This is a genomic window from Novosphingobium sp. ZW T3_23 (genome assembly GCF_044987305.1).
Lineage (GTDB): Bacteria > Pseudomonadota > Alphaproteobacteria > Sphingomonadales > Sphingomonadaceae > Novosphingobium.
Genome location: NZ_JBJDRF010000023.1, coordinates 1 through 56,580 on the forward strand (window position 1 = coordinate 1; position 56,580 = coordinate 56,580).

Consider the following 56,580-nt stretch of genomic DNA (forward strand, 5'->3'; position numbering starts at 1 on the left):
CCGCCCGCCGACTGGCGGGACGCGCCCCGGACCCCCGGCGACTGGCGAATCACCAGCCCCGGCATCGCCAGCTTCGCCGACGGGATCTTCGGCATCCGTTGCAATCGCGCTTCATCGACGATTTCGCTGTTCCGCAGCGGCGCGGCTGCCGGTCCGGTCTCACTCACGATCACGACGTCCGACACCACGCGCGCACTCACCGCCAATCCGGTCAACGGCGGGGTGCAGGTCGATTTGCCCGCACGCGATCGTCTGCTCGATTCGATCGCTTTCAGTCGCGGGCGCTTCGCCGTGCAGGCGCAGGGCATGCAGCCGCTCTACGTCCCGAGCTGGACGGAAATATCCCGGGTCATCGAAGACTGCCGTTAAGGATTGGCGTTAAGGACTGGCGTTAGGAAGACTGGCGCCAATCCGAAAACCCACATCGCCGCGCCTCCTCTCTTGCGGGGTGGTTGCGCGCGGTGGTCCGGAAGGCTCGAATCAGGGCCGATCCTGTGGGCATAAGTAGACGGGACTCGCCTCCGCAATCAGCCTGCCAAAGCCAGGCCGACCGTAAATTGGATGCGATTTCAGAGGGTTTCAGGCCGCAGTTTCCAGCCCCCAAAAACGGACCTTCAAGGAGGTTCGCAGGCTGGGGAAAACTAGCCCGAAGCACTGATAATGACCGCAAAAAAGATGATTGCAAGGCTTGTTGTGCGCTGCGGAATCGGACACAAATTTCTCAGGACGACGGAACCCGGCACACGCGCCCGGACGTTCATGAAGTCCAGCCGCTTCGGTGGAAGTCCGGGGTGGCAACCTTGGCTCAACAGCGCGAAAGGAGGTGATCCGATGTCTCATGGTTCAGCAGAGAGGTCGGCAATTTCCGTCGCGAGGCATTATCGCCAATTCTGATCTGGCGATAAAGGCTTTCGCTGGCGGCACTTCCCGGCCGCTGACCATGCGAAGGGCCGCACCGGGCAACCGGGGCGGCCCTTCTCATTTGAAAGGGTCTGTTCCTGCAGACTGTCTTTGTCCCCGCATGGCCCCCGAGTCCTCGATTGAACGTTGCGCCTTGTCCGCAAAATTCATACCCGTCCAAAAATTCATACTGGCCCTGCGGCGAGCTACAGGGCTAAGGCTCTGCTTCTGAAACTCCCGCATTCCGGCCTTCACACGTCGTGAGGCCGGAATTCCTGAGTATCAAAATTACTTTTCAGTTGCCTTTGTTGTAATTTTCATTCAGCAGCGGCGCGGAACGCATACAAGAGGACTTCGTTAGATGGCGACGATCGCCGATGCCGGCCTGACTTTCACCACCCTGCCCCATCCCTCGCCCGCCAGCGCGGAACAGCGGGCGGCCGTGCTCGCCAACCCCGGTTTCGGCACGAATTTCTCCGATCACATGGTGACCGTGGAATGGACCGAGGGTCGCGGCTGGCATGATGCGGTCGTCGGGCCGCGCCAGCCGATCGCACTCGATCCCGCCGCTTCCGTGCTGCATTATGCCCAGGAAATCTTCGAGGGCCTCAAGGCTTACGTCCAGGCCGACGGCTCGGTGGCGCTGTTCCGCCCCGAAGCGAACGCTGCGCGCTTCAACCAGTCGGCCCAGCGCCTGGCGATGCCGGAACTGCCTGAAGACGTCTTCGTGGAGGCCATCGAACGCCTGGTGAAGATCGACCGCTCGTGGATTCCCGAAGGCGAAGGTGCGTCGCTCTACCTGCGTCCTTTCATGATCGCGACCGAAGCCTTCCTGGGCGTGCGCCCGGCCAAGCAGTACAAGTTCATCGTGATCGCCAGCCCGGCCGGCAACTACTTCAAGTCCGGTGCCCCGGCCGTCTCGATCTGGGTTTCCGACTATACCCGCGCCGCGCCCGGTGGGACCGGTGCCGCAAAATGCGGCGGCAATTACGCCGCCAGCCTCGTGCCCCAGGCCGAAGCGATTTCGCGCGGGCATGACCAGGTCGTCTTCCTCGACGCCGCCGAGCACAAGTGGATCGAGGAACTGGGCGGCATGAACCTCTATTTCGTGTTCGAGGACGGTACCCTTCTGACCCCTGCCCTCACCGGCACGATCCTGCCCGGCATCACCCGCGACAGCCTGCTCCAGCTCGCTCGGGAGGAAGGCCTCAAGGTCGAGGAAGGCAAGTACAGCCTGGACCAGTGGCGCGAAGATGCGCAGTCCGGCAAGCTGGTGGAGACATTCGCCTGCGGAACGGCAGCCGTGGTAACTTCGGTGGGCAAAGTTTCCGGGCGCGATGGCGAATTCGTGATCGGCTCGGGCGGCCCTGGCCAGCTTACCGCCAGGCTCAAGAGCCGCCTGGTTTCGATCCAGCGCGGCGAAGCGGCCGATACCCATGGCTGGATCCGCAAGGTATCCTGATCGAAAGGGCGGGGCTAAAACCCCGCCCTTTCCTTATTCAAACTTTGCAAACAGTAGTGTCGTAATTTATCGACCGGGCGTCACGCCGATCATGCGGAGCATGGCGATCTGGGTGCGTGACAGCCGGTCCACGGTTTCTTCCAGCGAAAGGTCGGGACGCACGCTGTTGCGATAGACCCGCGGCCCGATCATGGCCCAGGTCAACAGGAAGGTGGCGAAGGCTTCCGCGTCGATCTCCATCGTATCCCGGCTGGCCTGCAACTGGGCGTGCAGCCCCTGTACCAGGCCATCCCAGTGCGGATAGCGCTCGGCGGCACGTCCCGGTGTCAGGAACTCTTCGGTCCACAAGGCAATGACTTCCGGCTGCTCGATCACGAAGCGGGTGATGAAGCGCGTGCGGTTTTCCGCCGTGTCCGATGGCGCGAAGGCGGCCGAGAGCTGGTCGGCAGACCATTCCCGCACCGCAGACAGCAACGCTTCGCGGCTGTCGAAATGATAGTAGACCGTCGTGCGATTCACCCCCGCCTCACGCGCCACTTCCGACAACGACAATGCTTCGGTGCCCTTCTCGGACATCAGCCGGACGGCGGTGTCGATCAACAGGGCGTGGGTTTCCCGAAATCCCTTGTTGCGGCGACGCGATGGCTGCCGCCTGCCAATTGGCGCCGCTGCCGGGTCGATCATCTTGGTCATTGGCCTTCTGCCTGTCTTGTCATGCGGGCAAAGCAAGCCGCAGCATCGATTATGCGATTGATTTAAAATGACATTACGAAAAAGTCGAGAGGGTCGACCGGAAATATGTCGCCTGCTTCACATCTCTTTTGGAGGGTCTGCCGGCCTTGTCACTACCCTGCCCGCTTCCTAGATCAGCGGCCGCACTATCAAGGAGTTGATGATGGCCGATCTTACCTACACGCCGCCCGCAGTCTGGACCTGGGAACAGGGCAACGGCGGCGAATGGGCCAGCATCAACCGCCCGATCTCCGGCGCCACGCATGAGAAGCACCTGCCACGCGGGGAACATCCGCTGCAACTCTACTCGCTGGGTACTCCCAATGGCCAGAAGGTCACCATCATGCTGGAAGAGCTGCTGGCCGCCGGCGTGGCGGAGGCCGAATACGATGCCTGGCTGATCGACATCGGCGAAGGCGATCAGTTCGGCTCCGATTTCGTCTCGATCAATCCGAACTCCAAGATCCCGGCCCTGCGCGATTATTCCGGAGCCGCTCCGGTTCGTGTGTTCGAATCGGGCGCCATCCTGCTCTACCTGGCGGAGAAGTTCGGAAAGTTTGTTCCTGCCAACTACCCGGAGCGCGCCGAATGCCTGTCCTGGCTGATGTGGCAGATGTCCACCGCGCCTCTGATCGGCGGCGGTTTCGGCCATTTCTACGCCTATGCCCCGGAGAAGTACGAATACCCCATCAACCGCTACACCATGGAAACCAAGCGGCTGCTCGACGTGGCCGACAAGCGCCTTGCTGAAACCCGCTATCTTGCCGGCGACGAATACACGATCGCCGATATCGCCGCCTACGGCTGGTTCGGCGGCTTCGTGCGGGGCGATGCCTATGGCGACGCCGCGACGTTCCTGGACGTTCCCAGCTATACGAATCTGGTTCGCTGGGGCGAGGAAGTGGGCGCGCGCGAACCCGTGCAGCGCGGGCGCATCGTCAACCGCAAGGGTGAAGGCTTCGTCCGCGAACGCCACAGCGCTGCCGATATCGACGCTGTATTGAAGGCCTGACCGATCAAGTCGATGCCGATGCGGGAAAACTCTTCGATAAGGGCTTTTCAGCATCGGCATTAGCCGCTAAGCGCGCAATCCCTGCTGGGGCGTCGCCAAGTGGTAAGGCACCGGTTTTTGGTACCGGCATTCGCAGGTTCGAATCCTGCCGCCCCAGCCAGGGATTTCCGCCCTCTTGCGGCGCGTAGACCTCCCGGTACATCTTCCAGCCCGCATGTTCTCAGCGGAGAAGCATCAGGTTACCGCCTGCGACGTCAGGGCTTGCGTGCGAACCAGATGAGATGGTGAAGGCCCTTGTTTTCGGCCTCTGCGCGAACGGTCGTTTCGGTTACCTGGTAGCCGCCATCACGAAGCCGCTGGGTGAACGCCGGTTCGGGACAGGCGGACCAGATCGCCAGAATTCCGCCTGGTCGAAGCGCCCGCATTGCCCGCTGCAACCCCGCTACCGAATAGAGGCCGTCATTGTTCCGACGGGTCAGACCCTCCGGTCCGTTATCGACATCCAGAAGGATGGCGTCATATGCGTCCTGTGCCGAAGCGATGAGCAGTGCCACGTCCTCATCGACGACGTGAACGCGCGGATCGTCCAGGCAGCCGCCAGTGAACTCCTGCATCGGCCCTCGGGCCCAAGCAAGTATTTCCGGCACGATTTCGGCAACGACGATGCCCGCATCGTCCCCCAGCATGGCCAGCGCCGCGCGGAGCGTGAAGCCCATGCCGTACCCGCCGATCAACAGTTGCGGCGCTTCTAGACCTGCCAGTTTCTCGCACGTCATGACCGCCAGCGCTTCCTCGGATGCATTGGCATTCGTGCTCATCAATTCGTTGTCTTCGAGCAGGATCGCGAAATCGGCACCATACTGGACCAGCCTCAGTTCCACCCCATCCGGCACGGTCGCCTGGCCGAGCACCACGTCATCGATCATTGTAATTCCTTGGCTGGCCGTAAGCGGGCCGGGCGGAGCGATCGGCGCCTGGACAAGCGGCCATACCGAGACGCTTGCGCGATTCCGCGACGCGTGAGTGTTCTGGAGCAGTCTGTTCGAGGAGTGCGGCGCCGGGCGACATTGCTCGCCGGAGCGAGGACCATAGCGCGCCTTCACGGCGTTCCAAACATCTCGGCGGGTTTTATACCCCGCGCCGCAAAATCGAAGCCCGATCGACACCATGGCGGCGGTCACGCGTTCGGGATGTTCCGAGTTCGCTACCATCCCCTCCTCCCGCCATGGAGCCGCTGAATTGGAAAACGTCGCCGGTTGGATCGCACCTGTTGCCACGATGCTCGCCGCGATGATGACCGCGGCCAATCTCGGCGCGCGGGTAACGGGTTGGGGCTTTGTGGTCTTCACGGCCGGATCGATTGCCTGGATGATCGTCGGGCTCACGTCCGGGCAGGCCAACCTGCTGGCGACCAATGGCTTTCTCACGCTCGTCAACCTGATCGGCGCCTGGCGCTGGCTTGGGAAACAACGCGCCTATGAGGACGGGGGCAAGTCGGCAGCCGAAGCGAGCCGTCGCTCGGCCTATCCCACCCTGTTCACCGCCACCGGGATCGCCGGGATGCCGGTAGCGGGCAACGATGGCGCCCCCCTTGGCAAGGCCGTCGAAGCGCTGGTCTCATGCGAGAACGCAAGGGTGAGTTACGTGGTCGTGTCATCGGGCGGCGTCGGGGGGATAGACGAGGAACTGCGCGCCGTGCCGAGCGAAGACCTTGCCTTCGCCTGCGACGGCATGAAGCTCAAGCGGGGACGCGCGTGGTTCGAGGGGCTGCCGCTGCTGGCCGAGGGCGACTGGCCGGCGACCGCGAGCTTGCAAGCTTGAAGCAGCCGGCGCCTGCCCTTCGACAGGCGCCGGTCGCCACCGAGGCTTACCCCTGCTTCTGGTCGGAGAAGCGCACCCAGTATTTCTCGATGAGGGCTCGGGCCGCCCGGCCGATCTTGGCGTAATCCGCCTCGTTGAGATTTGCGAGCGAGACACGTCCCGCCGGGGTCAAGGCGCCGAACCCTCCCCCCGGAAGAAGGACCACGCCGCTCTCGCTGGCCAGTTCGAACAGCAGCGAACGCGGCTCGACATTGGCAAGGAGCCATTCGGCAAAGGGCTTTCCGAAGGCCTTCTCGCTCAGGTCGGCCAGATCCAGCAGGGTGTAGTAGCCGACGTCGTCCGGGTTGGGCGTCGGCCCCACGCCGATCTCGCGATAGAGCGCGTGTTCGCGGGCGCGAATGAGCCGCTTCATCGCCGCCTTGTACGAATTGGGCGTGTCCATCAGGGCGAACAGGGCGAACAACACCATCTGGACCTGCTGGGGCGTCGAGAGCCCGGCAGTGTGGTTGAGCGCCACGGTACGGCTGTCGGCAACCAGGCGGTCGATGAACTTGAGATCGCGCGGCGTCGTGGTGATCGACGCGTAGCGCTCGTCCAGTTCGGCTTTCACGTCATCCGGCAGGGCTGCGATCGCACGGTCCAGCACATTGTCCTGATGCACCGCGATAGCGCCCAGACGCCAGCCGGTAGCGCCGAAATACTTCGAGAACGAATAGACCAGGATGGTGTTCTGCGGCGCCACCGCGAACAGCGACACGAAATCGTCGGCGAAGGTGCCGTAGACATCGTCGGTCAGCAGTATCAGGTCCGGACGCTGCTTCACGATATCCGCGATCCGCTCCAGGGTCGCGTGATCGATCCTGACCGAAGGCGGATTGCTGGGGTTGACCAGGAAGAAGGCCTTGATCGCCGGATCCTTGAGCTTGTCGATCTCCGACGCCGGATACTGCCAGCCCTGGCTGGGGTCCGCTTCGATATTGACGATGTCGAGGCGGTAATCGTTCAGCGCCGGAATCTCGATGTAGGGCGTGAAGATCGGCATGCCGATGGCGATCTTGTCTCCTGGCGAAAGCAGCCGGTTTTCGCGGAGCGTGTTGAAGATATAGGTCATCGCCGCGGTGCCGCCCTCGGTCGCGAAGATGTCGAAAGTGCCGGTGAACGGATGGGCTCCGACCATCTCCTGCCGCAGGTAGTGCGCCACGATCGGCTCGGCGCTGCGGAGCATCCTGTCGGGCACGGGATAATTGCAACCGAGCACCGCTTCGCACATGTCGTAGAGGAAAATGGCGGCGTCCATGCCGATCTGATCGCGCACGTAAGACACCGCGCCGACCAGGAACTCCATGCCGGGCGTGCCGGCATGCTCGCGCGCATAGATCTCGAAGCGGTCCTCGATACCGGCGAGACGCGGGAAGCCGCCGACGCCCTCAGGCAGATAGGCAAAGGACCGTTCCGCCTCGCGCATCGCGAAGAGCCCCAGCCGCCAGAAACCATGACGCGGAATGGTGGCCAGGAAGTTCGGGTTGCCGCGCCCGGCATTGAGCATCAGCCGGTTCTCGACGCTCGACGCGAGCTTGATCAGTTCGTCTTTCAGCTCGAACGGGCTGAGCTGCGCAAGTTTATCGGTCTGCGTATCCATGACGGTTCTCCGGGGGGTGGGGGAAAATCAGACGAGGCCGACGACGAAGGGGCCGATCAGCGTCAGGAAGACGTTGGCAAGCGCGTAAGTGATCGCGAAGGGTACCGTGGCGACTGCGCTCTGGCTCTTGTCCAGCACCGCGCCGAACGCCGGGTTGGCGCTGCGCGAGCCGGAAAGCGCGCCGGCGAACACGGCGGCATTGCGATAGCCCAGCACGAAACGCCCGAACACCATCGCGGCGAGCAGCGGCAGCAGGGTCACCACCACGCCCAGCAGGAAGATGGTCATACCGTGTTCCTGGATGGTCACGAGCGCCTGCTTGCCCGAATTCAGCCCGACCACGGTGACGAAGGCGGCAAGGCCGAAATCCTGCAGCAGTTGCCCGGCTGCCGGGGGCAAGGCGCCGAACATCGGGCGCTTGGACCGCAGCCAGCCGAACAGCAGACCGGACAGCAGCGCGCCGCCCCCCGCGCCAAGCGTCAGGGGAATGCCCCCGATGTTGGCCGTCAGCAGACCGATCAGCAAGCCGACCAGGATGCCGAGGCCCATGTAGACGAAGTCGGTCTTGTTGTCGGTCGCCAGGGGGTATCCGGCTTCCTGGGCGGCCCGCGCGGTATCCGAGTCCGCGCCGTAGAAGGTAACGACGTCGCCATGCATCGCCACCGTTTCCGGCAGTACCGGCAACTGGCGCCCCATGCGCGTGATGGATTCGATATAGACGCCGTGGCGCATCTTGGGGTCGATCGCCTGCTTGATCTGCGCAATCGTCATGCGGTTCAGGCCTTTGCGCGTGAACACGGCCTGGCGCGAGCGCATGGCCAGCGACCCGCCCTCCGTTCCGGGAACTTCGGGGCCGATCTCGGCTGCCGAGGCGATGACCTGTTCGCGGCGGCCGATCGCCACCACCACGTCGCCTTCGCGCAGGACCGGATCCTCGGCCACGTCAAGCGCCTGTCCCTCACGGACGACGCGTTCGATGGTGAGGCTGTCGGCAGCGGCGTTCTCGATCGAGGAGATGGATCGCCCGGCACCGGCCACCACGCGGAAGGCGCGGCCCACCAGCGCGGGCATGGCCGAACTGACGCCGGGGCCGGAGGGCAATGCGTCGCCCCTCAGCCGCGCTTCCTCCTGCGCGGCGGCGGCGGCCAGATCCTGCTTCATGAAGCGCGGCAGGATGTTGGCGCAGACGATGATCGCCCCCAGCGAGCCGAACACATAAGTGACGGCATAGCCGATGGCGACATTGGCCTGGAGCGCCTTGATCTGCTCGGGCGGCAACGGCAGCCGGGTCAGCGCATCGCCGGCGGTACCGATGATCGCCGACTGGGTGAGCGCTCCGCCCGCCAGGCCCGCCGCCAGGCCCTTGTCGAGCTGGAAGAACCGCGCCAGCACGATCACCGTCGCCAACGAGAAAATCGCGACGAAGGCGGCCAGCACGATCTCCTTGAGGCTGGACTTGTTGAGCGAGCTGAAGAACTGCGGCCCGCTGTTGTAGCCCACCGCATAGATGAACAGCGCGAACATGACGGCCTTGACGCCGTCGTCGATCTCGACGCCGATCTGGCTGACCACCACGGCGACCAGCAGCGATCCGCCAACGCCGCCCAGCTGAAACCGTCCGAACGTGATCTTGCCCACCGCATAGCCGAGCGCCAGCGTGAGAAACAGCGCCGCTTCGGGAGAGCGACTGAAGACCTCATGCAACCATGGCATCACGCACTCCTAGTTAAACCAGATGGAAGACGAGCCCCACCACGATCGGCCCCAGCAGGGGCAGCAGGACGTTGGAAATCGCGTAAGTAACGGTGTAGCCCACCACTGGCGTGGAGTTGCCCGCGGTGTTGACGAGGGAGCTGATCGCAGGGGTGCTGCATTGCTGCCCGGCTATCGCGCCGAGCAGAAATGGCAGTTCGATCTTGAGCAGCTTGTGCCCCACGAACAGCGACACGGCAGCCGGCACCAGGGCCGTGAGTATGCCGGCCAGCGGCAGCCAGATGCCATATTCGCGAACGAGATCGAAAGCTTCCGGGCCGGCGGAAAAGCCCACGCAGGCGATGAAGGCGGAAAGTCCGAAGTCCTTCAGTATCTGGGCCGCCGATGCCGGCAGAACGCCTGTTGCCGCGTGCCGCGACGCATACCAGCCGAACACCAGGCCGGACAGCAGACAACCGCCTCCCACCCCCAGCGTCAGGTGGATTCCGCCCAGTTGAACGCCGGCAAGGCCCAGCAGGGCGCCGGTCAGGACGCCGGTGCCCAGCATGATGAAGTCGGTCTTGTCATCGGCGGGAACGGCGCGCCCCAGCACGCCGCCGGCGCGGGATACCGCGCGCTCCGGACCGAACAGGCGCACCACGTCGCCCGATTGCAGGACCACCTCCGGCAGAAGCGGCATGTCGCGTCCGAGCCGTTGCAGCCGCGCGATGAAGACGCCGCGCCGCAAGTCCAGCGGCGCCAGCCTGCGTATCTCGGCCAGGGTGCGGCCGGCCACACTCCTTTGTGACAGCACGTAGTCGCGGCTCGTGACCGGAAGGTCGATGTCTCGCCCGACCAGTTCCGGACCGAGACGTCCTGCGGCAGCGATGATCGCCTCGCGGCGGCCCACCAGCAGCAGTTCGTCCTCGGCGCCGATCACGGTCGCGGGGGAAGGTTCGCTTTGCTCGCCCAGGCGGCCGATGCGGACCACCGTCACGGCATGATCGGCCTCGGCCTCAAAGGCGGAAACCGACATGCCACCCGCGCGCCCTGCCCTGAAACTTCTGCCGACCAGTTCGGGCAGAGCCGGCTGATCCTCCGCCGCCCCTTCGCCCAGCTTGCGGGCCAGCGCACCGGCGGCCGAACGCAAGTCGATGCCGACGAGAAGCGGCGCGATCTGGCTGGTGAACACGACGATCGTCACCAGTCCGAACAGATAGGTGATACTATAGGCCGTGGCGATCTGCCCCTGGAGCGCCTGAGTCTCTCCCGCACTGAGGCCGAGACGCGAGACGGCTTCCGAAGCGGTACCGATCACCGCCGATTCCGTCGCGGCACCCGCAAGCAGCCCCGACGCGGCGCCCGCGTTGAGTTGCAGCAGGACGGCCGCTCCCAGCACCAGCGCCAAGACGGTGAAGACCTCGATCAGGGACAGCATGCCGAAGCGCCAACCGCTGCGGATGTTCGCGAAGAACTGCGGCCCGCCGGTGTAGCCCAGCGCGAAGATGAACAGGGCGAAGAAGATGGACTTCAGGTCGGGATCGACGCGCACTCCCAACTGGCCGATGAGCAGCGCCATCAGCAACGTTCCGCAGACGCCCCCGAGTTCGACGGGGCCGAGCCGCAGCCTGCCCACCAGATGTCCCAGCGCGATCGCCAGGAACAGCGCCATCTCGCCGTGCTGCTCGAAGAAGCCGTTCACCGGACGAAGTCGTACTTGAAACTGGTCTGGAGGCGGACGACATCCGCGCTCTGGCCGTTCTGCAATTCGTGCCGCCCGTACAGCGCCTCCACGCCCAGCGAGAAATTCGGGCTGGCCTGGAGGATCAGGTTGGTCGCCCCGTAAGTGCTCGAACGGAACGCCGTCAGCGGCAGCCGGGGGTCGCGTTCAAGCTGCACCAGACTGCCCACGAGGTTGGATCGCCAGCGCTTGCTCCAGTGATGGGTATAGCCGACATAGCCGGCATATGTCGCCAGGGTCTCCACGCTGCCGTCCGGCGCTGCCAGGGCATCCAGTCCCCGGCCGCCTAGATCGTTCACGTAGCGGGCGATACCTTGGCCGTACGTGAAGCTGGCCATGGCGAAATCGTCGCCCAGGCTGGCCAGTCCGGACAGGTTGAGGCCATAGCCCAGGCTCGTCCGCGCATCGCCGTCGAGCCTGTAGCCGATCCTGCGAATGACGGCGGCACCCTGCAGATGGCCCCAGTCCCGCTGAAGTCGCAAGGCGCCGACCACATCGGGCATCGGCTGTTCCGCCATCGCTCCCGTCGGCAAGGCCATGTCCGAAGAGGGTTTTTCAACGGAGAGCGTCGCCGTCAGGCCATCGCCGATCTTGAACAGGTATCGCAGCGCCGCCAAACGCAGCAAAGCCTCGCCTGCCGGACCTTCGTCGTCCAGCGTTTCAGGATAGGCGTCCGAATCTATGAACGCGCTATAGCCGTAGCCCGCGTAGATATTGCCGACCTGGCCATGCGCCTGCCGCAGCCGGAACGCCGTGACGCCCGAACCACCGTAGAAATCGTTTTCCAGATAGAAGCGCAATGTGCCGAGGCTGCTGGGGCGCCGCACCTCGAAGCTGAAACGCGTTGCGTTGGCATCGACGTTCATGTTGCGGCCACGGCTGCCATCCACCGGGATCGTGGCGGGCACCAACTTGTCCGCGTTCCCGGCGGGCGAGAAATCGTAGATCGCATTGACCTTGGCGAACCCGCCCAGCTTCAGCATCGTTTGCGTGCCGGGAATGGGGATGAACCCGCGCAACTCCGGATTGTTGGGCGGGGGCGCGTTGTCCGGCCGGGCGACGCCGGTCAATTCGTCGCCGAAAGTGTCGCGCACAGGGCTGGCGGCCGACGCTCCGGTGCGGTTTGCGCTTGCCGAAGCGGCGGGCACGTTAGCGACGACAGATGGAGCGGAGGCCAGGCGCTCGCTCGAAACAGGGCTGGTGGCATTCCGGTCAGGCTCCGGCGTCGCCCGCTTGTCGGCCGAAAGCTGTTCTCGCAGTTCGGCCAAGGCCGCTTCCAGACTGGCTACCCGCTCTTTCAGCGTCGCCACTTCGGCCTCGGTCGAGGCTGACTCCTGCGCCTGCGCTGTTGCCGGAGGCAATGCTGAAATACTTACAATAGTGATCAGCGCATAAACCTCGGCAATTCGCATCGGCCCCTCGCCTGGCAGACGACCAGTTGCCGTTCATGATACAGGCCGAGCGAGCAAAAAATTGTTGAATCCCAACTTTTTCAAACGATCACATTCCAGCGTTCGATCGGTTTGACACGGTGCGGTGGGAATTTCGAAAAGACCCGTGTCGATCGCGCGATCTCGTCTTGAAAAGAGCCGTTTCACATCGGGAGAACGCGAGTTCGTTTGTTTGGCCAGACACAGCTACTGTCGGCGCCCTGTTGGGTCGGAGCCGAAAAAGCCCCGCGAAAGCGCCCGATCGCCGGCCGATCGCTCTATAATATCGAAAGAAAACGATTTCACGGCCGGATGCGATCCGCCGGGCAGGAGTTGAAATTGACAGTCAAGACCGTCGAGGAACGTCTGGAGTTCCTCGAATTCGATGCTGCGCAGCGTCGTGTCCTTACCGCCGCGCAACCCCTTCTCCGCGCTTGCATCCAGCCCGCCCTGGAACATTTCTATCGCCGGGTCCGCGCTACCCCCGCCATGGCCCGGATGTTCCGCGGCGATGCGCACATAGACGCGGCCAAGAGCGCGCAAGTCGGGCACTGGATGGGCATCGCCACCGGCCGCTTCGATGCGGACTACTACGCCGCCGTCACCCGCATCGGCAAAGTCCATGCCAGGATCGGCCTGGAGCCGCGCTGGTACATCGGCGGATATGCGTTGATCCTTGAGGAGATCATGGCCGCGGTCGAGCGCAGCGCCAGCCCCTGGCGCCTGTTCACCCGCCGCGTCAGCCCCGGCAAGCTCAGCCGCGCGCTGATGAAGGCCGCCATGCTCGACATGGACCTGTCGATCTCGATCTATTTCGAGGAAGCCGAGGCCGAGCGGAACCAGGCCATCGCCGCGCTGGACAAGGCGATGTCGCGCCTTGCCGCCGGAGACCTTCTCCATGACATCGACGATCTGCCTGCCGGGTTCCTCTCGCTCAAGAACTCCTACAACCGCAGCCTGGCGAACCTGCGCGATACGATCGGCGCGGTCGTGACCACATCTAACGCCATCCACGGCGAATCCGGCGCGATCGCGCGGGCCTCTGCCGATATCGCCAAGCGCACCGAAAGCAGCGCCGCCAACCTCGAGGAAACGGCGGCGACCCTCGTCAGGGTAGAAGAACGCGTGAAGGCCACCGCCTCGGGCGCGATGGAAACCCTCGGCATCGCCGGCGAGGCGCTCGGTTCGGTAGAGCAGGGACGCGAGGTTGCCGGAAACGCGGTGCAGGCCATGCACGTCGTGCATGAAAGCGCTCGCGGTATCGACGCCGTGATCGAAGGCGTCGACAAGATCGCCTTCCAGACCCGCGTCCTCGCCATGAATGCGGCGGTCGAAGCCGGACGGGCCGGCAGCGCCGGACGCGGTTTCGCAGTCGTCGCCGACCTCGTGGGATCGCTGGCCATGCGCGCCGAGGAGGAAGCCCGCAAGGCCCGCAACGGCCTTTCCGCCACCCGGACAGAGATCGACCAGGCCGTGGAGACCGTCTCCCGGGTGGGTCTTTCGCTGGAGACGATCGCCGGGGAAGTGGGACGCGTCCATGCGCTCGTCGAGACCATGGCGCGCGACAACGATGCACAGGCCACCGCCATCTCGGAAGTCAGCACGACGGTCGGCATGATGGACCGCACCACGCAGCAGAACGCCGCCATGGTCGAGCAGACCTCCGCCGCAGCGCGCACCCTGATCTCGGATGCAACGACCCTGGCGGAACAGGCCGGCCGGTTCCAGATCGGCGATCCGTCCACGGCAAGGATCCGCGCCGCCTGACGCGCTACAGTGGCAGGGAGGCCTTTTATAGTGGCAAGGAGACTTGGGCCGTCCCCTTGAGGATCGTGGCGCCGTCCTGCGTCGTCATCCGGGTCTCCACCGTCACCACCGCCATGCCGAAGGCGCTGGTCTCCTGCTTGTCCACCACTTCGGCATCGACGTAAGTCACGTCGCCTTCGAAGGCGGGACTGCGGAACTGGGTCTTGGAGTGCCAGATATAGCCTTCGTGCCCGGCCCAGTAGGCCACGGTGTCGAGGTGCCATGCGTTCATCGACGAGCCATAGCCATAGGCCCCGCCCATGCCGACCTTTTCCGCCTTCTCGGGATTGATATGGCCTGAGCTGGGCCCGTGGAACAGGCCGTCTCCCTGCCTTGGGTCTATCCTGCGGGCCTGGAAATCGTAAGTCATGTCGCCGCCGAAACCGGCATCCTCCTGGGCCGGATCGTGCACTCCTTCCGGCGCGTTCCAGCGCCAGGTGCCCCAGATGTTCTGCCGGTGCGCACGGCATTCCAGCGCGAACGTCACCCGGCTATGCGGCCCGATCACGCGGCGCGGCAGCCTGTCGCCCACGTTCACCGCGCTCCAGCGCGGAGACACGCCGTCACGGCCGGACTTGATCCAGTCCAACCGCACCCGCGCCACCTCGTCCAGTTCGGCCCTGGTCCATAGCTTGGGAGCACGGCTGTCCTTGTCGTAGACCTTGCGACGGTTCGCCTCTTCCACCAGATACCGGATCGAGGTCGCCCGCTCCTTGGCGACGAGAGCGCCGTGCTGGTTGCGATGGACGGTATCGCCGTCGGCAAACATCGTGGGCCCGGCAAAGCCCGTCTCGGCAATGCGATAGCCCGCGAACGTACGCTCCTGCGTCAGCTTGTCACCGGGGCGGACGGGATTTCCGTAAAACCACCATTCCTCTCCCGCGAAGATCAGGTGAGAGCCCGGAATCCGACCGACGCAAGAAGGATGGCAACCGTGTCCATAGTCCATCGCCACGGTGAAGCTCTGCGGCGCCACCAAGCCGCCGAAGCGGCTGGCGCGGGCGAAGTCCTCGTCCCAGTGGAGCGGGTTGGCATAGTCCATCGCCTGCGCCCAGCGGCGGATGTCGGTGGCGTTGCAAGGATCCCAGAACTCGGCGAAGATGACGGGCTTGCCCACCCACTTGTCGACGTCGCTGGTGTCGAGCACCACATCTCCTTCGGCCATCTCGCTCTCCCGCATGGTCTGTTCCCAGCGCTTTTCCATTAGCGCCCGCGCCGTGCCCGGCCGAAGGTGCAGCACTATCGGCAATCCGCGCAAGCCCGCCGCGCCTTCGCGCCGGAGCGATACTTGCCCGGCAGGGGCATTCCCCTGACGCACTGGTGCCGCGATCTGGGCTAGCCCGATGCAAACACGAATCGCGGGAGAATGCTTCGCCATGAAGATCGACAACACGCTGGCCGCCGTGGTCACCGGCGGCGCATCGGGCCTCGGCAGGGCAAGCGCCAGGGCTCTGGCCGAAGCCGGCGTGAAAGTGGCGATCTTCGACATCAGCGAGGAAGCCGGCGAAGCTTTCGCGGCCGAGATCGGCGGCGTGTTCTGCCAGGTGAACATCCTCGACGAAGACAGCGTGGAGGCGGGCTTCGCCAAGGCTCGCGCCGCCCACGGACAGGAACGCGTCGTCGTCCACTGCGCCGTCGTCGCAGGCGGCGGAAAGACCGTCTCCTTCGACAAGGCAACCGGCGGCTTCAAGCGCATGGCCACCGAACAGATCGCGAAAACGGCGGAAGGCGTGTTCACCGCCTCCTACCGTGTCGCCGCGATCGCGGCGCTGGGCATGGCAGGCGCCGATCCGCTGAACGAGGACGGCGAACGCGGCTGCATCATCCTGACCTCCTCCGCCGCCTCGCAGGACGGGCAGATCGGACAGGTCGCCTATGGCGGCGGCAAGGGCGCGGTGAACGCCATGGTGCTGCCGATGGCCCGCGACCTCATGGATCTGGGCATTCGCGTAAACGCGATCCTCCCCGGCACTTTCGCGACGCCGCCGATGCTGCGGGTGAAAGAGATGAACGAGGCGGTCTACGAGGGGCTCGGCAAGGCGGTTCCCTTCCCCAAGCGTCTCGGCAAACCTGAGGAATTCGCCTCGTTCGTGCTGGAACTGGCACGCAACACCTATTTCAACGGCCAGTGCATCCGGCTCGACGGCGGTATTCGCATGCCGCCGAAATGAGCCGCCTGCGGGATTGAAGATTGCGGTTCCAGCGCGACGGGGAGGAAGCTGCTCGTCGTCCCGGACTTGATCCGGGACCGCTGGCCTAGCTTCGCCCAGCTCTCGGAAAAGCGCCTGAAGCACTGCCAGCGGTCCCGGATCAAGTCCGGGACGACGGAGTGCTTTGCCTCTCGCCCTTGGCAGACGCTCGCTTTTCTCCTCCTTCGCTCCGATACCCGCCTTGACAGTCCCGCGCCCGAAAGCGCAATCGATAGACGATGCGACGTCCCGCCGTTAACGCCCTGAAAGCCCTGGTCATCCGCCAGCGGCAGCGCATGCGCGAGAGTGAACTGGCCTTCATCGTGCTCGCCGTGCTGGCGGGCATCGCGGCGGGGTGGCTGACCAACCTCCAGGGCTTCCTGGCCCACGCCCTGCAACAGCTCTTCTACGCGATCGAAGGCAACCGCCTCAGCGCACTCGGCGAAATTCGCCATCCGTGGAGACTGCTGGCTCTGCCCTTCGGCGGCCTGGTGCTGATCGGTCTTGCCTATCTGCTGCGCCGCCGCCGCCGCGCCCCGATCGACGTAGTGGAGGCCAATGCCCTGCACAGCGGACGGATACCGTTCATCGACAACCTCATCATCTCCGCCCAGACCATCATCTCCAACGGCGCGGGCGCCTCGGTGGGGCTGGAGGCGGCCTATGCGCAGATGGGCGGCGGCGTCGCCTCGGTGCTTGGCCAGTGGTTCAAGCTGCGCCGCGCGGATATGCGCACACTGGTGGGAGCCGGCGCGGGCGCCGCCGTGGGTGCGGCCTTCGGCGCTCCGCTGGCCGGTGCCTTCTACGCCTTCGAGATCGTGATCGGCACCTACACGCCTTCTGCCATCGCGCCGGTGATTGCCGCGGCCCTTGGCGCCGCCTTCATCACCCGCGAACTCGGCGTCGAGCCCTACCTGATCGCCGCGTCCAGCGCCCGAAACCTGACGACCGGAGACTATTTCGTCTACGCCGTGCTCGGGCTGGTCTGCGCACTCGTGGGCATCCTGATCATGCGGCTGGTGACCTCTACCGAGATCCACGTCCAGCGCTTCACCCGCTTCGCCCGCTGGAAGCCCCTGGTTGGCGGATTGCTGCTCATGCCGCTCGCATGGATATCGCCGCAGTCCCTCTCGGCGGGACATGGTGCGATGCATCTCAATCTCGCCACCCAGCCCGCGATCCATTTCCTGCTCATGGTGCTGGCGCTCAAGATCGCCGCATCGGTGATCTCCCTGAGCTTCGGCTTTCGCGGCGGCCTGTTCTTCGCCTCGCTGTTCCTGGGCTCGCTGGTCGGCCTGATCTTTGCCGCCGCCGTGCAGATGCTGCCGCTCGGCATCGAACTCGATCCCACCCAGTCCGCCCTCGTGGGGATGAGCGCGCTTGCCGTCTCCATCGTCGGCGGCCCGATGACGCTCGCCATGCTCATGCTGGAGACCACGCACGACTTTGCACTGATGGGCGTGGTGCTGACGGCCTCGCTCGTCTCCAGCGCCTTCACGCGCGAGATGTTCGGTTATTCGTTCTCGACCTGGCGGCTGCACATTCGCGGCTCGATCATCCGCTCTCCGCGCGACATCGGCTGGATGCTCAGCCTCACGGCGGGGCGGATCATGCGCAAGGACTGGATTTCGGCGCCCGCGACGCTCTCCATCGCGGACTTCCGCGCTCGGGTGCCACTGGGTTCTGCCAGCAAGGCAATCCTGCTCGACGCGGACGATCACTACGCCGGGATCGTCACCACGTCTTCGGCCTACAATCCCGAACTGCCGCAGGACGGAGAGATCGGCTCGCTGGCGACCCTGAAGCGCACGACGCTCTCTCCCACCACCGACATCCGCGCCATGATCAAGGCGTTCGACGTGGCGGTAGCGGACGAACTGGCGGTGGTGGACGGCGTCGGCAAAGTCGTGGGCGTGGTGAGCGAACGCCATGCGCGAAGGCGGTACTTCGAGGAGATCGAGTCTTCGCAGCGGGAATTGTTCGGAGAAAGCTGACGGCAGAAGACCGTCGTCCCGGACTTGATCCGGGACCGCTGGCAGTCCTTTAGGCGCAAGCTTGCGGGGGCGAGCCCAGCCGGGAGCCGGGTGACGCGAGGCCAGCGGTCCCGGATCAAGTCCGGGACGACGCCATGTTCGTCAGTCTTGCGCCACCGGCAGCCACACGGCGCTGGCCGCTTCGCCGCCATAGGTCACCGTTTCTGTCGCCTTCACATAGTCGCTCGCCTTGGCTTCCATGATCGAGGGGACCCACGACTGCGGGTTGCGGTCGTAAAGCGGGAACAGGCTCGACTGCACCTGCACCATGATCTTGTGGCCCGGCAGGAACACGTGGTCGACATTGGGCAGAGACCAGCGGAAGGCATAGCCCTTGCCCGGTTCGAGCGGCTGCGGTTTGTCGAAACCGTTCACATAGCGGCCGCGGAAGATCTCGATGCCGATGCCCAGTTGGTAGCCCGCCAGTTGCGGATTGGCGGAATTCTCCTGCGGATAGACGTCGATCAGCTTGACCACGAAGTCGCTGTCGCGGCCGCTGGTGGAGGCGTGGAGTTCGACTTTCGGCGCCCCCTTGATGTGGACGGGCTTGTCGAGCACGCCGGTGGTGTAGCTGAGCACATCCGTACGGCCATCGACGAAGCGCTGGTCATGCACGAGCCAAGTCTTCCACTCCTCGCCCTGCATGTGGACGGGGCGCGGCAGCATCGGCACCGGCTTGGCGGGGTCGGAGACATAGCTGTCGCTTCCCGAACCAGGCTTGCTCCACGAAAGGCCGTAGTTCGCGGCAAGGTAGAGCGGCGTATAGGTGCCTGCGGGCCAGGACGGCGAGACTTCCCAGCGGTTCGTTCCCGTCGCATAAGTCACGACCGGGGGCGTGTCGCATTTCGGAGCGGCGGTCTTGAGGTGGCAGTCGAGGAACGGCTTCATGTAGCCACGGCGGAATTGCGCGCCGGTATCCCCTTCCCACTTGAGCGGGCCCAGTTCGCGCGCCTCGTAGTTGACCTGCGAGTGTCGCCAGGGGCCGATGGCAACGCTCACCATGTCGCTGGGCGTGCCGTTCGCCTTGAGCGCCTGGTAGACCGCCGGGGCGCCGTAGCTGTCCTCCTGGTCCCACTGGCCCACGACCAGCATGGTCGGCACCGTCAGTTTGCGGGCGCCGAGCAGCTTGTCCACTGCCTGCCCCTGCCACCAGGCGTCATAGCTGGGATGCTCCAGCACCTTGCGAACCACCGGCAGGTCAGTGAGGCCGTAAGCCCTGGCATATTCGAGGGCCGAACCGGCTTCGAGATAGGCCTGGTATTCGTCGCCCGTGCCCTTCGGAACCGCGCCGCCGCCCTTCTTGACCGTCTGGCCGAGGTCGTAGTCGAAGCCGAACATGCGGAACGCGCCGTTGTGGAACCAGTCGTCGCCCATCCAGCCATCGACCATCGGGCTCTGCGGCACGGACGCCTTGAGCGCCGGATGCGGATCGATCAGCGCCATGAGCGAGGTGAAGCCAAGATAGGACGAGCCGGTAATCCCGACCTTGCCGTTGCTCTCCTTCACGTTCTTCACCAGCCAGTCGATGGTGTCATAGGCGTCGGTGGCGTGATCGACCCTGGTCTTGTTGAGCGGCCCGCGCAGCGGACGGTTCATCACATAGTCGCCTTCGGACCCGTCCAGCCCGCGCACGTCCTGGTAGACGCGGATATAGCCGTCGTTGACGAAATCCGCGTCCATGACGGGCAGGATTTCCTCGATCTTCTGGCTGCGATTGCGGCTGGTCATGCCGCCGGCATTGTAGGGCGTGCGGCTGAGCAGGATCGGGCCGTCCTGCGTGCCCTTGCGCATGACGATGACGGTGTAGAGCTTCTTGCCATCCCGCATCGGGATCATCGCTTCACGCCGGATGTAGTCTGCCTGAGGGCGCACCCAATCGTACGAGGCGACCTGCTCGTTCATCATCGTGGGTGTCGATACGTCAGCGGCCTGCGCCGAAAGCTGCGCCGCGACAAGCGCGAGCGGTGCAGAGGCGAGGATTGCGGCGGTTCTGAAGGCTGCGGCCCGGATGGTCTTGTTCATGCCTGCGTTTGGTGGCTCGTGCCTTTCGAGCGGTCAAGCGCCGAGATGCCGGATTGCTGCCTTGGCCTTAAGGAAAATCGATTGCCGCTTTAGAGCATTTTCTAATCAGGTGGAATCACCTGATGACTCGGAAAATGCGGCAAACCAGAAACTTAGAGCGGTTGATCCGGTGCAACCGGATCAACCGCTCTAAATCCGCATCACCATGTCGTTCGTCCGATCGAGACAGCCGTTCGCAGATAAGACGTCGATCCGAGCGCGCCGGGCGCGAAATACCCCCTCCACGAACATCCCGGTAGAAGTTCGGATCAGGAGAGGACGGTGGACCAAGCGGAAGCCGAGGAACTGGCGCAGACCCTTGAGGCATGGGCCGCGCTTGCCGATCCCGCTAACGACCTTGCCCTCGGCTCCCGGTCGATGCTCCAGGCGGCTTCGGTAATCCGGCGCCAGGCGGAAATCATCGCGTCCTTGCGCCATGCCTTGCAGCAGGCGAGAGTCCGGGAACGCCTGCTGGACTGACCCCATCAACGAAAAGGGCAGGAAAGCTGTTGCCTCCCCGCCCCCCGATGTTCGTCGAGCAATGTTCCCGAAAGCGACGGATCAGGCCGCCTGCTTCTGCCGCTCGGTCGCTTCCAGGTTGAGCAGGTCTGCCAGCTCGAAAGCGAGTTCGATCGACTGCGCGCCGTTGAGACGCGGGTCGCAATGGGTGTGGTAGCGGTCCTTCAGCGCCTCGTCGGTGATGGCGATGGCGCCGCCGGTGCATTCGGTGACGTCCTGTCCGGTCATCTCGATATGGATGCCGCCCGCGTGCGTGCCCTCTGCCCGGTGGACGGCGAAGAAGCCGCGCACTTCGGCCAGGATGCGGTCGTAGGGACGGGTCTTGAAGCCGGTGTCGGTCTTGATGACGTTGCCGTGCATCGGGTCGCACGACCATACCACCGGATGACCTTCCGCCTTCACCGCGCGCACCAGCTTCGGCAGGCCGGCCTCGACCTTGTCGTAGCCGTAGCGGCTGATCAGCGTCATGCGGCCCGGCTCGCGGCCCGGGTTCAGCGTATCGAGCATCCGCAGCAGCGCGTCGGGCTCAAGGCTGGGTCCGCACTTCATGCCGATCGGGTTACCGACGCCGCGCAGGTACTCGACATGGGCCGAGCCTTCGAAGCGGGTGCGATCTCCGATCCACAGCATATGGGCCGAACAGTCGTACCAGTCGCCCGTCAACGAATCGCGGCGGGTCAGCGCTTCCTCGTAAGGCAGCAGCAGCGCTTCGTGGCTGGTGTAGAATTCGGTACCCTGAAGCTGCGGAACCGAACTCGGGTCCACGCCGCAGGCGGCCATGAAGTCGAGCGCCTCGCCGATGCGATCGGCCATCTGCTCGAACTTCTCGCCCCAGGGGCTGCGGTTGATGTGGTCCATCGTCCACTGGTGCACCTGGCGCAGGTTCGCATAGCCGCCATGCGCGAAGGCGCGCAGCAGGTTCAGTGTCGCCGAGGACTGCGTGTAGGCGCGCAGCATCCGCTCGGGATCGTTGCGACGCGCTTCGGCGTTGCCTTCGATGCCGTTGATGATGTCCCCGAAGTAGCTGGGCATCTCCACGCCGCCCACCATTTCGGTCGGCGCCGAGCGCGGCTTGGCGAACTGGCCGGCCATACGGCCCAGCTTAACCACCGGCTGCTTGCTGGCGAAGGTCAGCACGACCGCCATCTGGAGCAGCACGCGGAAGGTGTCGCGAATGTTGTCGGCGCTGAATTCCGCGAAGCTCTCGGCGCAGTCACCGCCCTGGAGCAGGAAGCCGCGACCGGCGGCGACCTCTGCCAGATCCGCCTTCAGAGCACGCGCTTCGCCCGCAAAGACCAGCGGCGGAAACTTCGCAAGGGTGGCCTCGACCTCGCCCAGCTTCTCCGCGTCGCCATATACCGGAAGATGGCGGGCTTCCTGAGCCTTCCAGCTTTCCGGGGTCCAATTGCTAGCCACGTCACATACTCCCGGCGGTTCCTTCGCCTTCTCTCCCTGCGCCACATGCACAAGGCCAAACCGGCAAGAACCGCAAAACAAGGGGCGCCTTTAGCGCCCCCGAGTAATTTTTGCAAAGCCGGTTTAGCCGATCAGCGTGATCGATTGCGCCCCGGCGTAGTTTTCACGGCCATGCGATGAAACGGCGAGCATTACTTCGCCGCCACCGCGCCCACGGCCTTGCTTTCCGGCATGACCTCCAGCCTCCACGAGTTGTTCGTCCCGAGATAACGGGCGGCGAGCGCCTGCATCTGCTGCGGGGTGGTGGCCGTGTAGTCGTAAAGGATCGTGCGGACGGTGCCGATCCGCGAGGGATCGTAAGTCGCCCCTTCGAGCTGGCCCATGAAGAACGAAGTGCTGGATGCCGCGCGCGTCACCTGCTGGCGCATCGGTTCGGTGACAAGCGCCAGTTCCTGCGCGGTCGGCGGATTGTTGATGAGGTTCTGCGCGATCTCGTCGGCGGTCTGGAAGAACACCGTGGTGGACTTCGGATCGAGCTGCGCCATGGCAGTGATCGAACCCCCCGCCGCCAGGTCGACCGGCCACTGCGAATAGACGTAAGGCGCATAAGACACGCCCAGCTTCTCGCGCACGGCATCAAGCAGGCGGTTGGTGAACAGCTGCGTGAGGATTTCGAGCTGGCGCGATTCGCGGATGCCCACGGAACCACCGCCGGTCGGCCAGGAGATCACGGCAGCTGCCTGATCCGGATCGCCGTGGTGCTTGAGGACGATCGGAACATCCGAAGGCTTGGGCACGGTAACCGCCGCCGGATCGGCCGTGGATGGCGCCGGCGTGCGCGCCTTCAGGGCGCCGAAGGTCTTTTCCAGCGCCGTGATCGTCGAAGCCTTGTCGAAATCGCCGTAGATCTGCACTTCGACCGGGCCGCTGGTGAGAGCCTTGCTCCACACCTTCTTGAAGCCGGCGGCCGTCGTCTTTTCGATCGCCTCGGGCTTGGGCGTGGCGAAGCGGGGATCCTGTCCGCGCTGATAGAACTCCAGATCGCGGTTCAGCACGCCCTGGGGCGAGGTGGCATAAGTGGCGTACTGGATCTTCGCGGCGGCCTTCGCGCGGACCAGCGGCTGCGGATCCCAGCGCGGCAGGTCGAGCTTGGCGGCGAAGAGATAGAGCTGGTCGGCCAGATCCTGCGGGCGGGTTTCCGCCTGGAACTGGAAGCTGGCATCCTGCACCTCGAAGTCGAAGCCCATCTTGCGCCCGGTGGAGATGCGGTCGAGGTCTTCCTGGCCGAGCGTGGCGAGGCCCGAGCCGACGAGCGCGAATTCGCCAAGCGCAATGTAGGGCGCATCCTGCGGCGCGATCGAACGCTTGCCGCCGCCGAAACGAACCTTGACGGTAACCCGGCCCGGTTCCTCCTGAACCGGCCAGAGCAGCGCCTTGACGCCATTTGCGAATGTCAGTTGCTCGATGTCGAGCAGGCCAGTCGGGGTCTGCGCGGTGGCCTTGTGCGGTGCGCCGATCGCAGGAAGCTTCTCGAACGACACCGGCTTCTCGTTGCCTGCGGTGCGGACCGAAGCGTCGGGCTTGATCGGCTGGAGCAGCGCGGTGCGCAGCGTTTCGTCGGTAGCACCGTCCTGCTTCTGAGTGGTGAACAGCGCGCGTGTGACCGTGCCGTTGAACAGCTGCTGCGTGTGCTTGAGCACGTCCGCAGGCGTGAACAGGTGCTTGGATTCGCGGAAGATGCGCAGCACGTCGTTCGGCGCGGCCACCGTCTCACGGATGTCGAGGGCATTGACCATGTCGTCGGCCAGCTTCGATCCCGGAAGGATGCGCTGCTGTTCGACCGGCACCTGGAAGGCCACGTCCAGCTCGGCCACCTCGCGGTCGATCTCGGCCTGCGTTGGCGGTTTCGTCATGGCATCGGCGATCACCGCGCGGACATCGCGCAGCGCTGCCTGCCAGTCTTCTCCGAGCGGCGTCACCGACACGAAAGTGGCATCGGCCGAGCGCGAGACATCGTCCTGGTTCACCGATGCGGAAAGGAAGCTGCCCCCTGCGCGCGCCTTGGATTCCAGGCGGCGATTGATGACGGCCTGGGCGATCGAATCGACCATCAGGCCCTGATTGTAGACGACATTGTCGGTGACCTGGCGCCAGGGCCGCAGGATCGCATACATCAGCGACGGCGGCAGGTCGGGCTCGACCAGCACCTTGGTTTCGCCGATCGGGTTCCTGGCATCGGCGCCCTTCGGCGCCACCGGATCGCCGAAGCTGGGCGCCGTGCTCAGCTTTCCGCTGGCCTTCCAGTCGGAGAACCACTTCTTCACGTAGCTTTCCAGCGTGGCCGGATCCGCATCGCCGGCGACGATCACGGCGACGTTGTCCGGGCGATACCAGCGCGAATAGAAAGCCCGCACCGAGTCCGGCGTCGCGGAAGTAAGCGTCTCTACGGTGCCGATAGGCTCGCGAACCGAGAGCGGCTGCCCGGCGTAGAGCGTCTGCTGCATCGCGTCCTGCACGCGCTTCGCCGCCCCGCCGCGCTCGCGCATTTCAGCAAGAACGATCGGCAGGTCCGATTTGAGGTTGGAAGCCGAGAGCGTGGGCGCCGTCACCATGCCGCTCATCAGCTTGAATGTCTCGTCCAGAGAGGTCGGCGTGGCATTGGGCAGGTCGAGCTTGAACACCGTCTGCGTGGTGGAGGTGACTGCATTGGTATCGCTGCCGAAAGTCGCGCCCAGGCGCTGGAAGGCGGCGATCGCCGTGCCCTCGGGGATATATTTCGACTGCCGGAACAGCATGTGTTCCAGCAAGTGCGCATAGCCCCGCTCCGAATCGGTTTCGTAAAGCGAACCGGCATCGACGCGGATACGGATGGACACCTGCCCCGGCGGCACGCCGTTGCGGCGCACCGCATACTTCAGGCCGTTGGAAAGTTCGCCGAAATGCCACTCCGGATCGCGCGGAATGTCGCTGCCGCGATAAAGCCACGGATCGCGATCGCCGGGCAGCGTTTCCGGTGCCGGAGCCGGCGCGTTCGGCACTTGCGCGAGAACGGACTGAACCGGGAGGGGAGCCAGCAGAAGCAAGCAGGCGAGCGAGCGGGCGGCGCGCGAAGATTTCGTCATCGGGAGGGGTATAGGTTCCGGTTCGATTAAGGGCCAGTGAATAGCGCCAATGGATGGTGGGCGGCAGTTCCGGGATGGAAAGTCGCGGCGTGAAATGAGCGAGAACGCAGCCTTGTTCCCGCCTCGCGCAAAGTCAATTGCACCTTGTGGACTTGACCCTATCTCACCAACACCTAAATCGCGTGGATCATGTTCATCGAAACCGAAGCCACGCCCAACCCCGCCACGCTCAAGTTCCTGCCCGGACGGCAGGTCATGACGGCCGGCACCCGCGAATTCACCTCGCCAGAGGACGCCGAGGCCTCGCCGCTGGCGCAGGCGCTGTTCGACCTTGGCGACGTCACGGGCGTATTCTTCGGCCAGGGCTTCGTTTCCGTCACCGCCGCGCCCGGCGTGGAATGGTCGGACCTCAAGCCCCAGGTCGTCTCGATCCTGCTGGATCACTTCGTTTCGGAAGCGCCGCTCTTTGCCGGCGGCGATGCCAGCGGCTTCTCGGTCCCGATCGAGGACGAGGCTGACTATGGCGACGATCCCGCCGATGCCGACATCGTCGAACAGATCAAGGAGCTGATCGAAACCCGCGTGCGTCCCGCCGTTGCCAACGACGGTGGAGACATCGTCTATCGCGGTTATCGCGATGGCGTGGTCTATCTCGCCATGCAGGGTGCCTGTTCGGGCTGCCCCTCGTCCAGCGCCACGCTGAAGCATGGCATCGAGAGCCTGCTGAAGCACTACGTTCCCGAAGTCACCGAAGTCCGCGCGGCCTGACCGCCAAAGGGACGGTGATCATGAAAGGGACTACGGGGGAGGCTTTCGACGGCCGGACACTGGTGATCGACAGCGCGACCGAAGCCTGCTCGGTCGCGCTTTTCGATGGCGAAACCCTGCTCGCGGGCGATTTCCGCATGCTCGGGCGCGGTCACGCCGAAGCGCTGGTGCCGATGATCGCCGCCCTGCCCGATCGGGGCCGGGCCGGACGCATCGTCGTCGCGCTTGGTCCCGGCAGCTTTACCGGCGTGCGCGTGGGCCTTGCCGCCGGGCGCGCCCTGGCGCTGGCCTGGGGCTCGAACGTGCTCGGTTATTCCACGCTTTCCCTGGTGGCGGCCATCGCGCGCGATCAGATGGCTGGCGAAGGGGCGGGCGCCGTCCCCATCGGCGTCGCCATGACCGGCGGCCACGGCGAATGGTTCGTACAAGCCTTTGCCGCCGACGGGACGCCCGGAAATTCGCTTGCCTCGCTGCGCCCCGACGCCGCAGCCGAGATGGTCGAGGACGTCATCGCCGGCACCCAGGCAGAGGCGCTGGTCGCGGCACGGGGCAGCGGTACGGCGCTGCCGATCTGGCCCGACGCCCGCGCTTTCCCGCTGCTGCCACCCAAGGCCCTGTCAGCCGACATCCGCCCGCTCTATGGCCGCGCGCCCGACGCGCGCCTGCCAGGCGGACGCCCCGGACCGCAGGTCTGACCTACGGATGATCGACGATCTCGACCGGATCATGGCAGTCATGGCCAGTTCCTTCGATCCGGCATGGGGCGAAGCGTGGAACCGCCGGCAAGTGGAAGATGCGCTCGCCTTCGGCAACTGCCACTATTTCCTGATCTCCGTCGAAGGAAAAGCCGTTGTCGAACCGGAAGCCGCGGCGGGCTTTTCGCTATCCCGCACCGGATACGAGGAAGAAGAACTGCTGCTTCTGGCCGTGGCGCCCGAATATCGCCGGCTGGGACTTGGTCGATCCATACTGGATGCGCTTAAACTTGCCGCCGCCGGACGCGGAGCTAAACGCTTGCTGCTGGAGATGAGAAAAGGAAATCCGGCACAATCGCTTTATTCCGGATTCGGCTTTTATCAGATCGGTGAACGCAAGGAATACTATCGTACACCGGCGGGCAATAGAATCGACGCACTTACCTTTGCTTGCGATATAGTCTGAAATATACGCATAGCCTCCAAGACACTCAAAATATTGCTCATCCTCTTTGCCGTTACAACTGTCGCAAATAGGGACGACTTTGAATCGATCTTGAACTTTAGGTCAAAATGGTTCAGAGCAAACGGGCAGGCCTTAAATGGCCGCCGATTCCAGAAATGGTCGCAATAAAGAGGTCGTAAAATAATGGAAAACATCCAGGCTGATGCCAACGAGACGTTGATCACGCTCACGTCAGACATCGTCGCCGCCCACGTCAGCAACAACAGCGTCGGCGTCGAAGATCTTCCCGCACTCATCACCAATGTCTACGGCGCCCTCGCCGGACTTGGCGGTGCGCCCGTCGTCGAAGAAGAAAAGCCGGAACCCGCCGTTTCGGTTCGCGCTTCGGTCAAGCCGGACTACATCGTCTGCCTTGAAGACGGCAAGAAGCTGAAAATGCTGAAGCGCCACCTGATGACGCACTATAACATGACCCCGGAAGAGTATCGCGCGCGCTGGAACCTGCCCGCGGACTATCCGATGGTCGCTCCCAACTATGCCGAGAAGCGCCGCGAACTGGCCAAGAAGATCGGCCTGGGCCGCAAGCCCAACGCGCGCCGCGGCCGCAAGCCCAAGACGGTCGCCGCATAAGGCGTCCAACGAGAAACGTCGGTCTTCCCGATCGACGTTCTGCGGTTGTGATTATGGGCACGGCAGCCTATCTAGGTTGCCGTGCCTTTTCATTGATACGGGTCAAACGTGCATCAACCTATCGACCTCGAAGCGCTCTGCGCTGAACGCGGCCTTCGGATCACCGAACAGCGCCGCATCATTGCCCGAGTGCTTTCCGAGAGTACCGACCACCCCGATGTGGAGAAGCTCCACGAACGCGCCACCGCGCTGGATCCGGGTATCTCGATCGCCACCGTCTACCGCACCGTGCGCCTCTTCGAGGAAGCCGGCATTCTGGACCGCCATGATTTCGGTGACGGTCGCGCCCGCTACGAAGCGGCGCCGGAAGCGCATCACGACCACATGATCGACGTCGAATCCGGCCAGGTGATCGAATTCGTCGATCCCGAGCTTGAATCGCTTCAGCGCCAGATCGCGGAAAAGCTCGGCTTCCGTCTGGTCGACCACCGCATGGAACTCTTCGGAGTGCGGATCGACCGCGAGGAAGGCGAAAAGCGCAAGTGAACGCCGAGGCTGCGGCCAAGGCTTCCTTCATGAAAAGGCGGATCGCACCCTGGGCATGGCCCTTGGTAGCGGTCCGCCTTTTGTGTTTGCTTGTGCTGCTGGCGACATGCGTCCCCGCATATTATCTTTTCGCTCCCGTCGTGAAGCGCAATCCCGTGCCGCCGTTCTTCCTGAAGCTGGTAGGTGTCATCAGCGGACTTCGCGTCGCAGTGGAAGGTACGCGCTCCCGCTCGAACACCTTCTTCCTTGCCAATCATGTAAGCTGGCTGGATATCCCCGCGCTATCGGGCGTCACGCGAACCGCCTTCGTCGCGCATGACGGGCTGGCCGGATTTGCGCCTCTGCGCTGGCTTTGCGCGCTCAACGATACCATCTTCATCGCACGCCATCGCCGCAGCACGGTTTCCGCGCAAGTGGAGCAGGTCCGCCAGGCACTGCGGGAAACGGGCGCGCTGACGATCTTCCCCGAAGGCACCACCTCCGACGGCATCACGCTGCTGCCGTTCAAGTCGTCGCTACTATCCGCCATCGGCACGGACGACGCGGACATCGCCGCCCAGCCGGTCTGGATCGACTACGGCAGCGAAGCGGCCGAGATCGCCTGGATCGGCGATGAACCGGGCCTCGACAACGCGCTGCGCATTCTCGCGCGCCCGAAGCCGCTCAGGGTCACCCTGCACTTCCTGAAGCCGCTGGACGAAGCGGATCGGCGGGACCGCAAGGCTCTGGCGCGCGGCGCCCAGGAAGCGATCGGACAAGCGATGAAAAACCGCAGGGAATGCGGCGAGCCATAGGCATCGCCGCATCGCATAGGGCTCCGGAGCGCTCCGGGCCTCTATCATTCCGAAGCCGTGGGAGCAGGCCCTCAGCGTGTGGCGTTGTAGGCCAGTTGCGCCTCGTCGAGCTGGAAGCCGATCAGCACTTCGAAGCTCGAACGGGCGACGGCGGCCTTGACAGTGGGATCCGACAGCGGATCGACGGCGGCATCGGCATCGCCGGCCTTGCGCTTGCGCGTGATCTTCTCGCGGATGTCAGCAGGCAGCGTGGCGGCGGCACGGTCGATGAAGGCCGATCCCGTGGCATGGGCCTGCGCACGATCCTGACCATCCGCGAAAGTGAGCGTGACACGGCCGACGCGCTTGGAAACCACCGCGCTTCCGCCCTGGAGGACCGAGACGAAGAACGGCAAGGTGACCTGACGAGCGCCCTGCTTGTCGTTCCGGCGCGCCAGCACGTCGAACTCAACCTTGGCGAAGACCTTGTCACCCCCCTGTTCGTTGCAGACGGTGCGCACGTTCGTCATGGCCGCTTCCAGGTCGATATTGGCGGCGGTGCGATCATTCGGGGCGCGGAACAGCGTCATGTCGCCGGTATAGTCGGGAATCCCGACAGCCGGACAGGCAGACCGCACGGCGGTGATGCCCACGCCCGAATCGACCACGATCTCTCCCTTCTTGGCGCAACCGCTCAGCGCGGACACCGCGGCGGCGGAGCAGAGGACAGTGGCAGTCAGGCGGCGTGCATTCATCGTGAGGTTCCTCGAAGACGTCGGCTTGCCCTAGCGGTGCGAGCGGCAAAGCGCTAGAGCCCCATTCATGAACGCGCCCTTTCCGTCTCCGAACCCGCCCCGTTCCGGCAACCCACGTTCTGGAACGCCTCTTCGCCTGTTGATCGCGGCACCACGCGGTTTCTGCGCAGGCGTGGACCGCGCGATCGAAATCGTGGAGCGGGCGATCGAAATCTACGGCGCCCCGGTCTACGTTCGGCACGAAATCGTTCACAACAAGTACGTGGTGGACAATCTCAAGGCCAAGGGCGCGGTCTTCGTGGAAAGCGTGGACCAGGTGCCGGATGGCGTGCCGGTGATCTTCTCCGCCCACGGCGTGCCCAAATCGGTGCCGGCCAAGGCCACGGCCCGCGGGCTCGACTGGCTGGATGCGACCTGCCCGCTGGTCAGCAAGGTCCACCGTCAGGCGGAACGGCAGATTGCGGACGGTCGCCACATCCTGTTCATCGGCCATGCCGGCCATCCGGAAGTGATCGGCACGTTCGGTCAGGTTCCCGAAGGCAACATGACCCTGATCGAGACGGTGGAGGATGTCGCCACCGTCGATGTTCCGTCGGATTGCGAACTTGCCTATCTGTCGCAGACGACGCTGTCGGTGGACGATACCGCCGGGATCATCGCCGCGATCCAGACACGCTTTCCCCAGGTGGTGGCACCCAAGCAGGAAGACATCTGCTACGCGACGTCCAACCGTCAGGCGGCAGTCAAGCAGATCGCCCCCGATTGCGAACTCGTGCTGGTGATCGGATCGCCCAAAAGTTCGAACTCGCTGCGCCTCGTCGAAGTGGCGGAACGTGCCGGCTCGCGCGGCCAGATGATCCAGCGCGCCGCAGACATCGAACCGGAATGGCTGGCAGGCATTGCAACGCTGGGCCTGACCGCCGGCGCCTCGGCGCCGGAGGAACTGGTCAACGAAGTGATCGCCCGGATCAAGGAACTGCGCGAAGTCGAATCCGAGGAACGGGTGACCGCAGAGGAGACCATCACGTTCAAGCTGCCGCGCCAGCTCGCCCGCTGAAGGAATCCAGTAGAGTCATGGCAGTCTATACCCGACTTGGCGCGGAAGAAATGTCCGCGATCGTCGAGACGTTCGACGTCGGCACGCTGGTTTCGGCCAAGGGCATCGCAGAGGGCGTGTCCAACAGCAACTGGCTGATCGAGACGCAAGACGCAGAAGAAGCCCGGCGCTTCATCCTCACCGTCTACGAGAGCCGGACGGACGTTTCCGAACTGCCGTTCTTCCTCGACCTGCTGGACCATCTCGCCGCACGCGACTGCCCGGTGCCGCGCACCATGCACGACCGCGACGGCGCCAGCCATCGCTTCATCGGCGAAGGCGAGAACCGCAAGGCACTGGCGCTGATCGAGTTCCTGCCCGGCGTTTCCGTTTCCGAGCCGACCCCCGCCCAAGCCCGCGCGGTGGGCGCGGCGCTGGCGCAGATCCACCTCGCCGCGGCGGACTTCGGACGATCGCGCGCGAACTCGCTGGACCTGCCGGCATGGCAGCAACTGCTGGGCGACTGCACGCGCGAAGGGCTGGAATCGATAGACCCGAACCTCGGCGCACTTGTCGAACGAGAATTGGCCCGATTGGGCGGAAATTGGCCCTCGGACCTGCCGAGCGGCGTGATCCATGCCGATCTCTTCACCGACAACGTACTGATGCTGGGGAGCAGGGTCACCGGGCTGATAGACTTCTACTTCGCCTGCACCGATCTGCTGGCCTATGACGTCGTCGTCACCCACACGGCCTGGTGCTTCAGCAATGACGGCACGCAGTTCCTCCCCGAGCTGTCGCGCGCCCTGATCGAAGGGTACGAAGCCGTCCGCCCGCTCTCCGATGCCGAGCGCGCCGCCCTGCCGCTGCTGGCGCGCGGTGCGGCGATCCGCTTCCTGGCAACCCGCGCCTACGACTGGCTGAACACGCCGGAAGACGCCCTCGTCACGCCCAAGGATCCCATGGCTTTCGCCCGCCGTCTCGAATTCTATGCCGATCCGGCCAATTCCGGTATTTTCGCGGCATGAAGCAGGTACAGATCTTCACCGATGGCGCCTGCAAGGGCAATCCCGGTCCCGGCGGCTGGGGCGTGCTGCTGCGCATGGGCGTCCACGAAAAGGAGATGTCGGGCGGCGAGCCCGACACCACCAACAACCGCATGGAGATGACGGCCGTCATCAAGGGCCTCAATGCCCTTACCGAGCCTTGCGAGATCACGCTCCAGACCGACAGCAAGTACGTGATCGACGGGATCACCAAGTGGGTCCACGGCTGGAAAAAGAAGGGCTGGGTCAACGCCAGCAAGCAGCCGGTGCGCAATGCCGATCTCTGGCATGACCTGATCGAGGCGGTCGCCCGCCACAAGGTCCACTGGGAATGGGTGCGCGGCCACTCCGGCCACGCAGAAAACGAACGCGTGGATAAGCTCGCCAGCGACGCGGCGGTCGCCGCCGGAAAGTAGCGGGAGCGCGCTGCTGCCTGCTCCCGAACCTCGCTTCCCCTCATCGACCGTCATCCGCGGCCGTCTACGCGAGGAAGCGCGCGCCCTCGTGACGCCGGGCCCGCGCATGGCGGACGAGTGGGCCTGCGTCGCGTCGGTCATGCTGGCGATCCTCTTCGCGCATCTGATCGGCGCGAAAGTGGTGGCCTGGGCGGCGTTCACCGCCTTCGTCCTCCTCAAGAGCGAAACCGCCGAGACGCTCCTGCGCGGTGCGATGCGTATCGCCGGCACCGCGATCGGATCGCTGCTGGCGCTTGCGATCGTGCCCTATGCCGCCCATTCCCTGCCCCTCGCCATGGTCAGCGCCGCGCTGGTGGGCGCGGTCGGCCTCTACGGCATGATCACCGCGCGGCGCGCCTATGCCTGGCTGCTGTTCGGCCTGACTTTCGAGATGATCCTGCTCGACAAGCTGGAGCACCCGGACCTCGACACCATCCACTTCGCGCAAACGCGTATGCTGGAAGTGATCGCCGGTACCGCCGCCTGCGTCATCGTGAGCCTTTGCGCCGCCACGCTTGCGGGCAGGAAATGGCTGGCCGGTCGAAAGCCCGCGCCGGACCGGATGAAGTGGCACCCTCACGCCGCGCGCCATGCCGTCCAGGCCGGGATCGCCATCGCCGTGCTGCCGGTGCTGCACGCCCTTTTCCAGCTGCCGCAGATGGCCCAGGCCGCCGTTACCGTGATGGCGGTGATGATCGTTCCCGTCAGCGGCATCGGCGCGAGCGGTTTCGCCCCCGTTACCCGCCGCCTGTTCCAACGCACGCTGGGCTGTCTCGCGGGCGGCGCGCTGGGACTGGCGGTGCTCCTGCTCGCCCAGGGCAGCGCGCCGGTGCTGATCGCAGGCACTTGCCTCGGTATCGTGATCGGCAGGCATATCGAGAATGGCCTGCCCAACGTGACCTACCTCGGGCTCCAGTTCACCCTCGCGGTGCTCGTCGTGCTCGTACCAGATTCCTATGCCGACGCAGAGATCATGCCTGCGGTGCACCGGCTGGTGAGCATCTTCGTGGGCATGGCCGTGCTGGAGCCGGTTCTGCTGGCCTGGCACTTCGTTGCGCCGGGGCGGAAGGGTAGCGTGACGGGTCCGCAGGCTGAGAATAACGAGTGAAGGAAAGGAAAAGCAGGGGAGCTTAGCCCCCCTGCACCCCCGGGACTGTCGAAGTCACGCGGACCGACAGCCTTGTGCGCCCACGGCAGCGTCGGGAGACTTATTGGCTGCGCCGCAAGGAGCGCACTACCAATAGGCGGCGCGCAACATCGACATTCCGAGGGTCTGGGGGATCATCCCCCAGGACTTCACTTCCCTAAAAGCCGTCCCGCCCCAAACGGCTCAGGATCAACCTCACCCATCACCTCCCCCAACAACAGCCCCGCCCCCAGCACGGCAGCAGCAGGGGCAGTCTGAATGCCGAAGCCGCCCTGCCCGGCGAACCAGAAAAACGCACCGTCCTGCGGATCGAAACCGTAGACCGGCAGCCGGTCCGGCGCAAAGGAGCGCAAGCCCGCCCAGCGATGCTCCACGCGCAGGACCGGCCGATCGACCACTTGCTCGAACCTGTCGATCGCCAGCGCGACGTCGATTTCCTCTGGCGCGGCGTCGCAGGGAGAACTGGGCGTCTCGTCATGCGGGCTCAGCCAAAGGCGGCCGCTTTCGGGCTTGAAATAGAACCCGCCCGCGACATCGAGAACCAGCGGCAAGCTATCCGGCGCGAGGGGCTCGATCGCGACTTGTGCAATGGTGCGACGATAGGGCGCGACGCCCAGCGGCCTGATGCCGGCTTTGCGCGCGACCGGATCGGCCCAGGCGCCTGCCGCGTTTACCAGCACGTCGCAACCGATCCGGCGACCATCGGCCAGCGTGAGCGACCAACCGCCCGAAACGCGCGTGGCAGCTGCAAGGCCCGCGCGGCACCATAGCGCCACGCCCGCTTTGCGCGCGGTGGCGAGGTAGTGCTGGTGAAGCGCCGCCACGTCGATGTCGCAGGTGCTGGGCTCCAGCACGCCGCAGGTCCATTCCGGCTTGAGATCGGGAATGCGTGCCGCGATCTCGGCACGGTCCAGCCGCTCTACCGCAATGCCGACCCCGCCGTAGGTCTGCGCAAAAGCAGCGATCTCGCGCTCCTGTCCGGTCCGGCCGATCGTCAGCGCGCCGCGTGGCGTGAGGACGCCCAGACGGTGCAGTTCGGGGCCTGAGGCGGTGGTCAGCGGCTTGACCTGCGGGCCGCCGTAGCTCTCCGTCCAGAATGCCGCCGAACGACCCGTCGCATGGTAGCCGGGGCTCTCCTCGGCCTCGATCACAAGCACGCGCGCCTGCTTTCCGAGCCGGGCGGCCAGCGAAGCGCCCGCCATGCCGGCGCCTACCACTACGATATCGAACCTCGCATCCATAGGGGGTCAGCCCCTAACGGGCGCGGTCCGGTTCAGGAAGTCCCGAATGGTCGCGAGTGCCCGATCACGCACCGGATCGCTCTCGCGCAGGATTTCGTGCCGGGCTTCGTGCCCGAAGGCGATCAGCTCGGCCCGGGGCAGCCTGCGCGCGGCGCGCCGGATCGCCGGCCAGGAAACGAGCCCGTCATAGCGGGTGGCCAGCAGCAGTACCGGCACCTTCACCGCTTCCAGCGCGCCTTTGGCTTCGAGCAGACCGATCGAGGCCAGCGCCCGTTCGATCCAGCCCCAGCTTGCCGGCCCCATGACGATGCCCGGCCGCCGTTCGCGCCACCAGTCCTCATCGGCGTAACGGGCCTTGTCATGCGTGAGCAGCCGCGACCGGGCATGCGGAAGAAGCTCCGGCTTCTCGCTGTGCTTCCAGGCCGGACGACGCGAATCGCCCAGCCCGACGATTCCGCGCGCGACGGTGTGGAGCAGCCCCGACGGCACCCACGCGGGGTGGATGCCCAGCATCGGCGCGGAGAGCACAAGCGAATCCGGCCGGACCTTGCCCTGCGCGACAGCCCGCAGCGCGAGATGTCCGCCCATCGAATGGCCCACGAGCACATGCGGCCCCGGCCGTTCGGCGGTCCATGCATTCCAGAAGGCCGCGAGATCCTCGACCCACAGGTCGAAGTCGGGAACGTGTCCGGTCGTCGCGTCGAAACCGAGACGGCCGCTGAGCGCCTGCCCGCGCCAGTCGATCGAACTGACCGACCAGCCCTCGAGGTGCCACTGCTCCAGCGTTTCCAGCCACTTTTCGTAGCAGTCCCCGCGCCCCGGCAGGAACAGGATCGAGCCACGCGTTCCGGCTACCGGCCAATCGATCCGGCGCAGGGGCTCCGGTCCGCTCGGGCCGGTCCAGAAACTCTCGACGACGCCTTCGGGGATCGCCCGACGCGCCTTGGCGGCCTCGCGTGCGATGTCGCTCAAGGACGGCGAAGGATGGCTGGAGACGGGCTTGCTCTCGGTTGCGGGAATGGTCACCTGGCTGACTTGGGCCTCGATACTTGGTTACTGTTTCGTAAGCGGTATCCGCTAGATCGTGCCCCGGACCTAGGGGAAACACGATGCCGGGCGGAGCCTTTTCGTATGCATTGCTGCTGGCATTGGCAATCGCCCTGCTGGTCGCAGCCTTCACCGATCTCAAGCGCCGCGAGATAGACAACGCCCTCAATCTCGCGATCGCCCTGGCCGCGCCGCTATGGTGGTGGTCGATGGGATTCGGTTGGAGCGCGGTCGCCTGGCAGGTCGGGCTCTGCGTGATCACTTTCGCCGTGGCCTGCGTTCTTTTCGCCCTGCGCCAGATGGGCGGCGGCGACGTCAAGCTGCTCACGGCGCTGGCGCTCTGGTTTGCACCGGCGCACTTCGGGCAGGTGATCGTGCTCATGGCGATGATCGGCGGCGGCGCCTCCATCGCCATGGCCGCGTTCAACATGGAGCGGGTGCGGGGCGAGACCGTTCGCGATGCGATCGGCTGGATCGTCGCGATCGGCTGGGTCCTGCTGGCGGGCAGCATCGTCCATGCTCTGGCGATGCACCGACCGTTGATTTCGCCGCAGCGACTGGAGGCCATCCATCACGCGATACCGCAGACCTGGATGCTGGCCGTCGGGGCGCTCGTACTGGTCGCGCTGTTTCTCTTCGGGTTCCGCCATATCATGCGCCGCCAGAAGTCGCGCCTGCCGATCCCCTACGGTGTCGCCATTTCGGCCGCCGCGCTCTGGGTGATCGCCGAACACACGCTGTTCACGCAGGTTTCTGGATGAACTCGATTTTAACCAATTTACGCGATTCTACCTAGATAGGCCCGATCACGATTTGCAGTGATTTCGGGCCTAGGGGTTACGGCTTCGGATGCCTGGTTTTTCCGAAGACTTGCAGGGGGTCGCTTAGACATGGATAGGAAGAAGCTGGTGCTGCTGGTTGCCGCGCTGCTGATAGCAGTGGTGACGGCGATGGCTGCCCGCTCGATGTTCGCCGGTTCGGCCGCGCCCCAGGCTCAGGCCGTGGCGACCGCGCAGCCGACCGGCCCCAAGGTTCTCGTCGCCCAGCGCGCCTTGCCGGTCGGCACGATCATCACCGCCGATGCCGTGTCCTACCAGGACTGGCCCAGCGAACTGGTGAAGGACGCCTATTACATCGACGGAAAGGCCGACATGCAGAAGCTGCTCGGCACCGTCGTCCGCTTTCAGATCACGGCAGGCCAGCCCGTCACGCAGGGCGCGCTGGTGGCGCCGGGCGACCGTGGCTTCCTCGCCGCCGCGCTCGGTCCCGGCATGCGCGCCGTAACCATCCCGGTTTCCGCCAGGACCGGCGTGGGCGGCTTCGTGTTTCCGGGCGACCACGTCGATCTCGTGCTCACCCAGCAGGTCGCCGGCAACGACGGCGGCCAGTCCCTGCGCGCCTCGGAAACGATCCTGCGCAACTTGCGCGTGCTCGCCACCGATCAGGCTACCGACAACGAAGTGGTGGACGGCAAGACCGTGGTCCATGCCTTCAGCACGGTCACGCTCGAAGTCACGCCGCGCATTGCCGAGAAGGTCGCCGTGGCGCAGGAAATCGGCACGCTCAGCCTTTCACTGCGCGCCATTGCCGACAGCCAGGTCGAGTTCGAGCGCATCCTTGCCAGCGGTGACGTCAAAGTGCCCGAGGGCGCGACGCGCGAGCAGGAAGAGCAGCTCATGCGCAACGCGATGAACCGCCCCATCGAAGGCGCTTCCACTTACATGACCGGCGGGGATGTCTCGCGCTTCCAGCGATCGAGCCGTCCGGCGACGGGCGCCGAAGTCTCCGCCCGCACCGTGCCCGTTGCCGCCGGGCCGCAAGCGCCTTCCGCCGCGCCGGTTCGCACCGGGCCGGTCGTGCGGGTGACGCGCGGCAAAGAGACCACCGAAGAACCGGTGGGCAAGAATTGATGTCCGAGGCCACCATCATGCCCGCAATCGTTCGCATCCCTTCGTCGAAAGTTCCCACGATGCAGACGCGCCTTCTGAAATCCATGCTGCGTGCCTGTGCCTCCTCGGCACTGGTGGCGGCCTGCGCAATCGCCATCGTCTCCGCACCCGCCGAAGCGCAGTCGGTGATCGCGCCCGCGCAGGACATGACGCTTTCGATCGGCAACGGCCAGCTGGTGAACGTGCCGGGCGCCATGGCCGACGTCTTCGTCGCCAACGACGCCGTGGCCGACGTCCAGGTCAAGACCGCAAGGCAGCTCTACGTCTTCGGCAAGGCCGGCGGCACGACCACGGTCTATGCCAGCAATGCGGCGGGCGCGGTGATCTGGTCTGCGACCGTCCGCGTCGGCTCCAATCTGGACAGCGTAGACGCGATGCTGCGTCTTGCCATGCCGGAGGCCAGGATCGGCGTTTCGACGATGGGCTCCAGCACCTTCCTGCTGACGGGCACCGTGAAGACGCCCGATGACGCGGCCGAGGCGGAGCGTCTGGTCCAGGCCTATGCCGGCAAGGACGCGAACGTCATCAGCCGCCTGCGCATGGCCACGCCGCTCCAGGTCAACCTGCAGGTCCGCATTGCCGAAGTCAGCCGCTCGCTGGTCAAGTCGCTTGCGGTCAACATGTCGACGATCGATGCCACGAGCGGCTTCAAATTCGGCATCGGCCAAGGCGCGATCAGTCGTCACGTTCCCGGCCTGCCTCTTGGCGTGGGCGGACCGGTCGAAGTCACCCTGCCCGATGGCACCAAGGTTGCCGGCAGCAGTGTCGCCACCAATTCCACCGGCAGCACGCTGGCCGCGGCCGGCAAGCTGCTTGGCGTGAACATCCTGGGTTCGCTCGACGCCGGTGAAACGGTGGGGCTCGTCACCACCCTCGCCCAGCCGAACCTCACCGCGCTGTCGGGCGAGACGGCGGAGTTCCTGGCGGGCGGCGAATATCCGATCCCGATCAGCCAGGCGCTGGGCACTACCTCGATCGAATACAAGAAGTACGGCGTCAGCCTCAGCTATTCGCCGACAGTGCTTGCCAACGGCCGGATCTCGATGCGCGTGCGCCCCGAAGTGTCCGAGCTTTCGAGCCAGGGCGCGGTCAACTTCAACGGCTACGAAGTGCCCGCGCTGACCGTGCGCCGCACCGAGACCACCGTGGAACTCGGCTCGGGCCAGAGCTTCATGATCGCCGGACTGCTCAGCAATAATTCCACCAACACCATCCAGAAGCTGCCCGGCGCCGGCGACCTGCCGATCCTGGGCTCGCTGTTCCGGTCCACGAGCTACGGACGGGGCGAGACGGAACTGGTGATCGTGGTGACGCCCTACCTGGTCAATCCGGTGGACGCCTCGCAGATCGCCCTGCCGACGGATGGGTTCAATGCACCCAACGATCTCCAGCGCCTGCTCGGCAACATGGCGAGCGACGGCACCAGCGGCGCGAAACGTCCGGAAGCGGGCACGAAGGCATCGGGTGAAACGCCCGGACTGGATGCTGCGTCGGACACGGCGCCCACAAGCGGAAAGAGCGCCAGGCGCCCGGCGGATACTGCCGCCCGCCCCGGTTTCAGCCTGAAGTGAGAACGATGATGTCGACGTCCAATCCTGTCTCGCGCCGCATCCTCGGCACTTCTCTCGCATTCTCGCTTGGCCTGCTGCTAGCGGGATGCGGCGGCATGCCTTCCAATCGCTCGATGAACAGCGTGCACCAGCCGGTGGTCGAACGGGTCAACTACACGCTGGACGTGCGAACCGACGGCTCCGGCCTCGGCAGCGGCGAACCCACCCGGCTTGCGGGCTGGTTCGAGGCCATGGGCCTCAAGTATGGCGACCGGGTCTACCTCGACGATCCCTCGGGCAATCCGGCCGTGCGCGGCGCCGTCGATGCGATGGCGGGGCGCCATGGCCTGGTGCTGGCCGAAGGCGCTCCGGTGACGGAAGGCTATGTCGATGCGGGCATCGCGCGGATCGTCGTCGTGCGTTCGAAGGCCTCCGTTCCCGGCTGCCCGGACTGGTCGACCGGCAGCGACTTCAATCCCAACAACGGCCTTTCCGGCAACTACGGCTGCGCCACCAATTCCAACCTGGCAGCGATGGTCGCGAACCCGGAAGACCTGGCCCATGGCGCCCGCGATACCGGAGAGACAACGGTGATGAGTTCGTCGAAGGCGATCGAAGCCTATCGCAAGGCCGCGCCGACCGGCGGCAATTCCGTCTCCGCCACCTCCAGCAAGGCGAACTGATCCATGAACGCACCCTGGAAATCCGGCGGCGGCCAAGGTCGCGGCCAGTTCGCCGCCTATATGTGCGACGACGCCTCGCTCGACGTGCTGCGCCCGATCGCGGTCGAAATGGGCTGGCCCTCGGAAATGTGCAACCGGGGGGGGCTGCGCAACGCGGTCCAGTCGCTGTCGATCTCCGCAAGCCCGAACATCCTCATGGTCGATCTGTCGGAAAGCGGCGATCCCCTCAACGACATCAACGCCCTGGCCGAAGTCTGCGAGCCCGGCACGGTCGTCATCGCCGTAGGCCAGGTCAACGACGTTCGTCTCTATCGAGATCTGCTCGCCAGCGGCATCCAGGACTATCTGCTCAAGCCGCTGACGCCCGGCGTGGTCCGCGACACCTTGGCCCAGGCGCAGGCGGTGTTCTCGGCGCCGCGCGGCCATGAGGCAGGCACGGCCCGGTCGCATTTCTCGACGGCGGTGATCGGCACGCGCGGCGGGGTGGGCGCGTCCACGCTGGCGACCTCGCTCGCCTGGCTGTTCAGCGCCGACGACAAGCTGCCGACTGCCCTGCTCGACCTCGACATCCATTTCGGCACCGGAGCGCTCTGCCTCGACCTGGAGCCGGGCCGCGGCCTGACCGACGCCATCGAGAACCCGAGCCGCATCGACGGTCTGTTCATCGAACGCGCGATGATCCGCGCGAACGACAACCTGGCGATCCTTTCGGCCGAGGCGGCCATCGGCACCCCGCTGATGACCGACGGCTCGGCCTTCATCCAGCTTGAGGAGGAGTTCCGTCAGGCGTTCGAGATGACCGTGATCGACATGCCGCGCAACATGCTGATCAATTTCCCGCAACTGCTGGCCAATGTGAATGCCGTGGTCCTGGTGGTGGAAATGACGCTGGCATCGGCGCGGGACACGATCCGCATGCTGTCCTGGCTCAAGGCGAACGCCTCTCACGCCCGCGTCTTCGTGGTGGCGAACAAGGTCCAGCCAAGCCTGGCAGAGATTACCAAGGCCGATTTCGAAGCCTCGATCGAGACCACCCTGCAAGTCACCATCCCCTACGACCTCAAGGCGGCTTCGCTGGCCGCCAAGTTGGGACGGACCTTCGCGGACACCAATCGCGGCAATCGCGCCGGCACCGCGATCTGCGACCTTGCGCGGATGATCCTCGACGAGTCCGGCGACACGGCAACCGTAACCAGTGAAGCAGTAACCGGCGGGGCGGGCGTCAAGCCTTCGCTGCTCGGCAAGCTCGATCTCAAGGCCTTCATGGGCAAGGCCGTCGCAAAGAAGGAAACGGCTCCTCGCTGAGGGGCAGCGAAGTGGGCACCGATCGGCCATGAACATGATGCAGCTCCTCTTGGTGGCAGTCGGCCTGCTGAGCGCGACGGCACTGGTCTGGACCGCCTTTTCCGGCCCGTCCCCCACCAAGGAATCCACGCGCCGGCTGAAATCGGTGCGCTACCGTCACTCGCAGAGCACGACCGATCGCGTGGAAGCGCAGATGCGCAAGGCCGTGGCGGCGCGGCGGCCGATGACGCACAAGAAGGCCGGATCGGGCTCGCGGATCGATGCGCTGGCCCTGCGCCTGCACCGGTCCGGCGCCAGCTGGTCGACCAATCGATACCTCTATACTTCGGTCGGGCTCGGCCTGGTCGTGGCCCTGCTCGTGGCGCTGAAGACCGGGGCGCTGGCACTGGCGCTTGCGTTCGGCCTGTTCGTCGGCGCCGGAATCCCGCACTTCGTGCTGAACAAGCTCATCGCGCGGCGGACCAACGCCTTCAACGCCAAGTTCCCCGACGCGATCGAACTGCTGGTACGCGGCCTGCGGTCCGGCCTGCCGGTTACCGAAACGCTTGGCGTCGTCGCCAGGGAAGTCCCCGGGCCGGTTGGCGAGGAATTCAAGCTCATCACCGAACGCATCAAGATCGGCCGGACCATGGAGGACGCCCTTCAGGACACCTCCGACCGGCTGGACATCCCGGAATTCAGCTTTTTCTGCATCACCCTGGCCATCCAGCGGGAAACCGGCGGCAACCTGGCCGAAACCCTGGCGAACCTGTCCGACGTGCTGCGCAAGCGTTCACAGATGAAGCTGAAGATCCGCGCGATGAGTTCGGAATCGAAGGCATCCGCCTATATCGTCGGCGCCCTTCCCTTCATCGTCTTCGGCATGATCTGGTGGATCAACCCCGGTTACATCGGCACCTTCTTCACCGACGACCGCCTGACCGTGGCGGGTCTGGGCGGCGCCGTCTGGATGGGCATCGGCGCCTTCATCATGGCCAAGATGGTCAGCTTCGAAATCTGAGCGCAGGACAGACCGCAAGATGCCCCAATCCGGCCCCACCCTCCTCGGTTTCGACGTCATCTTCGTCGGTACCCTGCTCTCGATGGTCGCTGCCTTCGCCGTGATGCTGGCGATCTATGCCGCCATCACCGTGCGCGATCCCATGGCCAAGCGCGTGAAGGCGCTGAACCAGCGGCGAGAGGCGCTCAAGGCCGGCATCACTGCCGCACCGCGCAAGCGCCAGAGCGTGGTGCGCCGCAATGAAACCACCGACCGGATGGGCGCTTTCCTGGGCAAGCTGAAGATGCTCCAGGACAGCCAGTTGCGCGACATCGAGCAGAAGCTGGCCCAGGCCGGCATCCGCAACAAGGAATGGGCCGTCGCCGTCGTCTTCGCGCGGCTGGTGGCCCCGATCGTGCTGGGCGGCACGGCGGCCTTGGTGATCTACGGGATCGACTATTTCCCGCAGTGGAGCAGCTTCAAGCGCTTCATCGGCTTCGCGGCGATGCTGATCGCCGGCTACAAGGGGCCGGACATCTTCATCAAGAACATGATCACCAAGCGCACCGACGCGATCCGCAAGGGCCTGCCCGATGCGCTGGACCTGCTGGTGATCTGCGCCGAGGCCGGCCTGACCGTGGACGCCGCCTTCGACCGCGTCGCCCGCGAACTCGGCCGCGCCTACCCCGAACTGGGAGAGGAATTCTCGCTCACCTCGATCGAGCTGTCGTTCCTCACCGAGCGGCGCCATGCCTTCGAGAACCTGGCCTATCGCGTCAATCTCGATGCCATGCGCGGGGTCGTCACCACGATGATCCAGACCGAGCGCTACGGCACGCCGCTGGCATCGGCACTGCGCGTGCTCTCGGCCGAATTCCGCAACGAACGCATGATGCGCGCCGAGGAAAAGGCTGCGCGCCTGCCGGCGATCATGACCGTGCCGCTGATCCTGTTCATCCTGCCGACGCTATTCGTGGTCATCCTCGGCCCCGCCGCCTGCTCGATCGCCGACGCTTTCTCCGGCGGGACGCCCCACGCGCCTTCGAAGTAGCGACCTATCGCGAGCGGCGAACGAAGACGACCACGCCGTCCGGCCCGCGATAGATCCGCTGCCAACGGCGAGAGCGCGCCAGTTCACCGGCCAGCGGCGCGTTGTGTTCTTCCTGGATGACGAAGGCGGCAGGGTGCCACTTGGCGATGACGTCCACCAGCGGCACATAGCCGTTCTCGATGCCGCCGTTGTAGCGCCATTCCTCGCGCGCATAGCGGTAGTAGCGCCCGTCGTAGGCCACGCGCCAGGCCGGCCAACCCATGTCGATCACGGCGCCGCCGTAGGGGAAATCGGCATAGATGGTGCCGCGCAAACCCTGTCGCTTCAGGTGCGCGAGCGCCTCCAGCGGCAGGCTCGGGGCAAAGCGGGTGGGCGCCAGCAACGGCAGGCTCACCGCCACGAAAGCGACGGCCGCAAAGGAAATCCAGCGCGGCATGTGCCGATCTCTCGGCTCGCTGTTCCATGAGGCTGCGCGTGCGATCACCGGAACCATGGCGATCGCCCAGAACAGCACGAACCGATAGGCCGTCAGGGTAAGCGCAAACAGCGCCAGCGCCAGCAGCAGTTCGAACGGGTCCACCGATCGGCGTCCGCGCAGCAGCAGACCGATCGCCACGGCGACCGTGACCAGCACCGGCACGGCGTTGATCCAGTTGCTCTCGATCCAGAGCGGCCGCCATTCGCTGGCGCCGATCGCCAGGCTCATCTCCGCATTGGTCGCCGAGATCGACAGGATCGAGAAACCATCCGGCGTCGCGAACATCGCGCCGATCGCCACGAACGTCAGCACGGCCGGGGCGAGCGGCAATGGCCGAGTGCGATCACGCAGCCATGCGACAGCGCCCACTGCCGCCTGAAGCCCCAGCGCCAGAGCCGCGACGCTGACCGAAGGATGGAGGTTCTGCCAGAGCAGCAGCAGCAGCGAGCCCAATGCGACGGTCGCCAACGGCCGGAGACGCAGTCGTTGCAGGGCGAGCAGCAGGCCGAAGCAGAGCGCCGCGTAGCTTTGCGGCCGGATGCTCGCGGTCGGCAGGGCCGCCATGAATACGAGGATCAGCGACAGCGCCACGGCTTCGCGCGATGCCCCCCTGACGCGGCATGCGGCGGCAACCGCCCAGAACCCGCCGAGCCAGCAGAGCGCATCGTAGAGCCTCAGCGCATCCCAGCCGCCGATCCGCCGCACCAGGGCCATGCTCGCCTGGGCCAGCCAACCCACCGCCGGGAGCGGCTCGCCCAGATGAAGCGCCGCGAACGGCTCGCGGGAGATCGGGCCACCGTGGGCGAGGATGATCTCGCCCAGCTTGAGCTGCCAGAAGATGTCCACGTCCCACACGCGGCGCAGCAAGAGCACCGCCAGCATCGCCGCAGGCACCAACATGGCGGCCAGCGCCAGCCTGCGCCGGCCGGGTCCGTCCTCGACGGCGGGCAGTTCCCCGGTTTCGATCGGTCCGCTCAAGATATCCCCCTGGGAAGCCCGGCACGCTGCCCGGCACCATAGGCTTCCTTCGCCGCGGCGCGAGGCGCTTTTCAAGCCCCCGGCGCCGGACAGGCGGGGATAATCGCAGTCACTCTCTTCGTGTGAGGGACCGCTGTCAGTAACCCATCAGGCTGAGCACTTCCTTGCGGCTGCGCTCATCGTCGAGGAACGTTCCCATCATACGGCTGGTGATCATGCTCACGCCCGGCGTGCGGACGCCGCGCGCGGTCATGCAGGCGTGGCTGGCTTCGATCACCACGGCAACGCCCTGCGGCTGGAGGTGGTCCCAGATGCACTGCGCCACTTCGGCGGTCAGGCGCTCCTGGATCTGGAGGCGACGCGCGAAGCCGTGAAGAACGCGGGCGAGCTTGGAGATGCCCACCACATGGTCCTTCGGCAGATAGGCGATCGCCGCCTTGCCGATGATCGGCGCCATGTGGTGCTCGCAGTGCGACTGGAAGGGAATGTCCTTGAGCAGCACGACTTCATCATAGCCGCCCACTTCCTCGAACACGCGGCTGAGGTGGACGGCGGGATCTTCGCCGTAACCCTGGCAATATTCCTTCCAGGCACGCGCGACGCGCTTAGGCGTGTCCAGCAGCCCCTCGCGGGACGGATCGTCGCCCGCCCATTCGATCAGCGTGCGGATCGCCTGCTGCACATGGTCGGGGACGGCCGGCTTGCCCAGCGGGTTGTCCTCGTCGGGACCGTCAAGGCTGCTCATCCCTTCTTACTCCTTCGCAATCTGTCCATCAGGCGCAACCGCAGGAGCTGCCCCTTGCGGCGGAAGAGACCGCGCCGCTCGATCGGCTCGAACATCTCACCGGGTCGTTCCGGATCGAGCAGAGCACTTTCACCAAGCGCTCTTTCAGCTTCGGTGAGATGTTTCAAGGGCAAGGGTTCCAGATGTTTGCCCGAAGGCACAAGGCTTTCGATAGCCGCCAGCATCGAGCCATGGCGATCGAGCGCCTCGGCGATGGCAGCCTCCGTCACCCCGCAGTGCTCGGCTAGCAGGCGATGGCGCAGTCCCGTGATCGCGGGCGTGACATGGGCATTGGCCGGGCGCGCGGCATCGATGAAGACATCGCACTCGGAATCGAGCCCCATCGAGCGGTTGTTCATGTTGGCCGACCCGACCCGCAGGATCTCGTCGTCGACGATCATCAGCTTGGCATGGACATAGATCGGCGTTCCATCCGCAGCCACCGGATAATAGATTCGGAAACGACCGTTAGGATCCGCATTGCGCAAGGTCCGCACGAGTTCCACCCGCGCCGTATCCATCGCGATCTGCTCCAGCCAGCCATCGGCCGTCAGCGGATTAATGATGAGGAATTCCGGCGGATCGTCCTCCAGCAGCCGCTCGCAGATCGCTTCCGCAATCGCCCGCGACGCGAAATACTGCGTTTCGGCATAGACGAAGCGCTTGGCCCGGCGAATCTGCTCCACGAACAGCGCCTCGATCTCGCTGACTTGCGGACAGTCGCCATATTCCGCGCGGGTCCGGGCAATGCCGATCTCGACATTCTCGAACTCCGCGCGAAGCTCGTCCGGCCAGGGCGAAGTCCGTTGCGGAGAGCAAGGCGCGATTTCCGCGCCGCCCGCCACCTTCCAGCGTTCGCGTCCCAGATCGCCCAGTCGCGCCGCCACTTCCCCTTCCATCACCATGGTCACGTCATGCCAGGGGCCGTAGAGCTTTCCGCTCGGCCGCCGGCGACGGGTATCGCCGGGAAGATGGTCCGGCGTATCCCAGCGGTCGGAGGTCATGTCGATCCCGCCGCAGGCCGCGAAGACATCGTCCACCACCACGATCTTCTGGTGGTGGCTGCATCCGATCGGATGGGCGCCGTCGAACTTGAAATCGATTCTCTCGCGGCGCGCCCAGCGAATCAGATCGAAGACCATCGTGCCGCGGAAAAGCGACTTAACCAGCGAGACGTTCCATTTGAGCAGCCGGATTTCCAGCTTCGGGTTCTTCCTGACCAGCCAGACGATGAAGGATCCCAGGCGCGCCGGAAATCTCTCATGCCGACCGCGCTGCCACCAGCGCCGTCCGGAAGACAGCAGGATTCGCGAATCGAAATCCCAGCCGATCATGAAGATGCGCTGCTGCGCCTCTTCCATCACCCCGCGCATCAATTCGAAGTAATCCGCCGCGTCGATCACGACGTAAGCGCGTGTTGCCATGGCATATCGCCAGACAGATGGCGAAGCAGAGCCTTCGCCCTCGCCTCCCCCGTTAGCCGAGTTCTGTATCATCACCTGCCTTGCTGGATCACCCGTCGCGCGGGATCAAGCCTCGTGATTGCAGGTTGTTCCGGACCCGACTTGTCCGACAGATCGCACGGCCCGCCGCCCAGTAAATCTTCGATCGACGGATTTCCGCCATTTCATCGCAAAAATATAGCACTCTGCCGGTTGATCGGGGACCATTCAGCCGCCATTCCGTTGCAAGTGTGCAACATGCACCGTCAGGCCCGATCTCTCCCGCTCGTTAGTTTCGAGCAGAAAGGGCCTTCCGATCTTCGGGTTGGAACAAATAGTCCGGGTCGTGATTTTTCCGGACCACCATTCACGCTCCTGCACACGCGACTGTGTGTCGGGAGCTTCCGAGCCGGGGCTGCCCTGAAGGGTTCCCCGCATCGAGAAGGAGTACGCCATGAAGAAATCCGTCATCGCCGCCGCGATTGCCGCCGCGAGCCTTTCCCCGGTTGCCGTCATGGCCCAGAGCGCCGCTCCGGCCGCATCCGCCGCTGCCGCCGCCCCGACCGTGGGCGCCAAGGTATACGCCCCCGATGGCTCCGAAGTGGGCACTGTCGAAGCGGTGCAGAGCGGTGTCGTCACCGTCAACACCGGCACGGCACGCGCCGGCCTTCCGGCCGCTTCCTTCGCCATGCGTGAAAAGGGCCTGACCATCGGCATGAACAAGGCCGATCTGGAAGCCGCCGTGAACGGCGCCAAGGCCGAGAGCAGCGCCGAACTGGCAACGGCCTTCGTCGCCGACAAGCCGATCAAGAGCAGCGACGGCGTCGTGCTTGGCGCCGTCAGCAAGGTCGAGGGTGACGATGTGTTCGTGAACCTCAGCAACGGCTCGGTCGCGCAGCTCAAGAAGTCGTACTTCGGCCTGGGTGCCGACAAGTCGCTGACCCTGGGCATGACCGCGACGGCGTTCAACTCGCAGCTTCAGGCCAGCGCCGGCGGCCAGCCGGGTGCGGATGCTCAGGCAGCCCCCTCGGCCACTGCGGCCGCAGGCGAGGCTCCCAGCGGCCAGTAATCGCCCGCTGAGCTGAATAGGGGCCGGAAGCGCAACCGCGTTTCCGGCCCTTTCGATTCGTCTCGATAACGCGCGCACGAAAAACCCCGCCGGAGCGAGGCTCCGCGGGGCTTTTTCGTACAATATTGGCAAGTGGTGCGCCCGGAACGATTCGAACGTCCGACCCTCAGATTCGTAGTCTGATGCTCTATCCAGCTGAGCTACGGGCGCACAATGCCCTATGTGGGTGCCATTCCCTCAAGAGAGAGAATGGTGCGCCCGGAACGATTCGAACGTCCGACCCTCAGATTCGTAGTCTGATGCTCTATCCAGCTGAGCTACGGGCGCAATGTCATTCTCCAACCAAAGACCAAACTCCCCGAAAGGAGAATGGTGCGCCCGGAACGATTCGAACGTCCGACCCTCAGATTCGTAGTCTGATGCTCTATCCAGCTGAGCTACGGGCGCGTTGGAGAGGCGCCAATAGGAGCGGTTGGCATTGCCGTCAACGCCTATATCGCCTTTTCGCGCAAGAATGTGGATAAGGCGTCGGCCAGCGGATAATCGAGCGGCGGCATGGCGAGTCCGGAAATCGCCGTGGGCGCGTACCAGTCCAGCGCTTCCGCTTCATGGGCCGTGGGATCGCCCTGCCAGGCCCTGCACGCATAGAGCAGGATGACGATGGCCCGGCCGCCCGGTTTTTCCGGCACAATGCTGCCCGGTCCGCTGGCGAAGCCCACCGGCAGCAGATGGCCGGGCGCGATCTCGACACCCAATTCCTCGTGCAGTTCCCGCGCGGCGGCGGCTTCAGGCGTCTCGCCTGCCTCCACCTTGCCGCCGGGAAACTCCCAGAGCCCTCCATGCTGCGAGGCCCGGGGCCGCTGCTGCATCAGGACCAGACCGTCCCCACGCACCAGCGCCACGGCGACGACGAGCAGCGGTGTCAGAAAATTTTCCAGGGAAACGCCCTCCTTTAGGGACTCTTTAACGTTGAGCCGCTAATTCACAACAAGATCGGGGAAACTGCAAATAATCATGACATTGCAAACGACTCTAGCTCGACTCCTTAGAAATACAAAAGGAGCTACAGCAATAGAGTACGGCCTTATTCTTGCCATGATCGTGCTTGCCATACTTGTTGCATTGAACAGCCTTGCATCGGAGACGATCGCATTGTGGTCCAGTGTTTCCGAAAAATCGTCCGAGGCGATTTCCGGTCAGTAATTACTTTCGGCATTAGGTTTTTTTCAACACTTCGCCGCTAGACCACAACCTGTCCAAAGCGCCAAAGCGAGTGCCTGACCGGGTGAACGGGGGGCGGGGCGGACCGGGTACACAAGTTTGCTTTCATTCAGGAGACACCAGATGAAGTTTCTCGCCAAGCTGCGCCGCAACGAACAGGGCGCCACCGCTATCGAATACGGCCTGATCGCCGCCCTCATCGCCGTCGCCGCGATCGCCGCCATGCAGGGCCTGGGCTCGAACCTCAAGACGACCTTTGCCACCACGTCGAGCGCGATTGCCGGTGGTAATGAGGCCTCGAGCGATGATGGCGCCGTCACTCCCCCCGCTGGCGGCTAACGCTTCAAAAGCCTTAGTACGATTGAGGGCGGCAAGGAAACTTGCCGCCCTTTTCGTATGGATTACAGGCCCAAGGTATAACTAAGAACGGCCCCAACCAACAACGTCATCCTGACCTCGTTTCAGGATCCATTGCTGACCATCGGCGGCAGTCTGTTGCGCGAGATGGATCCTGAAACAAGTTCAGGATAACGACTGCTTATAGGACTGAACTTCTCCCCCCCCCTCAATACGTAACCAGCTTCACCTTCTGCCCCGGCACCAGCCTTGCGCCGCTCTCTAGGCCGTTCAGCACCAGAAACCGCTCCAGGGCAGCATCCGTGTAGGCCATCCTCGCTGCCAGCGACTGCAAGGTGTCGCCCGCCTTTACAGTCACCACGGCCAGCCTTCGCGGCCGAACCTGCCCGGCTTCTCCCGCCGTGATCCGGCGCATGCTCTTGAACATGCCGTTGAAGGCCCCTGCCCCGCCGACCTGGGTGATGGTCAGGAAGTGGTAGGCCTTGCCCCCTCCGAAATCATAGGCGAACACCGCCACGTCGACCGGCCCGCTGGAGGCCTGGACCCGCGCCACCCCGTAAGCGGCGGTAATGCCGTTCACGCTGGTACGCTCGATGCTGGACGGCTCGATCCGTGCCTGCCCCGATTCGGTGAGGCCGGAAAATACCGTCTGGATATAGGCATCGAGCCCGGTTCCGAGCGCTCCGCCGGAGAATTGCGCCTTGCCGGAATTGCCGTTGATCGAAACGGCCTGCGTGCCGTTCACCAGATAGAATCCGTTTGGCGCCTGGAACGCCAGCCGTAGCTCGGGATGGGTGAAGCGATTGCCCTCGATGATACCCTGCTTCGGGTCATCGCCATAGATCAGCCCGTCGATTCGCGTGAGGAAGGCGTCGCGGTTCGTCGTCCCGGTCGCTCCGGAACCTGCCTGCTTCAACGCATCGCGCACGCGGGAAGCCGGGTCGGGGTGAGTCGAGGCCCATTGCGGAACCTGATTCGACGTGCCGCGCAACTGCGCTTCCAGCGCGTTCTGGCGCGCCAGACTGTTCAGCACGCCCGCCATGGCCTGCGGATCGTAACCGGCGCGCTTGAGGTAGCTGATGCCCAGACGATCCGCTTCCAGCTCCTGCCCGCGCGAATATTTCAGCGTGAGCATCTGCGAGCCCTGCGAGGCGAGTTGCTGGCCGAGCCGCCCGAACGCACTATCGCCCAGAAGGACGCCCGAAAGCAGCGATCCCAGCACGCCCAGCAACTGGTTGCGCGAGGCGGCCTCCTGCCGCTTGGCCGAATGGCGCGCGGCGACATGGCCTACCTCATGGCCGAGCACGCCTGCCAGTTCGGCCTCGTTGTTCATCAGCGCCGTGAGCTGGCGCGTAACGTAGACGTAGCCGCCGGGGATGGCGAAGGCGTTGTTGACCGGCGAATTCAGCAGGGTGACCGTGAAATCGCCCCGCGCGTTCGAGAGGCCGGACTGGATGGCGATGGTCTTGCCCACCTGCTCGACGTAGCTAGCCTGCGGGCCCGTCACCGATCCGCCGAACTCCGCCAGAAGTTCGGGATGCGCCTTGGCCCCTTCGGCCTTGTCGGCGCGGCTGATGGACGTGACCGTTGCGGGATAGGCTGCGGCGGCCACCGCCACGCCGGTGGAACTCGGCGCCGGGGCCAGCAGAAACGCGCCGGTAGCCCCTGCCGCGAAAGCAGCCTTTATCGCCGGATTTCGTCGGGCCGACTGGACTGCTGACATGAATTTCCCCTCCAAAGAATGAACCCTTCAAGCAACGGAAGCGGCGAAGCGTGGTTCCCGCTTACCCCCGCGCGAGCGGATGACGGGCGTTGACCAGAGCAACCAGCCGCGCGCTGTCGACATGGGTGTAGATCTGGGTCGTGGCGATATCGGCATGACCCAGCAACATCTGCAGGACGCGTAGATCGGCGCCGCCTTCGAGCAGGTGCGTGGCAAAGGCATGGCGCAGGACATGCGGCGAGACGCGTGTGGGATCGATCTCCGCACGCACCGCCAGCGCCCGCAGCAGCTGGAACAGGCGAACGCGCGTGAGATGGCCGCTCTCGCCGCTGGACGGAAACAGGAACTTCGAAGTTCCCCGTCGCACCGCCAGCCAGCGCGACAGCACCGTCCGCGCCCGGCCGCTCACCGGCACCATGCGTTGCTGTCCGCCCTTGCCGGTGACATGAAGGAACGGCGCGTCGCGCGGGACCGCCGCCAATGGCAGCGAGACGAGTTCCGTCGCGCGCAGGCCCGATCCGTAGAGAAGCTCCAGCAGGGCCAGCAGGCGAACCGCGTCGGATCGTTCCGCAGCCGCCTCGGCTTCCGCCGTTGCCAGGAAGCGCTCGACTTCCTCATGCGAAAGCAGGCGTGGCAGCGGCCGCCGGGTGCGCGGCTTGGGCAATGCCGGGGAGGGATCGTCCGCACGCAGGCCCTCGTCGACGAGGAATCCGTAGAACTGGCGCAGCGCCGAACAGCGCCGGGCCAGACTGGAGGCGGCGAGCCCGCTCCAGGCGTCCCCTAGTGCGGCAAGCGAATTGCCGTCCGCCAGCGCCAGATCGCCGAGTGCTTCCTCGGCGGCGGCCAGGTCGCGGCGATAGGCTGCCAGCGTGTTCGCGGCGGCGCCTCGCTCGGCGGCCAGCATCGCCAGGAATCGTTCGGCGTGGCCCTGGCTCGCCCTACCCGTCACGCCGGATCAGGCCCGCGCCACCGCTTCCGCCGCGATCATCCGCGCCTCTGCCTCCAGACCCACCGTGCGAAGCGCAGAGACGATATGATAGAGATAGCGCGGCGTCATGCGCTGCCAGCTGCCTCCCTGCATCCCCAGCCCGGCCAGGAAAGCGACGCTGGCGGCATCTCCAGCCGTAGCGGCCCGGTCGATCGCGGTCGTGAAGTGCGTGGTGCTGTCGAGTTGCAGGCCCCATTCTCCGGAGTAGCGCGAAGAGGCGCCTTCATCGATCCGGCCCAGTCCCGCCAGGCCGGCTACGAGGAACGCACTCTTGCGCTTGTTGGCGCTCTCGTCCGCTCCGTAATAGGTGTCGACGGCGCCGGAATCCACCGCCCGGATGCGGCCCGGCGCAGCGAGCGTGAGCAGGCCCCAGCCCTGGGTGCCCGATGCCACGATCGGCGACCAGGCCAGCGCATTTGTGTCGTAACCGGCCGCCAGCATCGAGGCGATCAGCGCGGCGGCATCGCCTGCCATGTCCTTGCTCGGCGCGATGCGGGCTGCTGCGGCGGCGGTCAGCACCTGGCGCGCGTAAGTCGCCTCTCCACCGTTGGCGCCGCTCCAGAGGCTCTGCATGGCGGAAAGCCGTGCGGCGGGCGCGTCCAGCGTATAGGCATCGCGCAAGCTTTCCGCGCGTTTCTGCCAGTCTCCGGTCACGTCGGGATCGGCATAGACCTGGGCGTAAAGGTCCACCATCGCCGCATTGGACAGCACGCCGGTGGCAGCGGCACGATCGGCGGCGACGGCGCGACGTTCCAGCCCGACCATGGGCGCCAGCGCAGTGATATAGTCATAGGCCGGGCCGGCACCGTTCATGGCGCTTTCCGGCGGAGCGAGGCCGACGCCGATCGCCAGCCCATAGCGCCAGGGCGTCATCGTATCGACCCCGTCCCACTCGATCGTCACGGCCTTGCGCGAGCGCCCGGCGGCTCCTGCATATTTCTGCGCGAGCAGCGAATCGATGCGCGCCATCTTGCCGCTCACACGGGCTTTCTCCAGCCGCGAAAGTGCCGCGGCGCCGCTACCGCGAAAGGCATCGCAAATGGACTGCTGCGCGCTCCACTCCGAGCCTTCTCCTTGCGCGCCCTGGATCGAAAGCACCGGGCACATGCCGGTGAAATCGGCGGTGCGCTGGTAGACATCGAAGGCCGCGCGCGTGATGTCCGGGGTGAAGTTGGAGATGTCCAGCCCCTGGAGCAGCGCGCGCGCCGCATCGGTTTCGCCCATGCGGATCAGCAGGCCGACGCGCAGCGACAGGAACTGCTGCGGGCTCATGCCCACCGGCGCCTGGAGCCGCGAGGCGAGCGCGCGGCGCAACAGGATATGGCCCCAGCGAGACACCATCGTGCCGCGATTGGCGGCGATGGCGGTCTGCACCAGATAGGGATTCTGCGCGGAGAGCGAGGCGGTCGCCATGCCGCCTTCTGCTTCATCCACCAGGCCGACCTGCTCCATCGACCGGCGCGCACCGGCCGGCATGTCGAGGTTGAGCTTGTCGGTCAGCAATTGCTCGAAGGCTTCGGGCGACATGCCCTGAAGTTCCTCCAGCGTCGGCATGCGAGTGAGCGTGCTCCTGCCCTCGGCGTTGGTGGTGATCAGCGCATCGGGGCCGAAGATCGGGATCGGCTCGACCGGCAGCGCCTGGACCACCGGGGTCGAGACCGATCGCGGCGTCGCGGCATTGCCCGAGGTGGAGGCACCCGCAGAGGGACGGGCGGGGGGCGCGGGGGGCGTTGGCGTCGCCGCAGGGCGCGCGGGCTCGTCGAACATCTTGGGGAGCAGCGATTCGGGCGCGTCCTGCGCCACGGCCCAGGCGGACGTCAGCCCGAAAGCGGCACCGGCCAACAGATGCCAGCTTCTGATACGCAGACTCATGATATCCCGGCTCATTTGGGCGCCTCCGGAATCGCGACCGGCTGGACGATATCCTTCACGGGCGAACGCCCGCCGTCCATCCAGGCCCAGACCGCGATCAGGATCGCCACCAGAACGACCATCGGTGCGACGATGGAAACAGCAGCCACGCCTGAGAACTTGCGCCCGCGTTTTGTTATCGTCACTCGCCTTCCTTCACCGATGCTTGCGCTGCGACCTAGCGCAACTATAGGCGTTGGAGCAATGGACGTTCAACAAACCCGGTTTTCCGCACAGGAAATTGCCGCGCTCGCGCGGCGCATCGACCGCCCCATCGTGCTGGTCGGGATGATGGGCGTCGGCAAGTCGAGCGTGGGCAAGCGCCTGGCCACACTTCTGGATTGTCCCTTCGTCGACGCCGACGAGGAGATCGAGCGTTCCGCCCAGATGACGATCCCGGAGATCTTCGAGACTTACGGGGAAGCCTATTTCCGCGATGGCGAACGGCGGGTGATTTCCCGCCTGATCGACGCCGGACCGGAGCCCCGTGCGGGTAGCTGCGTCATCGCCACCGGCGGCGGCGCTTTCTGCAATGCGGAAACACGCCAGCTGATCCTCGACAAGGCGATCACCATCTGGCTCGACAGCGAAGTGGATACCCTTGTCGAGCGCACCGCGCGCAAGGACAACCGCCCGCTGCTTCAGGGTGGCAACCCCAGGGATATCCTGGCCCGGCTCCGCGAAGATCGGCAACCGCACTATGCGCTCGCGCCGATCCACGTCATGAGCCACAGTGGGCCGCACATCCAGACGATCAACAAGGTACTCCAGGGAATTTCGCAATGGCTGTAATCCCCGTCGATATTGCCGGCCGCCCTTACGAAGTCAGGGTTGGCGCGGGCCTGCTCGCCGAACTGGTGCCCCAGTGCCGCGGCCTCCTGCGCAAGCGCGGCGTGCCGATCATCACCGATGCCCATGTCCATGCGGCCTGGGGCGAAGTGGTCGAGGCCAGCCTGCGCGAGAACGGCCACGAGCCGCACTGGCGCATCCTGCCCCCGGGCGAGGGCACGAAATCGTGGGACGAGCTGGCGGCCACCGTGAACTGGCTGCTCTCGCTGGAAGTGGAACGCGGCGATCACATCATCGCGCTGGGCGGCGGCGTGATCGGCGATCTCACCGGCTTCTGCGCCTCCGTGCTCAAGCGCGGCTGCAAGTTCATCCAGGTGCCGACGACCCTTCTCGCGCAAGTCGACTCAAGCGTGGGCGGCAAGACGGCGATCAACACGCCCGCCGGCAAGAATCTCGTCGGCGCGTTCCACCAGCCCTCGCTGGTGCTGGCTGACCTTTCCGCGCTCGACACGCTGCCGCCTCGCGATTTCCTGGCGGGCTATGCCGAAGTCGTGAAGTACGGCCTGATCGACGATGCCGACTTCTTCGCCTGGTGCGATACCAATGCCGCCGCGATGATCGCCGGAGACAGCCAGCTGCGCGAATATGCCGTCGCGCACTCGGTGGCGAGCAAGGCCCGCATCGTCGCCGAGGACGAGTTCGAAACCACCGGCCGTCGCGCCCTGCTCAACCTGGGCCACACCTTCGGCCATGCCCTGGAAGCGGAGACCGGCTTCTCCGACCGCCTCCTCCACGGCGAGGCTGTAGCGCTGGGCATGGTGCTGGCCGCCCGTTACTCGGCCCACCGCGAGCTGATGCCGCGCGCAAGCGCAGAGCATGTGGCCAGCCATATCGCCGGCGTCGGCTTGCCCGCAAGCCTGGCCGCGCTCGGCGTCACCTGCGATGGCGCCGCGCTGGTGAAGCATATGCTGCATGACAAGAAGATGGACGCTGGCACCCTGCCCTTCCTGCTGATGACGGGCATAGGACACACCTATCTCGACAAGAACGTCTCGCTCGAAGACGTCGCCACCTTCCTCGACATCGAATTGAACCGGCAAGACTGAGAGGGCGTTTCGCACGAAGGGCGGACCGTGCCTGCGA

Annotated in this window: 51 protein-coding genes and 4 tRNA genes; 31 read left to right on the forward strand and 24 right to left on the reverse strand. The window is 65.1% G+C overall.

Going from position 1 to position 56,580, the window contains the following annotated elements:
* Window positions 1-369 (forward strand): hypothetical protein (locus ACI3K3_RS13095; RefSeq protein WP_404914332.1); only part of this gene is annotated, 369 nt, incomplete at its 5' end.
* An 892-nt stretch (window positions 370-1,261) separates the two neighbouring features.
* Window positions 1,262-2,362: a branched-chain amino acid aminotransferase gene (locus ACI3K3_RS13100; protein WP_404914334.1), complete on the forward strand. Its 1,101-nt coding sequence runs from the start codon at window positions 1,262-1,264 to the stop codon at window positions 2,360-2,362.
* 66 nt (window positions 2,363-2,428) lie between these two features.
* On the opposite strand, the gene ACI3K3_RS13105 is transcribed toward ACI3K3_RS13100, so the two are convergent.
* Window positions 2,429-3,055 carry a TetR/AcrR family transcriptional regulator gene (locus ACI3K3_RS13105; protein ID WP_404914336.1) on the reverse strand — a complete coding sequence of 209 codons (627 nt, stop codon included), beginning with the start codon at window positions 3,053-3,055 and terminating at the stop codon, window positions 2,429-2,431.
* A gap of 202 nt (window positions 3,056-3,257) precedes the next feature.
* Here ACI3K3_RS13105 and yghU point away from each other — a divergent pair, with 202 nt between their 5' ends.
* Entirely contained in the window at window positions 3,258-4,106 is an 849-nt protein-coding gene (gene yghU, locus ACI3K3_RS13110) for a glutathione-dependent disulfide-bond oxidoreductase (protein ID WP_404914338.1), read from the forward strand.
* Between the two features lie 85 nt (window positions 4,107-4,191).
* Window positions 4,192-4,266 (forward strand) — tRNA-Gln (locus ACI3K3_RS13115).
* A gap of 94 nt (window positions 4,267-4,360) precedes the next feature.
* Here the strand turns inward: ACI3K3_RS13115 and ACI3K3_RS13120 are convergent.
* The gene (locus ACI3K3_RS13120) at window positions 4,361-5,032 is read right to left on the reverse strand and encodes a spermidine synthase (RefSeq protein ID WP_404914340.1); all 672 of its coding nucleotides are present in this window, start codon (window positions 5,030-5,032) and stop codon (window positions 4,361-4,363) included.
* 352 nt (window positions 5,033-5,384) lie between these two features.
* Here ACI3K3_RS13120 and ACI3K3_RS13125 point away from each other — a divergent pair, with 352 nt between their 5' ends.
* Window positions 5,385-5,927 (forward strand): PRC-barrel domain-containing protein, encoded by a 543-nt coding sequence (locus tag ACI3K3_RS13125; protein WP_404914455.1) that lies wholly within the window; start codon window positions 5,385-5,387, stop codon window positions 5,925-5,927.
* Window positions 5,928-5,973: 46 nt separating this feature from the next.
* Here ACI3K3_RS13125 and ACI3K3_RS13130 read toward each other — a convergent pair whose 3' ends face one another.
* Genes ACI3K3_RS13130 through ACI3K3_RS13145 form a run of 4 tightly spaced genes read right to left on the reverse strand, consistent with a single transcriptional unit; the run spans window position 5,974 to window position 12,360 of the window.
* On the reverse strand, window positions 5,974-7,566 hold the full coding sequence (locus ACI3K3_RS13130; protein ID WP_404914342.1) for a bifunctional aspartate transaminase/aspartate 4-decarboxylase: 1,593 nt from the start codon (window positions 7,564-7,566) through the stop codon (window positions 5,974-5,976).
* Window positions 7,567-7,593: 27 nt separating this feature from the next.
* Window positions 7,594-9,279, reverse strand: a complete 1,686-nt coding sequence (aspT, locus tag ACI3K3_RS13135) for an aspartate-alanine antiporter (RefSeq protein WP_404914344.1) — start codon at window positions 9,277-9,279, stop codon at window positions 7,594-7,596.
* A gap of 13 nt (window positions 9,280-9,292) precedes the next feature.
* Window positions 9,293-10,960 (reverse strand): aspartate-alanine antiporter, encoded by a 1,668-nt coding sequence (gene aspT, locus ACI3K3_RS13140; RefSeq protein ID WP_404914346.1) that lies wholly within the window; start codon window positions 10,958-10,960, stop codon window positions 9,293-9,295.
* Window positions 10,957-12,360, reverse strand: a complete 1,404-nt coding sequence (locus ACI3K3_RS13145) for a DcaP family trimeric outer membrane transporter (RefSeq protein WP_404914348.1) — start codon at window positions 12,358-12,360, stop codon at window positions 10,957-10,959. Before ACI3K3_RS13145 ends, aspT (ACI3K3_RS13140) begins: the two co-directional genes overlap by 4 nt.
* Before the next feature lie 408 nt (window positions 12,361-12,768).
* On the opposite strand from ACI3K3_RS13145, the gene ACI3K3_RS13150 reads away from it, so the two are divergent.
* Window positions 12,769-14,196, forward strand: a complete 1,428-nt coding sequence (locus ACI3K3_RS13150; protein WP_313438909.1) for a protoglobin domain-containing protein — start codon at window positions 12,769-12,771, stop codon at window positions 14,194-14,196.
* A 25-nt stretch (window positions 14,197-14,221) separates the two neighbouring features.
* Here the strand turns inward: ACI3K3_RS13150 and ACI3K3_RS13155 are convergent, their stop codons facing one another.
* Window positions 14,222-15,400, reverse strand: coding sequence for a MaoC family dehydratase N-terminal domain-containing protein (locus tag ACI3K3_RS13155; protein ID WP_404914350.1), 1,179 nt, complete (start codon window positions 15,398-15,400; stop codon window positions 14,222-14,224).
* Between the two features lie 211 nt (window positions 15,401-15,611).
* Between ACI3K3_RS13155 and ACI3K3_RS13160 the strand changes: the two genes are divergently transcribed.
* The gene (locus tag ACI3K3_RS13160) at window positions 15,612-16,406 is read left to right on the forward strand and encodes an SDR family oxidoreductase (protein ID WP_404914352.1); all 795 of its coding nucleotides are present in this window, start codon (window positions 15,612-15,614) and stop codon (window positions 16,404-16,406) included.
* Between the two features lie 257 nt (window positions 16,407-16,663).
* Window positions 16,664-18,418 carry a chloride channel protein gene (locus tag ACI3K3_RS13165; protein WP_404914354.1) on the forward strand — a complete coding sequence of 585 codons (1,755 nt, stop codon included), beginning with the start codon at window positions 16,664-16,666 and terminating at the stop codon, window positions 18,416-18,418.
* A gap of 141 nt (window positions 18,419-18,559) precedes the next feature.
* On the opposite strand, the gene ACI3K3_RS13170 is transcribed toward ACI3K3_RS13165, so the two are convergent.
* Window positions 18,560-20,479: a CocE/NonD family hydrolase gene (locus ACI3K3_RS13170; RefSeq protein WP_404914356.1), complete on the reverse strand. Its 1,920-nt coding sequence runs from the start codon at window positions 20,477-20,479 to the stop codon at window positions 18,560-18,562.
* A 321-nt stretch (window positions 20,480-20,800) separates the two neighbouring features.
* On the opposite strand from ACI3K3_RS13170, the gene ACI3K3_RS13175 reads away from it, so the two are divergent.
* Entirely contained in the window at window positions 20,801-20,998 is a 198-nt protein-coding gene (locus tag ACI3K3_RS13175) for a hypothetical protein (RefSeq protein ID WP_404914358.1), read from the forward strand.
* A gap of 81 nt (window positions 20,999-21,079) precedes the next feature.
* Here ACI3K3_RS13175 and ACI3K3_RS13180 read toward each other — a convergent pair whose 3' ends face one another.
* Window positions 21,080-22,453, reverse strand: a complete 1,374-nt coding sequence (locus tag ACI3K3_RS13180) for a class II 3-deoxy-7-phosphoheptulonate synthase (protein ID WP_404914360.1) — start codon at window positions 22,451-22,453, stop codon at window positions 21,080-21,082.
* A 191-nt stretch (window positions 22,454-22,644) separates the two neighbouring features.
* Entirely contained in the window at window positions 22,645-25,575 is a 2,931-nt protein-coding gene (locus ACI3K3_RS13185) for a M16 family metallopeptidase (RefSeq protein WP_404914362.1), read from the reverse strand.
* A 189-nt stretch (window positions 25,576-25,764) separates the two neighbouring features.
* Between ACI3K3_RS13185 and ACI3K3_RS13190 the strand changes: the two genes are divergently transcribed.
* From ACI3K3_RS13190 to ACI3K3_RS13215, 6 genes are all read left to right on the forward strand, one after another.
* Window positions 25,765-26,343 carry a NifU family protein gene (locus tag ACI3K3_RS13190; RefSeq protein ID WP_404914364.1) on the forward strand — a complete coding sequence of 193 codons (579 nt, stop codon included), beginning with the start codon at window positions 25,765-25,767 and terminating at the stop codon, window positions 26,341-26,343.
* A 20-nt stretch (window positions 26,344-26,363) separates the two neighbouring features.
* On the forward strand, window positions 26,364-27,038 hold the full coding sequence (gene tsaB, locus ACI3K3_RS13195; RefSeq protein ID WP_404914366.1) for a tRNA (adenosine(37)-N6)-threonylcarbamoyltransferase complex dimerization subunit type 1 TsaB: 675 nt from the start codon (window positions 26,364-26,366) through the stop codon (window positions 27,036-27,038).
* 7 nt (window positions 27,039-27,045) lie between these two features.
* Entirely contained in the window at window positions 27,046-27,504 is a 459-nt protein-coding gene (locus tag ACI3K3_RS13200) for a GNAT family N-acetyltransferase (protein ID WP_404914368.1), read from the forward strand.
* Window positions 27,505-27,687: 183 nt separating this feature from the next.
* Window positions 27,688-28,134 (forward strand): MucR family transcriptional regulator, encoded by a 447-nt coding sequence (locus ACI3K3_RS13205; protein WP_086492771.1) that lies wholly within the window; start codon window positions 27,688-27,690, stop codon window positions 28,132-28,134.
* 108 nt (window positions 28,135-28,242) lie between these two features.
* Window positions 28,243-28,680, forward strand: coding sequence for a Fur family transcriptional regulator (locus tag ACI3K3_RS13210; protein ID WP_086492770.1), 438 nt, complete (start codon window positions 28,243-28,245; stop codon window positions 28,678-28,680).
* A gap of 140 nt (window positions 28,681-28,820) precedes the next feature.
* Complete coding sequence (locus ACI3K3_RS13215) at window positions 28,821-29,474, forward strand: lysophospholipid acyltransferase family protein (protein ID WP_404914371.1); 654 nt, start codon at window positions 28,821-28,823, stop codon at window positions 29,472-29,474.
* A gap of 71 nt (window positions 29,475-29,545) precedes the next feature.
* Here the strand turns inward: ACI3K3_RS13215 and ACI3K3_RS13220 are convergent, their stop codons facing one another.
* Window positions 29,546-30,208 carry a hypothetical protein gene (locus ACI3K3_RS13220; protein WP_313438946.1) on the reverse strand — a complete coding sequence of 221 codons (663 nt, stop codon included), beginning with the start codon at window positions 30,206-30,208 and terminating at the stop codon, window positions 29,546-29,548.
* Between the two features lie 67 nt (window positions 30,209-30,275).
* Between ACI3K3_RS13220 and ispH the strand changes: the two genes are divergently transcribed.
* The 4 genes from ispH to ACI3K3_RS13240 all read left to right on the forward strand — a co-directional run bounded on the left by ispH (window position 30,276) and on the right by ACI3K3_RS13240 (window position 33,853).
* Window positions 30,276-31,265 (forward strand): 4-hydroxy-3-methylbut-2-enyl diphosphate reductase, encoded by a 990-nt coding sequence (gene ispH / locus ACI3K3_RS13225; protein WP_404914373.1) that lies wholly within the window; start codon window positions 30,276-30,278, stop codon window positions 31,263-31,265.
* Between the two features lie 17 nt (window positions 31,266-31,282).
* Window positions 31,283-32,272 carry a homoserine kinase gene (gene thrB, locus ACI3K3_RS13230; RefSeq protein WP_404914375.1) on the forward strand — a complete coding sequence of 330 codons (990 nt, stop codon included), beginning with the start codon at window positions 31,283-31,285 and terminating at the stop codon, window positions 32,270-32,272.
* The gene (rnhA, locus tag ACI3K3_RS13235; protein WP_404914377.1) at window positions 32,269-32,706 is read left to right on the forward strand and encodes a ribonuclease HI; all 438 of its coding nucleotides are present in this window, start codon (window positions 32,269-32,271) and stop codon (window positions 32,704-32,706) included. The genes thrB and rnhA overlap by 4 nt, the downstream gene beginning before the upstream one ends.
* 88 nt (window positions 32,707-32,794) lie before the next feature.
* Window positions 32,795-33,853 carry an FUSC family protein gene (locus ACI3K3_RS13240; protein ID WP_404914379.1) on the forward strand — a complete coding sequence of 353 codons (1,059 nt, stop codon included), beginning with the start codon at window positions 32,795-32,797 and terminating at the stop codon, window positions 33,851-33,853.
* Window positions 33,854-34,041: 188 nt separating this feature from the next.
* On the opposite strand, the gene ACI3K3_RS13245 is transcribed toward ACI3K3_RS13240, so the two are convergent.
* Window positions 34,042-35,133: an NAD(P)/FAD-dependent oxidoreductase gene (locus ACI3K3_RS13245; RefSeq protein ID WP_404914381.1), complete on the reverse strand. Its 1,092-nt coding sequence runs from the start codon at window positions 35,131-35,133 to the stop codon at window positions 34,042-34,044.
* Between the two features lie 6 nt (window positions 35,134-35,139).
* Complete coding sequence (locus tag ACI3K3_RS13250) at window positions 35,140-36,105, reverse strand: alpha/beta fold hydrolase (RefSeq protein ID WP_404914457.1); 966 nt, start codon at window positions 36,103-36,105, stop codon at window positions 35,140-35,142.
* 137 nt (window positions 36,106-36,242) lie between these two features.
* On the opposite strand from ACI3K3_RS13250, the gene ACI3K3_RS13255 reads away from it, so the two are divergent.
* The 7 genes from ACI3K3_RS13255 (at window position 36,243) to ACI3K3_RS13285 (ending at window position 43,697) form a co-directional block, all read left to right on the forward strand.
* Window positions 36,243-36,941, forward strand: coding sequence for a prepilin peptidase (locus tag ACI3K3_RS13255; protein WP_404914383.1), 699 nt, complete (start codon window positions 36,243-36,245; stop codon window positions 36,939-36,941).
* Window positions 36,942-37,070: 129 nt separating this feature from the next.
* A complete protein-coding gene (gene cpaB / locus ACI3K3_RS13260; RefSeq protein ID WP_404914385.1) occupies window positions 37,071-38,090 on the forward strand; it encodes a Flp pilus assembly protein CpaB in 1,020 nt (339 codons plus the stop codon).
* A gap of 17 nt (window positions 38,091-38,107) precedes the next feature.
* Window positions 38,108-39,700, forward strand: a complete 1,593-nt coding sequence (locus ACI3K3_RS13265; protein WP_404914387.1) for a type II and III secretion system protein family protein — start codon at window positions 38,108-38,110, stop codon at window positions 39,698-39,700.
* Between the two features lie 8 nt (window positions 39,701-39,708).
* Complete coding sequence (locus tag ACI3K3_RS13270; protein ID WP_404914389.1) at window positions 39,709-40,362, forward strand: CpaD family pilus assembly protein; 654 nt, start codon at window positions 39,709-39,711, stop codon at window positions 40,360-40,362.
* Between the two features lie 3 nt (window positions 40,363-40,365).
* On the forward strand, window positions 40,366-41,667 hold the full coding sequence (locus ACI3K3_RS13275; RefSeq protein WP_404914391.1) for a pilus assembly protein CpaE: 1,302 nt from the start codon (window positions 40,366-40,368) through the stop codon (window positions 41,665-41,667).
* Window positions 41,668-41,695: 28 nt separating this feature from the next.
* On the forward strand, window positions 41,696-42,667 hold the full coding sequence (locus ACI3K3_RS13280; RefSeq protein WP_404914393.1) for a type II secretion system F family protein: 972 nt from the start codon (window positions 41,696-41,698) through the stop codon (window positions 42,665-42,667).
* A 19-nt stretch (window positions 42,668-42,686) separates the two neighbouring features.
* Complete coding sequence (locus tag ACI3K3_RS13285; protein WP_404914395.1) at window positions 42,687-43,697, forward strand: type II secretion system F family protein; 1,011 nt, start codon at window positions 42,687-42,689, stop codon at window positions 43,695-43,697.
* Window positions 43,698-43,701: 4 nt separating this feature from the next.
* Here ACI3K3_RS13285 and ACI3K3_RS13290 read toward each other — a convergent pair whose 3' ends face one another.
* The 3 genes from ACI3K3_RS13290 to ACI3K3_RS13300 form a co-directional block, all read right to left on the reverse strand.
* Window positions 43,702-45,153: a hypothetical protein gene (locus ACI3K3_RS13290; protein WP_404914397.1), complete on the reverse strand. Its 1,452-nt coding sequence runs from the start codon at window positions 45,151-45,153 to the stop codon at window positions 43,702-43,704.
* Window positions 45,154-45,289: 136 nt separating this feature from the next.
* Window positions 45,290-45,898, reverse strand: coding sequence for a GTP cyclohydrolase I FolE (gene folE / locus ACI3K3_RS13295; RefSeq protein ID WP_313438990.1), 609 nt, complete (start codon window positions 45,896-45,898; stop codon window positions 45,290-45,292).
* Window positions 45,895-47,361, reverse strand: coding sequence for a phospholipase D-like domain-containing protein (locus ACI3K3_RS13300; RefSeq protein ID WP_404914399.1), 1,467 nt, complete (start codon window positions 47,359-47,361; stop codon window positions 45,895-45,897). Before ACI3K3_RS13300 ends, folE begins: the two co-directional genes overlap by 4 nt.
* A gap of 472 nt (window positions 47,362-47,833) precedes the next feature.
* Between ACI3K3_RS13300 and ACI3K3_RS13305 the strand changes: the two genes are divergently transcribed.
* The gene (locus tag ACI3K3_RS13305) at window positions 47,834-48,448 is read left to right on the forward strand and encodes a hypothetical protein (RefSeq protein ID WP_404914401.1); all 615 of its coding nucleotides are present in this window, start codon (window positions 47,834-47,836) and stop codon (window positions 48,446-48,448) included.
* A gap of 133 nt (window positions 48,449-48,581) precedes the next feature.
* Here ACI3K3_RS13305 and ACI3K3_RS13310 read toward each other — a convergent pair.
* The 4 genes from ACI3K3_RS13310 to ACI3K3_RS13325 all read right to left on the reverse strand — a co-directional run bounded on the left by ACI3K3_RS13310 (window position 48,582) and on the right by ACI3K3_RS13325 (window position 49,341).
* Window positions 48,582-48,658: transfer RNA gene (locus tag ACI3K3_RS13310), tRNA-Arg, on the reverse strand.
* A gap of 40 nt (window positions 48,659-48,698) precedes the next feature.
* Window positions 48,699-48,775: transfer RNA gene (locus ACI3K3_RS13315), tRNA-Arg, on the reverse strand.
* A 43-nt stretch (window positions 48,776-48,818) separates the two neighbouring features.
* Window positions 48,819-48,895 (reverse strand) — tRNA-Arg (locus ACI3K3_RS13320).
* Between the two features lie 44 nt (window positions 48,896-48,939).
* Window positions 48,940-49,341, reverse strand: coding sequence for a (deoxy)nucleoside triphosphate pyrophosphohydrolase (locus tag ACI3K3_RS13325; RefSeq protein WP_404914403.1), 402 nt, complete (start codon window positions 49,339-49,341; stop codon window positions 48,940-48,942).
* Window positions 49,342-49,462: 121 nt separating this feature from the next.
* Between ACI3K3_RS13325 and ACI3K3_RS13330 the strand changes: the two genes are divergently transcribed.
* Window positions 49,463-49,651, forward strand: coding sequence for a Flp family type IVb pilin (locus ACI3K3_RS13330; protein ID WP_404914405.1), 189 nt, complete (start codon window positions 49,463-49,465; stop codon window positions 49,649-49,651).
* Between the two features lie 141 nt (window positions 49,652-49,792).
* Window positions 49,793-50,008, forward strand: coding sequence for a Flp family type IVb pilin (locus tag ACI3K3_RS13335; protein WP_404914407.1), 216 nt, complete (start codon window positions 49,793-49,795; stop codon window positions 50,006-50,008).
* Window positions 50,009-50,234: 226 nt separating this feature from the next.
* Here the strand turns inward: ACI3K3_RS13335 and ACI3K3_RS13340 are convergent, their stop codons facing one another.
* From ACI3K3_RS13340 to ACI3K3_RS13355, 4 genes are all read right to left on the reverse strand, one after another.
* Window positions 50,235-51,749, reverse strand: coding sequence for a M48 family metalloprotease (locus ACI3K3_RS13340; protein ID WP_404914409.1), 1,515 nt, complete (start codon window positions 51,747-51,749; stop codon window positions 50,235-50,237).
* 61 nt (window positions 51,750-51,810) lie between these two features.
* The gene (locus ACI3K3_RS13345; protein WP_404914411.1) at window positions 51,811-52,698 is read right to left on the reverse strand and encodes a tyrosine recombinase; all 888 of its coding nucleotides are present in this window, start codon (window positions 52,696-52,698) and stop codon (window positions 51,811-51,813) included.
* A 6-nt stretch (window positions 52,699-52,704) separates the two neighbouring features.
* Window positions 52,705-54,609 carry a hypothetical protein gene (locus tag ACI3K3_RS13350; protein WP_404914413.1) on the reverse strand — a complete coding sequence of 635 codons (1,905 nt, stop codon included), beginning with the start codon at window positions 54,607-54,609 and terminating at the stop codon, window positions 52,705-52,707.
* 11 nt (window positions 54,610-54,620) lie between these two features.
* Window positions 54,621-54,794, reverse strand: a complete 174-nt coding sequence (locus ACI3K3_RS13355) for a hypothetical protein (RefSeq protein ID WP_404914415.1) — start codon at window positions 54,792-54,794, stop codon at window positions 54,621-54,623.
* A 58-nt stretch (window positions 54,795-54,852) separates the two neighbouring features.
* On the opposite strand from ACI3K3_RS13355, the gene ACI3K3_RS13360 reads away from it, so the two are divergent.
* Both ACI3K3_RS13360 and aroB read left to right on the forward strand, forming a co-directional pair.
* Window positions 54,853-55,440, forward strand: coding sequence for a shikimate kinase (locus ACI3K3_RS13360; protein WP_404914417.1), 588 nt, complete (start codon window positions 54,853-54,855; stop codon window positions 55,438-55,440).
* Window positions 55,431-56,543 (forward strand): 3-dehydroquinate synthase, encoded by a 1,113-nt coding sequence (gene aroB, locus ACI3K3_RS13365; RefSeq protein ID WP_404914419.1) that lies wholly within the window; start codon window positions 55,431-55,433, stop codon window positions 56,541-56,543. Before ACI3K3_RS13360 ends, aroB begins: the two co-directional genes overlap by 10 nt.
* Window positions 56,544-56,580 lie beyond the last annotated feature (37 nt).

Excerpts from the sequence above, each read along its gene's own strand:
- ACI3K3_RS13100 (WP_404914334.1), top strand. The coding sequence starts at position 1,262 with ATGGCGACGATCGCCGATGCCGGCCTGACTTTCACCACCCTGCCCCAT.
- ACI3K3_RS13105 (WP_404914336.1), bottom strand. The coding sequence starts at position 3,055 with ATGACCAAGATGATCGACCCGGCAGCGGCGCCAATTGGCAGGCGGCAG.
- yghU (WP_404914338.1), top strand. The coding sequence starts at position 3,258 with ATGGCCGATCTTACCTACACGCCGCCCGCAGTCTGGACCTGGGAACAG.
- ACI3K3_RS13120 (WP_404914340.1), bottom strand. The coding sequence starts at position 5,032 with ATGATCGATGACGTGGTGCTCGGCCAGGCGACCGTGCCGGATGGGGTG.
- ACI3K3_RS13125 (WP_404914455.1), top strand. The coding sequence starts at position 5,385 with ATGCTCGCCGCGATGATGACCGCGGCCAATCTCGGCGCGCGGGTAACG.
- ACI3K3_RS13130 (WP_404914342.1), bottom strand. The coding sequence starts at position 7,566 with ATGGATACGCAGACCGATAAACTTGCGCAGCTCAGCCCGTTCGAGCTG.
- aspT (WP_404914344.1), bottom strand. The coding sequence starts at position 9,279 with ATGCCATGGTTGCATGAGGTCTTCAGTCGCTCTCCCGAAGCGGCGCTG.
- ACI3K3_RS13155 (WP_404914350.1), bottom strand. The coding sequence starts at position 15,400 with ATGGCCGAAGGAGATGTGGTGCTCGACACCAGCGACGTCGACAAGTGG.
- ACI3K3_RS13160 (WP_404914352.1), top strand. The coding sequence starts at position 15,612 with ATGAAGATCGACAACACGCTGGCCGCCGTGGTCACCGGCGGCGCATCG.
- ACI3K3_RS13165 (WP_404914354.1), top strand. The coding sequence starts at position 16,664 with ATGCGACGTCCCGCCGTTAACGCCCTGAAAGCCCTGGTCATCCGCCAG.
- ACI3K3_RS13170 (WP_404914356.1), bottom strand. The coding sequence starts at position 20,479 with ATGAACAAGACCATCCGGGCCGCAGCCTTCAGAACCGCCGCAATCCTC.
- ACI3K3_RS13185 (WP_404914362.1), bottom strand. The coding sequence starts at position 25,575 with ATGACGAAATCTTCGCGCGCCGCCCGCTCGCTCGCCTGCTTGCTTCTG.
- ACI3K3_RS13190 (WP_404914364.1), top strand. The coding sequence starts at position 25,765 with ATGTTCATCGAAACCGAAGCCACGCCCAACCCCGCCACGCTCAAGTTC.
- tsaB (WP_404914366.1), top strand. The coding sequence starts at position 26,364 with ATGAAAGGGACTACGGGGGAGGCTTTCGACGGCCGGACACTGGTGATC.
- ACI3K3_RS13200 (WP_404914368.1), top strand. The coding sequence starts at position 27,046 with ATGATCGACGATCTCGACCGGATCATGGCAGTCATGGCCAGTTCCTTC.
- ACI3K3_RS13205 (WP_086492771.1), top strand. The coding sequence starts at position 27,688 with ATGGAAAACATCCAGGCTGATGCCAACGAGACGTTGATCACGCTCACG.
- ACI3K3_RS13220 (WP_313438946.1), bottom strand. The coding sequence starts at position 30,208 with ATGAATGCACGCCGCCTGACTGCCACTGTCCTCTGCTCCGCCGCCGCG.
- ispH (WP_404914373.1), top strand. The coding sequence starts at position 30,276 with ATGAACGCGCCCTTTCCGTCTCCGAACCCGCCCCGTTCCGGCAACCCA.
- thrB (WP_404914375.1), top strand. The coding sequence starts at position 31,283 with ATGGCAGTCTATACCCGACTTGGCGCGGAAGAAATGTCCGCGATCGTC.
- rnhA (WP_404914377.1), top strand. The coding sequence starts at position 32,269 with ATGAAGCAGGTACAGATCTTCACCGATGGCGCCTGCAAGGGCAATCCC.
- ACI3K3_RS13245 (WP_404914381.1), bottom strand. The coding sequence starts at position 35,133 with ATGGATGCGAGGTTCGATATCGTAGTGGTAGGCGCCGGCATGGCGGGC.
- ACI3K3_RS13255 (WP_404914383.1), top strand. The coding sequence starts at position 36,243 with ATGCCGGGCGGAGCCTTTTCGTATGCATTGCTGCTGGCATTGGCAATC.
- cpaB (WP_404914385.1), top strand. The coding sequence starts at position 37,071 with ATGGATAGGAAGAAGCTGGTGCTGCTGGTTGCCGCGCTGCTGATAGCA.
- ACI3K3_RS13265 (WP_404914387.1), top strand. The coding sequence starts at position 38,108 with ATGCCCGCAATCGTTCGCATCCCTTCGTCGAAAGTTCCCACGATGCAG.
- ACI3K3_RS13270 (WP_404914389.1), top strand. The coding sequence starts at position 39,709 with ATGTCGACGTCCAATCCTGTCTCGCGCCGCATCCTCGGCACTTCTCTC.
- ACI3K3_RS13275 (WP_404914391.1), top strand. The coding sequence starts at position 40,366 with ATGAACGCACCCTGGAAATCCGGCGGCGGCCAAGGTCGCGGCCAGTTC.
- ACI3K3_RS13280 (WP_404914393.1), top strand. The coding sequence starts at position 41,696 with ATGAACATGATGCAGCTCCTCTTGGTGGCAGTCGGCCTGCTGAGCGCG.
- ACI3K3_RS13285 (WP_404914395.1), top strand. The coding sequence starts at position 42,687 with ATGCCCCAATCCGGCCCCACCCTCCTCGGTTTCGACGTCATCTTCGTC.
- folE (WP_313438990.1), bottom strand. The coding sequence starts at position 45,898 with ATGAGCAGCCTTGACGGTCCCGACGAGGACAACCCGCTGGGCAAGCCG.
- ACI3K3_RS13300 (WP_404914399.1), bottom strand. The coding sequence starts at position 47,361 with ATGGCAACACGCGCTTACGTCGTGATCGACGCGGCGGATTACTTCGAA.
- ACI3K3_RS13305 (WP_404914401.1), top strand. The coding sequence starts at position 47,834 with ATGAAGAAATCCGTCATCGCCGCCGCGATTGCCGCCGCGAGCCTTTCC.
- ACI3K3_RS13330 (WP_404914405.1), top strand. The coding sequence starts at position 49,463 with ATGACATTGCAAACGACTCTAGCTCGACTCCTTAGAAATACAAAAGGA.
- ACI3K3_RS13335 (WP_404914407.1), top strand. The coding sequence starts at position 49,793 with ATGAAGTTTCTCGCCAAGCTGCGCCGCAACGAACAGGGCGCCACCGCT.
- ACI3K3_RS13340 (WP_404914409.1), bottom strand. The coding sequence starts at position 51,749 with ATGTCAGCAGTCCAGTCGGCCCGACGAAATCCGGCGATAAAGGCTGCT.
- ACI3K3_RS13350 (WP_404914413.1), bottom strand. The coding sequence starts at position 54,609 with ATGAGTCTGCGTATCAGAAGCTGGCATCTGTTGGCCGGTGCCGCTTTC.
- ACI3K3_RS13360 (WP_404914417.1), top strand. The coding sequence starts at position 54,853 with ATGGACGTTCAACAAACCCGGTTTTCCGCACAGGAAATTGCCGCGCTC.
- aroB (WP_404914419.1), top strand. The coding sequence starts at position 55,431 with ATGGCTGTAATCCCCGTCGATATTGCCGGCCGCCCTTACGAAGTCAGG.